At 40.6% G+C, this 57,671-nt stretch carries 56 protein-coding genes, 1 tRNA gene and 1 riboswitch (1 of these 58 running past the window's edge); of the genes, 2 read left to right on the plus strand and 55 right to left on the minus strand.

Features of this window, described 5'->3' with window-relative positions:
- Window positions 1-232: 232 nt before the first annotated feature.
- The 45 genes from TT13_RS02460 to TT13_RS02680 all read right to left on the minus strand — a co-directional run bounded on the left by TT13_RS02460 (window position 233) and on the right by TT13_RS02680 (window position 47,598).
- Entirely contained in the window at window positions 233-781 is a 549-nt protein-coding gene (locus tag TT13_RS02460) for a hypothetical protein (RefSeq protein ID WP_242868508.1), read from the minus strand.
- Between the two features lie 64 nt (window positions 782-845).
- Complete coding sequence (locus TT13_RS02465; RefSeq protein ID WP_052348513.1) at window positions 846-1,802, minus strand: cation:proton antiporter; 957 nt, start codon at window positions 1,800-1,802, stop codon at window positions 846-848.
- 94 nt (window positions 1,803-1,896) lie between these two features.
- Complete coding sequence (locus TT13_RS02470) at window positions 1,897-2,079, minus strand: type II toxin-antitoxin system RelB/DinJ family antitoxin (protein WP_027698518.1); 183 nt, start codon at window positions 2,077-2,079, stop codon at window positions 1,897-1,899.
- A gap of 154 nt (window positions 2,080-2,233) precedes the next feature.
- Entirely contained in the window at window positions 2,234-4,459 is a 2,226-nt protein-coding gene (locus TT13_RS02475) for a RelA/SpoT family protein (protein WP_027698519.1), read from the minus strand.
- 118 nt (window positions 4,460-4,577) lie between these two features.
- Window positions 4,578-7,934 (minus strand): DNA polymerase III subunit alpha, encoded by a 3,357-nt coding sequence (locus TT13_RS02480; RefSeq protein WP_027698520.1) that lies wholly within the window; start codon window positions 7,932-7,934, stop codon window positions 4,578-4,580.
- 84 nt (window positions 7,935-8,018) lie between these two features.
- Complete coding sequence (locus TT13_RS02485; protein ID WP_027698521.1) at window positions 8,019-8,204, minus strand: DUF2929 family protein; 186 nt, start codon at window positions 8,202-8,204, stop codon at window positions 8,019-8,021.
- A 75-nt stretch (window positions 8,205-8,279) separates the two neighbouring features.
- Window positions 8,280-9,080, minus strand: a complete 801-nt coding sequence (locus tag TT13_RS02490; RefSeq protein ID WP_027698522.1) for an HAD family hydrolase — start codon at window positions 9,078-9,080, stop codon at window positions 8,280-8,282.
- Window positions 9,081-9,089: 9 nt separating this feature from the next.
- Complete coding sequence (locus TT13_RS02495; RefSeq protein WP_027698523.1) at window positions 9,090-9,587, minus strand: dihydrofolate reductase; 498 nt, start codon at window positions 9,585-9,587, stop codon at window positions 9,090-9,092.
- An 8-nt stretch (window positions 9,588-9,595) separates the two neighbouring features.
- The gene (locus tag TT13_RS02500; protein WP_027698524.1) at window positions 9,596-11,476 is read right to left on the minus strand and encodes an ABC-F family ATP-binding cassette domain-containing protein; all 1,881 of its coding nucleotides are present in this window, start codon (window positions 11,474-11,476) and stop codon (window positions 9,596-9,598) included.
- A gap of 30 nt (window positions 11,477-11,506) precedes the next feature.
- Window positions 11,507-12,730: a CCA tRNA nucleotidyltransferase gene (locus TT13_RS02505; RefSeq protein ID WP_027698525.1), complete on the minus strand. Its 1,224-nt coding sequence runs from the start codon at window positions 12,728-12,730 to the stop codon at window positions 11,507-11,509.
- 258 nt (window positions 12,731-12,988) lie between these two features.
- Window positions 12,989-13,756 carry a pseudouridine synthase gene (locus tag TT13_RS02510; protein ID WP_027698526.1) on the minus strand — a complete coding sequence of 256 codons (768 nt, stop codon included), beginning with the start codon at window positions 13,754-13,756 and terminating at the stop codon, window positions 12,989-12,991.
- 125 nt (window positions 13,757-13,881) lie between these two features.
- A complete protein-coding gene (scpB, locus tag TT13_RS02515) occupies window positions 13,882-14,484 on the minus strand; it encodes an SMC-Scp complex subunit ScpB (RefSeq protein WP_027698527.1) in 603 nt (200 codons plus the stop codon).
- Window positions 14,477-15,268, minus strand: coding sequence for a segregation and condensation protein A (locus TT13_RS02520; RefSeq protein ID WP_027698528.1), 792 nt, complete (start codon window positions 15,266-15,268; stop codon window positions 14,477-14,479). The genes scpB and TT13_RS02520 overlap by 8 nt, the downstream gene beginning before the upstream one ends.
- Complete coding sequence (locus TT13_RS02525; RefSeq protein ID WP_027698529.1) at window positions 15,269-15,628, minus strand: hypothetical protein; 360 nt, start codon at window positions 15,626-15,628, stop codon at window positions 15,269-15,271.
- A 19-nt stretch (window positions 15,629-15,647) separates the two neighbouring features.
- Window positions 15,648-16,562 carry a site-specific tyrosine recombinase XerD gene (xerD, locus tag TT13_RS02530; protein WP_027698530.1) on the minus strand — a complete coding sequence of 305 codons (915 nt, stop codon included), beginning with the start codon at window positions 16,560-16,562 and terminating at the stop codon, window positions 15,648-15,650.
- Between the two features lie 3 nt (window positions 16,563-16,565).
- Window positions 16,566-17,432, minus strand: coding sequence for a CvfB family protein (locus TT13_RS02535; RefSeq protein ID WP_027698531.1), 867 nt, complete (start codon window positions 17,430-17,432; stop codon window positions 16,566-16,568).
- A gap of 55 nt (window positions 17,433-17,487) precedes the next feature.
- On the minus strand, window positions 17,488-18,165 hold the full coding sequence (locus tag TT13_RS02540) for a YjjG family noncanonical pyrimidine nucleotidase (protein WP_027698532.1): 678 nt from the start codon (window positions 18,163-18,165) through the stop codon (window positions 17,488-17,490).
- A 195-nt stretch (window positions 18,166-18,360) separates the two neighbouring features.
- Window positions 18,361-19,032, minus strand: coding sequence for a beta-phosphoglucomutase (gene pgmB, locus TT13_RS02545; RefSeq protein WP_027698533.1), 672 nt, complete (start codon window positions 19,030-19,032; stop codon window positions 18,361-18,363).
- The gene (locus TT13_RS02550) at window positions 19,029-21,380 is read right to left on the minus strand and encodes a glycoside hydrolase family 65 protein (protein WP_027698534.1); all 2,352 of its coding nucleotides are present in this window, start codon (window positions 21,378-21,380) and stop codon (window positions 19,029-19,031) included. Before TT13_RS02550 ends, pgmB begins: the two co-directional genes overlap by 4 nt.
- Window positions 21,381-21,401: 21 nt before the next feature.
- Entirely contained in the window at window positions 21,402-22,934 is a 1,533-nt protein-coding gene (locus TT13_RS02555) for a PTS transporter subunit EIIC (RefSeq protein WP_027698535.1), read from the minus strand.
- A gap of 17 nt (window positions 22,935-22,951) precedes the next feature.
- A complete protein-coding gene (locus TT13_RS02560) occupies window positions 22,952-23,440 on the minus strand; it encodes a PTS sugar transporter subunit IIA (protein ID WP_027698536.1) in 489 nt (162 codons plus the stop codon).
- 12 nt (window positions 23,441-23,452) lie between these two features.
- Complete coding sequence (gene treR / locus TT13_RS02565) at window positions 23,453-24,160, minus strand: trehalose operon repressor (RefSeq protein ID WP_027698537.1); 708 nt, start codon at window positions 24,158-24,160, stop codon at window positions 23,453-23,455.
- 534 nt (window positions 24,161-24,694) lie between these two features.
- Window positions 24,695-26,047: a DUF2130 domain-containing protein gene (locus TT13_RS02570; protein WP_027698538.1), complete on the minus strand. Its 1,353-nt coding sequence runs from the start codon at window positions 26,045-26,047 to the stop codon at window positions 24,695-24,697.
- A 225-nt stretch (window positions 26,048-26,272) separates the two neighbouring features.
- Window positions 26,273-28,102, minus strand: coding sequence for a glutamine--fructose-6-phosphate transaminase (isomerizing) (gene glmS, locus TT13_RS02575; protein ID WP_027698539.1), 1,830 nt, complete (start codon window positions 28,100-28,102; stop codon window positions 26,273-26,275).
- Between the two features lie 129 nt (window positions 28,103-28,231).
- Window positions 28,232-29,314, minus strand: coding sequence for a SepM family pheromone-processing serine protease (locus TT13_RS02580; protein ID WP_027698540.1), 1,083 nt, complete (start codon window positions 29,312-29,314; stop codon window positions 28,232-28,234).
- 2 nt (window positions 29,315-29,316) lie between these two features.
- Window positions 29,317-29,799 (minus strand): pantetheine-phosphate adenylyltransferase, encoded by a 483-nt coding sequence (gene coaD / locus TT13_RS02585; RefSeq protein WP_027698541.1) that lies wholly within the window; start codon window positions 29,797-29,799, stop codon window positions 29,317-29,319.
- Window positions 29,796-30,356, minus strand: a complete 561-nt coding sequence (gene rsmD, locus TT13_RS02590; protein WP_027698542.1) for a 16S rRNA (guanine(966)-N(2))-methyltransferase RsmD — start codon at window positions 30,354-30,356, stop codon at window positions 29,796-29,798. Before rsmD ends, coaD begins: the two co-directional genes overlap by 4 nt.
- Window positions 30,356-30,670, minus strand: coding sequence for a YlbG family protein (locus TT13_RS02595; protein WP_027698543.1), 315 nt, complete (start codon window positions 30,668-30,670; stop codon window positions 30,356-30,358). The genes rsmD and TT13_RS02595 overlap by 1 nt, the downstream gene beginning before the upstream one ends.
- 1 nt (window position 30,671) lies before the next feature.
- A complete protein-coding gene (locus TT13_RS02600) occupies window positions 30,672-31,889 on the minus strand; it encodes an FtsW/RodA/SpoVE family cell cycle protein (RefSeq protein ID WP_052348514.1) in 1,218 nt (405 codons plus the stop codon).
- Between the two features lie 223 nt (window positions 31,890-32,112).
- A tRNA-Ser gene (locus TT13_RS02605) sits at window positions 32,113-32,202 on the minus strand.
- 78 nt (window positions 32,203-32,280) lie between these two features.
- Window positions 32,281-33,444, minus strand: a complete 1,164-nt coding sequence (locus tag TT13_RS02610) for an MFS transporter (RefSeq protein ID WP_052348515.1) — start codon at window positions 33,442-33,444, stop codon at window positions 32,281-32,283.
- Window positions 33,445-33,646: 202 nt separating this feature from the next.
- Complete coding sequence (gene der / locus TT13_RS02615) at window positions 33,647-34,957, minus strand: ribosome biogenesis GTPase Der (protein WP_027698546.1); 1,311 nt, start codon at window positions 34,955-34,957, stop codon at window positions 33,647-33,649.
- Between the two features lie 82 nt (window positions 34,958-35,039).
- On the minus strand, window positions 35,040-36,884 hold the full coding sequence (locus TT13_RS02620; protein ID WP_027698547.1) for a glycerophosphoryl diester phosphodiesterase membrane domain-containing protein: 1,845 nt from the start codon (window positions 36,882-36,884) through the stop codon (window positions 35,040-35,042).
- Between the two features lie 173 nt (window positions 36,885-37,057).
- Window positions 37,058-38,314 carry a 30S ribosomal protein S1 gene (rpsA, locus tag TT13_RS02625; protein WP_027698548.1) on the minus strand — a complete coding sequence of 419 codons (1,257 nt, stop codon included), beginning with the start codon at window positions 38,312-38,314 and terminating at the stop codon, window positions 37,058-37,060.
- Window positions 38,315-38,412: 98 nt separating this feature from the next.
- Complete coding sequence (gene cmk / locus TT13_RS02630; RefSeq protein ID WP_027698549.1) at window positions 38,413-39,084, minus strand: (d)CMP kinase; 672 nt, start codon at window positions 39,082-39,084, stop codon at window positions 38,413-38,415.
- Between the two features lie 87 nt (window positions 39,085-39,171).
- Window positions 39,172-39,726: a LysM peptidoglycan-binding domain-containing protein gene (locus tag TT13_RS02635; RefSeq protein WP_027698550.1), complete on the minus strand. Its 555-nt coding sequence runs from the start codon at window positions 39,724-39,726 to the stop codon at window positions 39,172-39,174.
- 98 nt (window positions 39,727-39,824) lie between these two features.
- Window positions 39,825-41,282 carry a RecQ family ATP-dependent DNA helicase gene (locus TT13_RS02640; RefSeq protein WP_027698551.1) on the minus strand — a complete coding sequence of 486 codons (1,458 nt, stop codon included), beginning with the start codon at window positions 41,280-41,282 and terminating at the stop codon, window positions 39,825-39,827.
- Window positions 41,279-42,331 carry a helix-turn-helix domain-containing protein gene (locus tag TT13_RS02645; RefSeq protein ID WP_027698552.1) on the minus strand — a complete coding sequence of 351 codons (1,053 nt, stop codon included), beginning with the start codon at window positions 42,329-42,331 and terminating at the stop codon, window positions 41,279-41,281. The genes TT13_RS02640 and TT13_RS02645 overlap by 4 nt, the downstream gene beginning before the upstream one ends.
- A 56-nt stretch (window positions 42,332-42,387) precedes the next feature.
- The gene (locus tag TT13_RS02650; RefSeq protein ID WP_027698553.1) at window positions 42,388-42,972 is read right to left on the minus strand and encodes an ECF transporter S component; all 585 of its coding nucleotides are present in this window, start codon (window positions 42,970-42,972) and stop codon (window positions 42,388-42,390) included.
- Between the two features lie 82 nt (window positions 42,973-43,054).
- A riboswitch (FMN riboswitch) is annotated at window positions 43,055-43,185 on the minus strand.
- 113 nt (window positions 43,186-43,298) lie between these two features.
- Window positions 43,299-43,859, minus strand: coding sequence for a ribosome recycling factor (frr, locus tag TT13_RS02655; RefSeq protein WP_027698554.1), 561 nt, complete (start codon window positions 43,857-43,859; stop codon window positions 43,299-43,301).
- Window positions 43,860-43,862: 3 nt separating this feature from the next.
- On the minus strand, window positions 43,863-44,585 hold the full coding sequence (gene pyrH, locus TT13_RS02660; protein ID WP_027698555.1) for a UMP kinase: 723 nt from the start codon (window positions 44,583-44,585) through the stop codon (window positions 43,863-43,865).
- Between the two features lie 16 nt (window positions 44,586-44,601).
- Window positions 44,602-45,480 carry a translation elongation factor Ts gene (tsf, locus tag TT13_RS02665; RefSeq protein WP_027698556.1) on the minus strand — a complete coding sequence of 293 codons (879 nt, stop codon included), beginning with the start codon at window positions 45,478-45,480 and terminating at the stop codon, window positions 44,602-44,604.
- A 173-nt stretch (window positions 45,481-45,653) separates the two neighbouring features.
- Window positions 45,654-46,430, minus strand: a complete 777-nt coding sequence (gene rpsB / locus TT13_RS02670) for a 30S ribosomal protein S2 (RefSeq protein ID WP_027698557.1) — start codon at window positions 46,428-46,430, stop codon at window positions 45,654-45,656.
- Between the two features lie 129 nt (window positions 46,431-46,559).
- Window positions 46,560-46,844 (minus strand): GIY-YIG nuclease family protein, encoded by a 285-nt coding sequence (locus TT13_RS02675; protein ID WP_027698558.1) that lies wholly within the window; start codon window positions 46,842-46,844, stop codon window positions 46,560-46,562.
- Window positions 46,837-47,598, minus strand: coding sequence for a tRNA1(Val) (adenine(37)-N6)-methyltransferase (locus TT13_RS02680; RefSeq protein WP_027698559.1), 762 nt, complete (start codon window positions 47,596-47,598; stop codon window positions 46,837-46,839). Before TT13_RS02680 ends, TT13_RS02675 begins: the two co-directional genes overlap by 8 nt.
- 80 nt (window positions 47,599-47,678) lie before the next feature.
- On the opposite strand from TT13_RS02680, the gene TT13_RS02685 reads away from it, so the two are divergent.
- Window positions 47,679-48,314: a lysophospholipid acyltransferase family protein gene (locus TT13_RS02685; protein WP_027698560.1), complete on the plus strand. Its 636-nt coding sequence runs from the start codon at window positions 47,679-47,681 to the stop codon at window positions 48,312-48,314.
- A gap of 85 nt (window positions 48,315-48,399) precedes the next feature.
- Here the strand turns inward: TT13_RS02685 and TT13_RS02690 are convergent, their stop codons facing one another.
- Window positions 48,400-48,633 carry a YneF family protein gene (locus TT13_RS02690; RefSeq protein WP_027698561.1) on the minus strand — a complete coding sequence of 78 codons (234 nt, stop codon included), beginning with the start codon at window positions 48,631-48,633 and terminating at the stop codon, window positions 48,400-48,402.
- A gap of 77 nt (window positions 48,634-48,710) precedes the next feature.
- On the minus strand, window positions 48,711-48,965 hold the full coding sequence (locus TT13_RS02695) for a DUF896 domain-containing protein (protein ID WP_027698562.1): 255 nt from the start codon (window positions 48,963-48,965) through the stop codon (window positions 48,711-48,713).
- Window positions 48,966-49,138: 173 nt separating this feature from the next.
- Between TT13_RS02695 and TT13_RS02700 the strand changes: the two genes are divergently transcribed.
- Window positions 49,139-49,657 (plus strand): LexA family protein, encoded by a 519-nt coding sequence (locus tag TT13_RS02700; protein WP_052348516.1) that lies wholly within the window; start codon window positions 49,139-49,141, stop codon window positions 49,655-49,657.
- A 62-nt stretch (window positions 49,658-49,719) separates the two neighbouring features.
- Here the strand turns inward: TT13_RS02700 and TT13_RS02705 are convergent, their stop codons facing one another.
- From TT13_RS02705 to grpE, 8 genes are all read right to left on the minus strand, one after another.
- Complete coding sequence (locus TT13_RS02705; RefSeq protein WP_027698563.1) at window positions 49,720-50,244, minus strand: adenine phosphoribosyltransferase; 525 nt, start codon at window positions 50,242-50,244, stop codon at window positions 49,720-49,722.
- A 5-nt stretch (window positions 50,245-50,249) separates the two neighbouring features.
- Entirely contained in the window at window positions 50,250-52,556 is a 2,307-nt protein-coding gene (gene recJ, locus TT13_RS02710) for a single-stranded-DNA-specific exonuclease RecJ (RefSeq protein ID WP_027698564.1), read from the minus strand.
- A 14-nt stretch (window positions 52,557-52,570) separates the two neighbouring features.
- Complete coding sequence (gene rnz, locus TT13_RS02715) at window positions 52,571-53,551, minus strand: ribonuclease Z (RefSeq protein WP_027698565.1); 981 nt, start codon at window positions 53,549-53,551, stop codon at window positions 52,571-52,573.
- An 83-nt stretch (window positions 53,552-53,634) separates the two neighbouring features.
- Window positions 53,635-54,384 carry a hypothetical protein gene (locus tag TT13_RS02720; protein WP_027698566.1) on the minus strand — a complete coding sequence of 250 codons (750 nt, stop codon included), beginning with the start codon at window positions 54,382-54,384 and terminating at the stop codon, window positions 53,635-53,637.
- A gap of 5 nt (window positions 54,385-54,389) precedes the next feature.
- A complete protein-coding gene (locus TT13_RS02725; protein WP_027698567.1) occupies window positions 54,390-54,656 on the minus strand; it encodes a hypothetical protein in 267 nt (88 codons plus the stop codon).
- A 130-nt stretch (window positions 54,657-54,786) separates the two neighbouring features.
- Window positions 54,787-55,716, minus strand: coding sequence for a DnaJ C-terminal domain-containing protein (locus TT13_RS02730; protein WP_027698568.1), 930 nt, complete (start codon window positions 55,714-55,716; stop codon window positions 54,787-54,789).
- 106 nt (window positions 55,717-55,822) lie between these two features.
- The gene (gene dnaK / locus TT13_RS02735; protein WP_027698569.1) at window positions 55,823-57,640 is read right to left on the minus strand and encodes a molecular chaperone DnaK; all 1,818 of its coding nucleotides are present in this window, start codon (window positions 57,638-57,640) and stop codon (window positions 55,823-55,825) included.
- Window positions 57,641-57,670: 30 nt separating this feature from the next.
- A protein-coding gene (gene grpE, locus TT13_RS02740; RefSeq protein WP_027698570.1) for a nucleotide exchange factor GrpE crosses the window boundary here: on the minus strand, window position 57,671 shows a 1-nt sliver of it. 539 nt of this gene lie beyond the right edge of the window; just 1 of its 540 coding nucleotides falls inside the window; its start codon lies beyond the right edge, outside the window; only part of the stop codon is in view: it crosses the right edge, with 1 base visible at window position 57,671.

The following is a 57,671-nucleotide window of genomic DNA, read 5'->3' on the forward strand; positions in this document are numbered from 1 at the left end:
AGTTTTCAATGATCTACATTGCCTTGCGACAACTTTTATATCATATCTAAATTAGCATCATAAGTCAAGAACTTATTTTTAAATTTAAGTATGATTGCCTTGTTGTTTAGCGACTTAACCGCCGCGACAACTTAAACTATATTACAGATAAACCTGTCACCCGTCAAGCTTTTTGTCATTAATTAAAAAAGTAGCCTTATTTGGGATAAGACTACTACTCATTAATCAAAAATTAATTTTCATCAACGTCATAGCGAACCTTACGGAACGCTAATTTCTGCTGTTTGTTTGGCTTTTCAATAAATGGATAGTAAGCTAACCGCCACTTATCAAAAGAAATTGCCATTTGTGCAATTTCATCTGGAATATCAGTCCGTGGAATCCGTTCTAAATCAGGATGCTCAGTCACATATCCGTCAATCCAAGCGCCAATTTTAGCATGCGCTGCATTTTCAGCTGCCGTGTCATACCAATTAACCGGCTCAGTGATTATTTCCGTTGATACATCAAATAATCCGTCAGCACCCATTACTCTAAAAGGCCGTACCAGACTCTCTAAATTAAAGTGCCATTCAAACCTGCCATCATTCAAGGGCTTTACATCGTTTAGATTGACCAAGGCACCTGCCATCCGTGTAGGCAAACCACTTTGGCGGATACCATTTGATGCAACTAAAACTGTTCCTCGATAACTAGTGTCTGTATCTCGAACATCTAATACCTTCTGTCCAAGCATAATATCCACTAAATATTGGGGATCAACCGTAAATGTTTTCATCATCATATTCCTCTCAAGCTAATTGAACTTATCATAGCATTACTTATCTTTTTTGCGCAATTATCGTTTAACTGTCAGCCTTACTAAAGAGTGGGCGCATAATAATTGGTGCCATAATCGTTGTTATAATGATTACCAAAACTAACTCACTAAAAACTCCCTGATCAACAATTCCAGCAGCTAACCCCAAACTTGCAATAATCAAAGCCATCTCACCACGTGAAACCATCCCAGCACCAATTGCAGTAGCTAACTTTAAATTGGCTCCTGTCATATAAGCGCCCAATCCTGCCCCAAAAATCTTTGTTAAAATTGCTAAAACAATCAAGCCAACTAGGACTGGCCAAGTCTGATCTGTTTGTCCCAGTGCAATCCGCAAACCAATTGACCCAAAAAAAATGGGGTAAAAAACGTATTCTCCTAATGTATCAGTAAATTTCAATTTACTACTTACGATTACTCTCTGGCCCAATAAACCGATGAGAAAAGCAAAGAGTGGTAATAATGCTGATAGATTCATCCCTTTAGTCCCGACAAATAATGTATAGATACTAATCATACCTAAGGCAAGGAAATCATCCAAAATTGCCGCTCCCAAGATAACTGTTCCTAAACGTTTTGCCAGTAATCTTTGTTCTGCCAACACCGCAATCGTGATTGAGATTGATGTTGCCGCAAAAGTAATCCCCCACAAGATTGCCTCTTGATTACCATAGCCTAGGATAATTGCCGCAAAATAAAAGATTACTACAGGGAAGAGTACACCCAAAATTGCAACTGCGGACGCCATACGACCTTCTTGCCATAAGCCACGAATATTCGTCTCCTTACCCGCATTAAACATCAACAATAAAACGCCACCCTCAGCCAAAATAGCTAGCAAATGTGTATAGCTAAGTAAATCCAGTCCGGCTGGCCCTAATACAATTCCCGCCAATAACTGACCAACAACTAAGGCTAGCCCCATTTTTTTACCAAGTAGTCCTAAAACTAAACTAGCTACAATTAAAATTATTATTTCCATCACTCCTCCAAATTTTCAACAAAAAAGCGTATGCACCAAGACCTTAGTTCCCCAACTAAGTTATCTTGAAGCATACGCCCAACCGAATTAAATATTAATGATTGTTATTTTGGTGACTAACGAATAGGTTATCAAAAGGTGATTGCCCTGTATTTGCAACTTGAGTCAAGAAGATTTTGATTGCCGTTTGTGTAGTCAAACCTTGACTTTTAAAGATTTCATCTGCCTGATTTTTAACTGCGTCTTCAACACGTAGTTGGATTAATTTTTCTGCCATACTAGACCCCTCTTGTATTATAAATTATCTGGTCAGTAAAATTATGACAGAAAAGTCTGCTTTTGCCAAGTGAAATCTATTAATTCCCAGTTAAAAAGCATTCTGAAATACAGATAGCTGATAGGATATCGTAATACATTGAGCCTGTTTTCAGTTATTTAAAAGTTCGGACAACTTCATAAACATCTTTGACATTTTTAATACTATCAACTATATGTTCTAATTGTTCAAGGTTCTTTACGCCAACTGTCATCGAAATGTGTACATTACCATTATTATCAGTCCGCCCATTCACGAGCTTCAATGACCGTGTGGTATTATTCACCGTTCGAATAATTTCATTTAAAATTTTATTGCGGTTCGTTGCATTTACGGCAAAGTCAGCATCATACTCTGTCTTATTATCACCAACTGGATTCTGCCAACCAACTTCAACTAAACGTTGCCCTTGATTTTGCGCTGCTAAAAGATTTGGGCAGCCAACACGATGGACAGAGACACCGCGGCCCTTCGTCACGTAACCAATCACCTGATCACCTGGTACTGGTGTACAACAACGGCCAAGCCGAACAAGGACGTTATCAACGCCTTGAATAACAATTTTATCCGCTCCAGAAGCCTTTTTCTTTGGTCGCTCAATATCTAAAGTCTGGTGGTCCTCCAAAACTGCGCGTTGCTCTTCTTCAGCCCGCTGTTCTTCAAGCTCCAACCGCTTATCTTCTGATACCTTATTACCAATCATCTGAACTGAGTAGTCACCAAAGCCAATTGAAGCGTACAAATCATCAAGTGTGTTGAAATGGGTCTTCTCAAGCGCTTTGGCCTCATGTTCTTCAGCCAAAAGTTCTTCTGGGTTGTAGCCAGCTGCCGCTAAATATTCAGTTAGCAGCTTTTTACCAGCTTCAATATTTTCATCTTTGTCCAGTTTACGGAAATATTGGCGAATCTTATTTCTTGCTCGCCGGGTTGAAACAATATTGAGCCAGTCACGGTTTGGCTTAGCTGATTGCGCAGTGGTTATTTCAATAATATCACCGGTCTTAATTTGGTAATCTAAAGAAATAATTCGGCCATTTGCCTTTGCCCCCGTGGTATGATTACCAACATTCGTATGAATGCTATAAGCCATATCTAGTGGACCGGCCCCCTTGGCAAGTTCAATTACATCTCCCATTGGTGTGAATGCGTAGACCCGATCAGTAAACAAATCACCTTTAACTGACTCCATGAAATCATCAGCGTCGCGAGCATCGTCTTGTAATTCTAAAATTCCCTGAATTACATTTAATTTTTGTTGGTCTGCGTTTTGTACATCAGCCCCAATAAAGTTACCTTCTTTGTAGGCCCAATGGGCTGCCACACCAAACTCGGCCACTTCATGCATTGCATAGGTTCTAATTTGCACTTCCAATGGTCGACCACCAGGACCAATCACTGATGTATGCAAACTTTGATAACCATTGGCCTTTGGTAGGGCGATATAATCTTTAAAGCGACCGGGCATTGGCGTCCAATGTGCGTGAATTGCCCCTAGGACAGCATAGGTTTCAGGAATTGTATTGACCATTACACGAATAGCTAATAAATCATAGATTTCATCAAAAGCTTTTTTCTTATCAACCATCTTACGATAAATTGAATAAATGTGCTTTGGTCGACCATAGACTTCGGCATTTTCAATATGCAACTCAACGATTGCTTTATTGATTTCTTTGACAGCTTGGTCAACAAGATCCAAACGTTCTTGTCGCCGCATCTGCATTGAATTAGCAATCTCATGATACGCTTCAGGATTAAGATACCGTAAAGCAGTATCTTCAAGCTCCCACTTAATCGTCATAATTCCCAAACGATCTGCTAATGGTGCATAAATTTCGAGTGTCTCTGAAGCAATGCGCTTTTGCTTGGCTTCTGGGAGGGCACCCAAGGTCCGCATATTATGCAACCTGTCGGCTAGCTTTACAATAATCACCCGAATATCGTGTGACATTGCCAAAAGTAACTTTCGATGATTTTCGGCCAGCTGTTCTTTAGATGACTTGTACTTAATCTTAGAAAGTTTTGATACACCGTCAACAATTGCAGCAACATCGGATCCAAAAAGTTCTTCGACATCACCTAAAGTCGCATTTGTATCCTCAACTACATCATGCAAATAACCGGACACTACTGTATCTGGATCCATATGTAGTTCAGCCAAAATTCCAGCAACTTGAATTGGATGTACAATATATGGTTCACCGGACTTACGTTTTTGTTCTTGATGCAAAAGCATCGCAAAATCAAAGGCCTGGTCTACCATAGCTACATGTTCTTCATTCATATATCCAGCCACTAACGTATGTACGTCTGTGGCGGTTAAAATTTTTACTTCTGCCATCGCATTCCTCTTCTTAAACCAAAGCCGGTTGGGATTGTCACCCGCAGCCTTGGTTTATGCTTCATATCCAACGTAGCTATTGACTCATTATAACTTATCCACACAAATTGTGCGATTTTTACGTCAAGTCATTATTTGGCCGGTAAAAAACATTAGCAGCACCCAACAATTCAACTAAAGCCGCCTTAGTCTGTCCATCGCTAGCCAACCAGTTTTCTTTTTTTAATAACATATTTTTACCAGTTTGGGCATCAACTATTACAATTGCATTTTCACCTGGATGTTCTTTGATAATTTGCATCAAGGTTTCCTGATTGTTCATTGACTGTACTTTCAAAAACCAACGCCCTTTTTCAACTATTTGACTTTTATTCTGATTAATTAATTGCTCTGCTTTGGTAATCTGATTAGCAATAACTTGAATTCCCTCACGGTCACGTTGAGCCTCAACTTTACCCTGAACCATAATGGTTTGGTTTGGCTTTAACAACCAAGCTACTTGCTTATATAAATTAGGAAAAACTGTGATTGAGAGCCGACCACTAAGATCCATGCCATCAATAAAGGCCATAAGTTCACCCTTTTTAGTGCGAATTTCCTTAATTGCTTCGATATAAATCGCCAAATTTACATTTACCATTCCCACGACTAAATCATTAACATCAGTCCGGTCAAAATTTGCAGGTAATTTTTGATAAACCATTTCAAGCGGATGCCCACTAATATATAGACCTAGTAACTTATACTCCTCCGCTAACTTTTCAGTCAACGGATATTCTTCTAAGACATGCATCTTGGGAGCAAAACGTTCGAAGAGACTCATTGATTCACCGGCCAAGCCAACAGCCTCAATAAAGCCCTTTAAGGACGCATAGATTGAACGGCGGTTTGGTCCAAAAGTATCTAAAGCCCCAGCAAATATCAGCGGTTCTAATAAATCAAATTTTCGATACTTGTTACTTAAACGTCCAATAAAATTAGTCATATCTTTAAACGGTCCGTTTAACCGTCGTTGTTCTAAGATTTCATTTCTTAAATCAGACCGTAAACCCGCAATTGAACCTAGACCAATTTGTAACTGACCTTGTTCGACACTAAAACCTTGCCAAGACTTATTAATATTTGGCCCTAAAATAATAACCCCAGTCGCTCTGGCTTCAGCAATATAAACTTGTGCTTTATGCTTGTCAGACCAGCTCTTATTTAGAACTGCCTTATAAAACGCACTTGGAAAATGGGCTTTTAAATAAGCCAGTTGAAAGGCTAACTTCGCATAAGCCACCGCATGTGATCGATTAAAACCATATTGCGCAAACGTTTCAATATATCCATACACTTCCTCAGCAACTTTTGAACTATGCCCTGTCCTTTGCGCGCCGCTAATAAACTGTTCTTTTAACTTAGTCAGTTTTTGCCCATCTTTTTTGGACATGGCCCGCCTTAGCAAATCCGCATCGGCTAGTGTAAAGGCAGCAAATCTTTCAGCAACCCGCATTACTTGTTCTTGATACACGATAATACCATAGGTTGGCGCCAAAATATCGCGCAAATTTCCGTCCGGAATTGTCTGGGCTTCCTTACCATGCTTACGTGCAATAAAGTGTCCAATATTTTGGCTAGGTCCTGGGCGGAACAAAGCATTCGCTGCCACAATATCTTCAAACCGATCTGGCTGTAATTGCTTTAACATTTGTTTCATACCAGCTGATTCAAATTGGAAAATACCATCAGTTGCACCGTTTTGAAATACAGCTAAAGTTTTCGTATCGTTTAAATCAATTCGATTAATATCGAAATTTGCCTGAGGGTCCTTAGCCACTTCATTAAGTGCGATTTCCAAAACAGCTAGATTAGACAGCCCTAAGAAATCAATTTTCAATAATCCCAACGCTTCAACCGGCTCCTTGGTTAGCTGCGTTACTAAACGTTGATCTTCATTCAGCTCAACTGGAACGGTTTCTTCCAGCGGATGAGCAGACAAAACAACTCCAGCTGCATGCAGTGACTTATTTCTAGGTAATCCTGTTAATTGCTTTACCGTTGCAACAAAAAGTTCGGTATCAATCGGTAAATCCAATAAAACGTTCTGTAGTTTTTGATTCGATTGTACGGCTAAATCTAATGTTTGATCATTTGGCACCACGCGCGCTAGACTATCGATCTGCTGTACGGTTAGGCCAAACACCCGAGCAACATCCCGAACTACAGCCTTATTGCCTAAAGTCGCAAAGGTAATGATTTGTCCGAAACGTTCATGTCCATAATGTTCATGCAAATAATTTAAAATATCTTCACGGCGATTATCAGGTACATCAATATCAATATCAGGCATTTGTGCACGACTAGGGTTCAAGAAGCGTTCAAAAAGCAAGTCATACTTAATCGGATCAACATCCGTTATCCAAAGCACATAGGCAACTAGTGACCCAGCGGCTGAACCACGCCCTGCCCCAGTTCGAATATTATTCTTATGCGCAAAGTTTAGTGCATCCCAAACAATTAGGAAATAATCAGCAAAACCCATCTTCTCAATCGCCGCTAACTCATCAGCTAGGCGGGCTTGATAAACCTCGATTTCTGGGTTCGTTAAACTTTGCAGTCGGGCTGCTAGGCCGTTTTTAGCTAGTTCTTGCAAATAATTAATACTACTTTGACCCTGTGGTGTTTTAAAGGCTGGGAGTGTCACTTGCGTTTTAGAAATTTCAAAATGGCTTTGTGCGGCTAACCAATCCGTGTTCTCAACGGCAGGTGCCAAAGCTAATCTTTGATAGGCAGTCTCAATTTGCTCGCGACCTTGTAGATATTCATCAGCTGGATTACGCCGAATTTCACCAAGGTTTGTAATGGTCTCGCCCTTTTTCATATATTGTAGGACTGTCGCCGCAAATGAATCAGCCGGATTTAAATAGCTAACTGGATCAGTCGCCACATAACGGATTTTAAATTTTTCGGCTAACTCCCTAATTGCGCTTAAATTATGTTCCTCCATCCCTAAGGTAACGCCTAATAAGACATGATTCAGGTCAACATACTGAGGTAGCACATCTAATAAAGCCTGGGCTTGACTGGGCTCAATACTCAGTAAGTAATGGAATTCACTCATTGCTGGAAAAATCATAAATAGCCCTGGTAAATAATTAGCTAATTCTTCAATCGTCAAAGGCTCATTCTTTGTCTGGATACGTGAAGATAACTTTAATAAGTTTTCATAGCCATTCTGATTCTCAACTAAAACTAGTAATGGAAAGTGCTGAGCACTTTGTAGGATACCAACAATATCAAAAGTTAAGCCAAGTAAAGGCTGTAAGTCATTTTCACGGGCTGCACGATAAAAACTATCCATACCATACAGGACATTTTCATCAGTTAATGCCACAGCTTGATAGCCACGTTCTTTAGCCGCCTGAACTAAAGAAGCTGGCATCATAGGGCTTTGTAACAAAGAATATGCTGTTTTTGTGTGAATTGGGACCATGTTACCACCTCCATTAGTTCTTTATTTACTTTCATTATACAAAAAAAAGAGCCAAGTTTCCTTAGCTCTCCTCTAGCGAATTAATTACTTTTTTGAATCACTAGCTGAAGCAGAAATTTTAGCAAAAATAACTGTTCCAAGTGTTCCGACAATCGTTGTCCAAATCGCTACTGGACCAGGTTGAAATGGCACAGTTTCCAATGCAGATGCAATATAACCTAGCACCTCACCCAAAACGACCATCCAGAAAATCAAGGTCACATACTTCATATTCATTACCTCTTAGCCATTCGGCAAATATTAATCAAGATTATTTTACGCCCCTTGCGAATAAATGTCGAATATTTATTCTGTCAAAAGTTTTGCCATTAGAGCTAACACACCGTCATGATTATTATCTAAATCAATAGCTTTAAAATTGTAATCGAATAAACGTTGATCAGATTGTGGCATGATGTATCCCTGTTGCGCTAATGCTAGCATCTCTAAGTCATTCATCCCATCACCAACCGCAATTAAATCAGTTGTCTGCATTGCGTTACTAGCTAAAAGTTGCTTTAGCGTTACCGCCTTATTGACCCCCGCCGGTAAAATATCTACCGAACCATATCCCGATGTGGTCGCATAAAGGGCCAAATCGGCTTGATTAATTTTTTTGATAATTTCCTCGGCCGCCACTTCTGACCAATGTCCAGTAATTGTTGTTAGCGGTTCTTTAACTTGCTGAAAACCATCAACTAAGACCAAATTATATACTTGTTTGGCAAAGGCTAAACTATCAGCATGCATTGCTGGATAGGCTTGATGCAAATACATGCTTTGCGTTGAAAATCCATGCAGTTCGGTTGGCTTTTCTGGATAGGTATCGATTAGTTCCTGTAACGCAACGTAACTGGCTGGCCTAATCGTGACTGCTATTGGTGACCTACCAACTCTTTGTAAAACGGCCCCATTACTAGCAACTACATCAATTTCAGTTAATAAATCGTCAAACCAGCGCTCAATCCATTTTAGCTCGCGCCCTGATGCAATTGCAAAATGGTGTCCAGCTCTCCGCCAAGCTAACAATAATTTTTCAAAAGCCGGCCGATTAAAAGTTTTGTCATCCTTTAAAAAAGTTCCATCAAGGTCAGTCACTAATAGCATACGACCCTCCTATTTACGGCGATAGCGCATAACTCGATAGGCATAATCATTTTGCTCATCCGCGGACCCAGCAAAAATCAATTCACTTTGCCAATTGGTTTCATTAAGGGCGGCCATACTAACATCCCCCGCAATTTCGGTTTCTAAATAAGTGACTAGTAGTTCATCGGCATACTTAAAGGCCAATTCATACACAGCCTTACCGCCAATCACAACCAAATCTTGCTTAGCCGCTTCAGCCAAAGCCAAGGCCGCTGCAAAGTCCGTTACTTTTTTAAAACCAGCTGGTAGATTTTCAGCCGGCTGCCGTGTCAACACTAAATTGGTTCGGTTAGACAAGGGATGCCCACCAAAGCTTGTCATCGTTTTACGCCCCATTAGCACTACTTTATGTAAGGTCGTTGCCTTAAAGAAGCGCATATCTGCTTGCTGATGCCAAGGAATCTGCCCGTTTTTGCCAATCGTGCCATTCCGACTTTGTGCCCAAATCATGATTACTTTTGTCATCCTAATACCTAACTTTCAACGATTTCCGACAAAACTTCCCAACGTTCCATTTTCGCCTCAAGGTCAGCATTCAGCTGCTCTAATTGGGCTTGTAACTCACTCAATTTTGCAAAATCAGCGCCATTTTCAATCATGGCAGCTTCAATTGGTGCTTGCTTAGCCTCTAGGGCTGCAATATCATCCTCAATTGTTTCCCATTCTTTTTGTTCGGCCCAAGTTAACTTTTTCTTCTTACTGACTGGTTCAGCGGGCTTAGCCTGTGCCTTGCTTTGTTTATTATCATGTTTGACTTCACTGGCCTGACTTAGATAATCAGTAAAACGACCATTTGCCCGTTCAATTACCCCTTGTCCTTCAAAGACTAACAACTGATTGGCGACTTTATCCAAGAAATATCGGTCATGGGATACCGTAATTACAGTCCCATTAAAACTGGCAAGATATTCTTCCAGAATCGTCAAAGTTGCAATATCTAAATCATTTGTTGGCTCATCTAACAAAAGAACATTTGGTTGTTGAATTAGGAGCTTTAACAGATATAAACGTCGCTTCTCACCACCCGATAGCTGGCGAATTAGTGTTCCGTGCATAAATGGTGGAAACAAAAACTGTTCCAATAGCTCAGCTGCCGAAATCTTATTACCATCACGGTCGGTTACCTCTTCAGCCACCTCACTTAGATAAGCAATGACACGTTTATCATCAGGAATGGGTTCAGTTACCTGCGTATAGTAGGCCATCTTAACAGTTTCACCAATTTCAATTTGCCCGCTATCCAATTGCTGATTACCGGCAATTGCATTTAACAAGGTTGACTTACCAGTTCCATTGGCGCCAGTGATACCAATTCTTTCATTACCTTGAATTAGTTGATTAAAATCTTTTAAGATTATCCGGTCATCAAAGGTTAGGTTGGCATCAATGATATTAATAACCTTCTTACCCAAACGTGCTTGGCCTAAGTTGACACTAATCTCGCCATCTTCTTGCCTGGTACCTTGTTGAGCCGCTAGTTCACGGAAATTATTTTCACGCGCTTTTTGCTTCGTTGAACGGGCTTTAGCCCCAGTTTTCATCCATGCTAATTCTTTTTGATAAAGCTGAGCTGACTTATGCTCCGCCGTTTTTTCAGCTTCAACCCGTTCAGCTTTGGCAGTCACATAGCGCTCATAATTACCTTGGTAAATATATAATTTACCAAATGATAGCTCAAAAATTCGATTCGTAACGCGATCAAGGAAGTAGCGATCATGGGTGACCGTCATTACCGCACCCTTATAGTCAGCTAAATACTTTTCCAACCAAGCAATTGAGTCAAAGTCCAAATGATTAGTCGGCTCATCTAGGAGCAATAAATCCGGTGCTTGAATTAGCACTTGTGCCAAGCCGACCCGCTTACGTTGTCCCCCAGACAAAGCGGCCACTGATAGATTCAAATCTGGCAAATGTAGTTGGGTTAAAATTGACTTCACTTCTGATTCGGCCGTCCATGCCTCTTCTTGATTCATTCTTGCTTCTAGGCGTGTATAGCGATTGAGAATTTTTTCATCATTTGGATTTTCAGCATAGTCATTTAAAGCCTCTTCATAATCACGAATCAACTGAAAAATGGGCTGTGCGCCGGCGAAAATTGCCTCCATAACCTTCATCTCACCATTTAAAGCTGGTTCTTGCTCCAGGTAACCAATTGAATAATCATTTGGTCCCTCAACGCTACCACCTTCAGCTGGATTAGTACCAGCAATTGCGTTTAATAGGGTTGTCTTACCAGTCCCATTAACCCCGACAATACCAACCCGATCACCAGTTTCAATTAGAAAGGATACTTGATCCAATAGTACTTTTTCACCATAGGTGCTTTTTAAATCTGTCGCACGTAACTGCTTCATAATCTTTTATTTGCCTCGATTAGTTCTTAATTATTTACCTTGCTGGTCTTTTTGGATTATTGTAGTCGCTGCTTTTAATAATACCGGCTTATCATTAGCTAGTTCACCCATTACAACCTTATATTCGAGTGTAGCTAATACTTTACCAAACAGTGGTCCTGGTTTAAGCGCCAATGTTTTGGTTAAATCACCACCATTAAGGGCAAGCGCCTGCTTTTCTTTAATTGGCAATTGTTCATATCGAACTTGCAAGCTGGTACTTTCAATTGGTAATTCAGACAAATCAAGCACCTTTAAGGTCGCTTGAATTGCGGTTCCAACTTGATAAAGTTGCCAATCAGTCACATCTTTTATCCGTAGTTGATTGAGCAAACGCAAACCACTACGAACTACTTTAATCAACTCATTACTATGTTTCCAGCTTTTCAAAAAGATTTGTGCGTCATCCGCTGTTAATCCTAACTCAAATGTTAATAACATCCAGGCAACTGTTACATCATCAATCTGCTCTTGCTTTAGTAAATCAGCTAAACCAACTAAATCAATATCCGAATTTTCTAAACCTGGCAAGTAATTGTGAACCCCAGTTCGGAGTAGTTCAAGAATTGCATACCAAACATTTTTACCTAGCAACAATTTAGTGAATTCCGTATTAATACGTTCCACCGCAATATTGTTAAGCAGGGCCGCATTATCTTGAATTGCCTGTAAAGTTGTTGCTTCAATTTCAAAACCTAACTGACTGCTAAAACGTAAAGCCCGCATCATACGTAAAGCATCTTCAAAGAACCGCTCTTCGGCCTTTCCAACCGCCCTGATTCGGTGATCGGTTAAATCTTTTAGGCCATCAAATAAGTCAATTACTTCCCCATCACTTTTTAAGGCCAGTGCATTAATTGTAAAATCACGGCGTTGTAAATCTTCAGCGAGGGAACGGACAAAAGTCACCTCGTCTGGCCGACGGAAATCAGTATAGGTTGATTCAGTTCTAAAGGTGGTAGTTTCATAACCTTGCCCCTGATCTAAAATCATCACTGTCCCATGTTTAATTCCGGTATCAACTGTGTGCTCAAAAATCGCCTTAACTTCTTTTGGAAAAGCCGATGTTGCAATATCGACATCATGAATTGGTTTACCGAGTAAAGTATCTCGGACGGAGCCACCAACAAAGTATGCCTCATACCCAGCCCCTTCAATTTTTTCCAAAATCGGTAATGCTGCGATAAATTCTTGTGGTAATTGTTGCAACTTCATTGGAAGACCTCCTAATTCGCTTACCAGTTTAGTATTGCACTTTGCAAGACAACCGCCCTGAGTGCATTAATCTTACTAGTTCATATATATGATTTTAGCATAACCACACACCTACAAGCTTGGATTTAACCAAACTCGCCATTTGATTTTTAAGCAAATAAAAACCCATCCCAAGCATTAGCACTAGCTAGTCAAAGACCGCTGCTTAGCGCTAACCGTTTAGGACGGATTATTTTAATTGCTAATAAATCAGTTAGTTTATAGACGCCCAGCCGAACGACGATATTGACGGCCAGCTTTTAACACTTCAACTTCTTCATAACGTAAAGGTCGGTACTCACCAGCTTGTAATCCAGTTAACTCTAACATTCCATAGCGCTCACGGGTCAATTTAATCACCTCATGACCAACTGTACGGAGCATTTCTTTAACTTGATGATAGCGACCTTCATGAATCGTTAAGCGGACCAAAGCGGTCTTTTTAGCCAAATCAGTCCCGATAATTTCGGCCTTGGCAGGGGCTGCCTTAAAACGCATAAAGCGTTTACCCTGTTTGGTTTTTACCTGTACTCCTAAGCGTAAGGCTTTCAACTCATCATTAGTCGGAATTCCCTTAACTTTAGCCACATAAACCTTATCAATCTTATAAGATGGGTGCATCAATTGATTTGCCAAAGCCCCATCATTAGTCATTAGTAAGGCACCAGTTGTGTCATAATCAAGGCGACCAACCGGATAGAGCCGTTGTGGCTCATCCATAATATCCATAACCGTCTGGCGGCCCTTATCATCAGAAGTTGTCGTTACGACACCACGGGGTTTATTCAAAAGAAAATATACTAATTTTTCCTTACTATCCAATGGTGCACCATTAACTTCAATATGGTCACTTGGCTCTACTTTAGTACCCAATGTCTTTACAACATCACCATTAACAGTTACCTTGCCATCCAAGATTAACTGTTCTGAGGCGCGACGTGAAGCCACCCCTGCCTGTGCCATAACTTTTTGTAATCTTTCTGCCATTTTTTCTCCTTAGGCACCCCCGTCGTTTCCAACAACGATGGTTTTTTGTTCATAGTCACTAACTTACAATACCCGCAATCATACCATAAAATCACCAGGTAAAGTCAACAAACAACTTAATTTAGCTAATCTAAGTCCTCTGTCAGCTCAAAATCCGATGACAAAGCTGGCATCAATGGTACCGTTTGATCTTTTTGGGACTTCAAATTTTCAAGAATTTCCGCATCCACTAATGGTGGTAATTCTTTTAAATTAACCAAACCAAAATAGTTTAAGAAATAATCAGTTGTTTCATATAAGTTAGGCCGTCCCGGTTCAGTTGACCGCTGCCGGCTTTCAATTAAATTACGCAAAACTAATTTTTGTAGAGTACCTTGTGATTGAACGCCCCGAATTTCATCAATTTCAACGCGGGTAATCGGTTGTCGATAAGCAACTATCGCTAATACCTCAAGTGATGCTTGTGATAGAGCTGTCGTCAACGGTGCCGTAAAATATTCATGAATCACAGCTGCTAACTCGGCTTTAGTAACTAATTGGTAATTATCCTCAGTCTGCATTATCGCTAAAGCTGAATTATCATCTTGCACATAGCGCTCGGCTAATTCATTAATCAAAGCTAAAATGGCGGGCCGTTCAAAACCGGTGGCAGCTGCAATCTCAGCAATCGAAATTCCTTCCTCACCGGCCACAAACAACAGGCCTTCAATTTGCTGCATACTATTCATCAAAAACTGTTTCCTCATTTTCATCTGCTAAGAAAGGCTTTGTTCCCTTAGTTAGGGTAATCACCCCGTAAGGGCTTATTTGCTGAACAAATAAATGTTGATGCCTTACTAAATCAAGCATGGCTAGAAAGGTCGTTACTAGCAAATCATTGCCAACCTCAGCTGGAAATAATTCATCGAAGGTTAATTCGGACATTTGATCTAGCTTAGCCATCACGGTTACCATTTGCTGGCGAATTGACCATGTTTCATTTGCCATAGTTCTAGGTTGAACCTGCTTTTTCAAGCGTTTTTGCACCATTTTAGAAAAGGCTAACTGCAAATCTGTCAATTCCAAGCCTGCTGCCACTGGCAAACTATCAATATCAGCTGGAATGGTCAAGGGGCTTCGGGAGAATTGTAACTGCCGTGCATCTTCACGCTCCCTTAATTCATCAGCCGCCACTTGATAGCGCTGGTATTCAAGGAGTTGTTCAATCAAGGCTTCCCGTGGGTCATCTTCATAATCCACCTCAGCCAAGTCGTTATCTAAATCTAATTCAAGCTCTGGTCTGGGTAATAAGTAACGTGCTTTGATACTCATCAAAGTCGCTGCCATAATTAAAAATTCGCCCGCTATATCTAAATCATTTTGTTCTGCTTGATGCAAAAAAGCTAGATATTGTTCTGTGATACTAACAATCGGGATATCTAGAATATCCATCTCATTGATTTTAATTAAATGTAATAACAAATCAAGGGGGCCATCGAAATCGCCTAAATGATAAGTAACCGCTGCTGCCATCTAATTTTCCCGCCAATCATTCAAAACTGGCTGGGTGACAATTGTCCCAATAATGCCTTCATCAGGGAAACGCAACTCCAACTCATGTAAAATTTCTTTGCCTAATGCTAAACGTTCCCCCGCACTTAGGCTAGGATTAAAAATTATTCGGCGAACCAAAACAGTGCCATAAAGCGATTCAATGCCCAAACAAACTGGATATTGTTCATCATTAGTCCGCCATAAAAGTAACTGCCGTTGCTCATTATGCTCGTACCACTCAATCTCTCGTTGAACTGCATTAATGCCCACTAAATCAGTTGCATAAGACAACATCCCCATCAAAATTTTTGATTGTTCATTTTTTGCTGCTATAAACATCTGCGCTGAATTCCCCTCGTTAATCTTTTTTTGCCCGTGGATGACTTCGTTGATATACTTCGGCCAAACGTTTATTCGAGATATGCGTATATATTTGCGTGGTAGAAATATCCGCATGGCCTAATAATTCTTGTACAATCCGTAAATCAGCCCCATTTTCTAATATATGCGTTGCAAAACTATGCCTAAGCGTATGTGGTGACACATCTTTAGTAATCCCAACACTGGCAACTAATTGTTTAATAATCTTCCAGACACCTTGTCGTGTCAGCTGACGGCCATGGTCATTTAGAAAGATAATGGTTGGATCTTGCTGGCGCCCCAGTAACGGGCGAACATCTTGCAAATAACGTTCCAGCCACATTGCAGCCATATCACCAATTGGAATGATTCGTTCCTTATCCCCTTTACCAACAGTCTGAATCAAGCCTAAATCTAAATGTAGATTATCAAACTTTAAATTGACCAATTCAGAGACCCGCATACCAGTTGCATACATCACTTCAAGCATGGTGCGGGTTCGGATACCTAAATTAGTGCTGGTATCAGGCGCTGCTAGCAGGGCTTCAACCTCCGCAATGGTCAAAACCGCCGGTAGATACTGACCTTTTTTGGGTGGGTCAACCTGTAGCATTGGATCATTTGTCACCAATTGGTTGCGATGTGCATACTGAAAAAACTTCCGCAAAGAGGTTACCATATGGATTACCGTATTACGGGCCTTGCCTTCTTCTTCCAGCGTTCCCAAAAAAGCTAAAATAACAAAACGGTCAACTTGCTCTAAAGTCGTAATTTGCTTTGTTTTAAGATACTCAAAGAAAAGCCGTAAATCTTGTCGGTAAGAACTGCGCGTATTTGCTGATAACCCGCGTTCGACAGTCACGTATTGCAAATAATCCTGTAATTCTGCATCAAAAGGTATTTGCTCAGTCATATGCTAATCCTCGGAAACTAAATGCAAGCCAGCTTCATCTTGGCTGATTTTTCTAGCCTTCATTAAGTTACCAACTGCCCGCTTGAATTGGCCCTTTGACATACCAAAGTAGCGTTTAATTGCTGCTGGATCACTTTTATCTGTGTATGGTAATTGACCATCATTTGAACGCTCTAGTAAGGTTAGAATCATTTGGGCATCCTCACTAATTGCTTCATAAGCACGTGGTTTCAAAGACAAATTCAAAATACCATCTGGTCGCATACCAATGACCCGGGCATTTACAACTTCCCCTAAACGTGGCTCACGCAAACGCTCATCAGGATGAATGAAACCAAAGTTGAAATCCTTAGTAATAACATAGGTTCCAACCATCTTCAAGCGGAAGACTGTTGCTTGAACGTTTTTATTTTTCATATCGGTTTTAGCTGGGATGCGGATTGCTTGGAGCATATCCATTGGGATTAATTCCCCCCAGAGCCGGTCTTTGTTATCAACCCGCAGTGTAATCATTAATTGATCACCCCGTTGTGGCCAAAGCTCCTTGATTGTTGGTAGTTCATCAATTGACACAACGACATCCTTATTAGGTAAACCAATGTCCACAAAGACCCCTAGGTCACGTCGAATATCAGTTACCGTCCCCCAAGCATAGTGGCCGAGGCGCACTGCTGGTACATTCTTAGTAATTTGTAATTGGTGTTGTTCATTTTCATAGGCAAAGCCACTAACAAGGCTACCAATATTGAGCGGCTTAGCTAGCTCATCCTTGGCTACTTGATAAGTCAAACCATCAACTTGTGCAAAGTAGTAATGGTCATTTTCATCGGTAACTTTTGCGGCAATTATGTCGCCAATTTTCATTGTCATATTTTTCTCCGTTATTATCTTATTCATCTAATCAGCACTGTGCTGATTGCATTTTTTAAAGTACTTCCATCAATTCAACTAAACGCTGAATCTCCTGTGTTGGTTTAAAGGCGCTTGTATTACTTTGCTTTTTTAGATTAACCCAAATACGGTCTAAGCCAAAAATTTGGGCCCCCTGAATATCTGCACTGAGGCCATCACCAATCATAACCGTATCGCTTAAACTTAATTGCGCTTCATGTTGGAAAATGTATTGGAAAAATTCCTTAGCTGGCTTAGCATAGCCGATTTCTTCTGAAGTGTAAATCGCTGCAAAGTATGGGGCTAACCCAGAGGCTGCTAATCGACGTTCCTGCGTTAATTTAACGCCATTCGTCCCAGCTAAAATTCGATAACCCTTATCATGTAAGTTTGCTAAAACTAACTGGGCATCTGGTATTTGAGCATAGTTAGTATCAAGGTAATGCCGGTATTCAAGCTCAACCTTTTGTCCATCAACCGCTTGTCCAAATTCTGCAAATAATTTTGCAAAACGAGTGTTTAATAATTTTGTCCGATCCGCGCCATGCTCGACTTGCTGCCAAACCGCCTGGTTAATTATTTGGTACTGGGTATTAGCCGCTGTTAAATCATCAAGTCCATGAGCTAAAAAAATTTGTTCTAAGCCGTAACGCTCACCAGCTTTAAAATCAAGTAAGGTATCATCTAAATCAAAAATTAAAGTTTTGTACATCTTACTAATCCTTCTTTCGCCCAATGACGCTTTTCTATATCATACCAAAAATCCCAGCTTTCTTCTGCCTTAACTGTAAAATTAAAGGTTTAATTACCGCTTTGAATGATGTACTTAGTTGGTAAATTGCATCAAACTGCTAACTTCGTAATAAAAAAGCCAGTGGGCACTAATCCCACTGGCTTGTCTTATTCATTAGTGAAGTTGTTCTGCTATCTTGGCTAGGCTTAATTCAGCGGTACTAGCAAAGTTCAACGCCGCTTCATGTAAGACTGTACTGTCACCAATTCCAATTGATAGTTCACCAGCATCATTAATCGACTTAATTCCGGCAGCTGAATCCTCTAAGCCAACTACGACTTCAGGGGCCAAATCAATCGCCGCAGCTGCGGCTGCAAAAATCGCAGGATCGGGTTTGCCAGCTTTAACACTAGCTGGATCAACAATTGCATCAAAATACTTTTCCATCCCTAAGCGTTCGACAATGAACGGTGCATTTTTTGATGCCGAAGCAATGCTCATCTTGTAACCAGCTGCTAGTAGCTCATCAAGGAAAGGGAAAATTCCTGGCAAAGCATCCGCAGAGGTCAACTTAGAAATTAATGCTCGATAATTGTCATTTTTCTTGTTTGCAAGTGCTTCACGGGCGGGTAAATCATATTGTTCAGCTACATCACCAGCTTGCAAAATCAAATCTAAGGAACCCATGCGGTCAATTCCTTTAAGCGCTTCGGCTAATTCCTCCGTCCAAGTTGTTCCAACTTCATCAGCAATTTGCCGCCAAGCAATGGCGTGAAAACGTGCGGTATCAGCTAAAACACCGTCCATATCAAAAGCAAAACCCTTTATTTCATCAAAAGTAATCATTTCTCACCTCGAGTAATTTCTGTAACTTGGTTTGGTAGCAGTTGCACTGCTTGGCCCAAAATTGTCACAGTTAATGCCTTATCAGCCATTACAGTAACCGTATCAGGTTTGATTTCAATTCTAAGTCGGACACCTCTAAAGAACTGCGTAAATTTCAAATAACGCCAGGTTTGTGGCAGATTTGGCTCAATTTCAATCCGACCATCGCGTAAGGTCACCCCACCAAATTCATTTTGGATAACCTCTAAGGTTTCACCCATTACACCGATGTGCACACCTTCGGCAGTTGTGCCACCTTGAATATCATAAAAGTCTGAACCAATTGCTGTCGTTAGATATTCTAAGGCCTCTTGCTTTTCGTTCAAAGTAACATCAATGCCGGCAAAGACTGGTCGTGAAGTCGTTGAACCATGCACAGTGCGTGCCTGGTAATAGTCTTTATTAATTGCTAGCCAATCAGCTGGTAAGTCATAACCTAATTGTTCAATTAGCGTTGCAACCTGCTTAGCACCAAGATTATAAATTGCCATCAAGAAATCAGCTTGCTTAGCAACTTGATAATCATCAGGTGATAGTCCTTCGGCCTTCAAGAGACGATCAATTCGGTGAATATCGCCGTACTTTTCAGTATAAGCCGCAAAGTCAACTTCCTTTAAATCAAAGTAGCCAGCATATTGTGCAACAACCCCATTATCATCAATAACCAAGGCCAACTTATCTGCCACAAGCTTTGCCTTATCCAGTAGGGCCTGATCAAAGTCATGCTCTGCTGCTAACTTTGCAAAATCAAGGGCTGAATCTTCTGCTATCTCCAACAACCAACGTAATGACCAAGCAACCATAATATTGGTATAAGCATTATCCGTAATCCCGCCTTCTTTTGCGCCTGGATATGCCTCATGGTATTCATCTGGGCCCATAACGCCGGCAATATGATAACGGCCATCAGTACCTAGTTCGGCCTTATTCAGCCAGAATTTACTGGTTTCTAGTAATACCGCTAGACCACCGTCATTCATGAAAGTCTTATCATTAGTTAATTGGGTATAAATCCACATATTATAAGCAATCGCTAATGAAATATGCCGTTGACGTCGTGAGTTATCTGGTTCCCATTCATTATTGACGGTATTTAGATGAATATATTGCGCTTGTTCATCACCATACTGACCAGATTGCCAAGGGTACATTGCCCCCTGCTCATCATCAATTTGCGCATTTGCTTTGGCTGCGTTAAGTCGACGAACCCGGTATTGTAATAAGTCCCGGGCCGTTTCGGGGTCATTGGCAGCATAGTATGGAACTACGAATAGTTCATCCCAGAAAATATGTCCGCGATACCCTTCACCTGTGAGACCCCGTGAACCAACCGAAACATCTAAATCACGATTAGCTTTGTGTTGTGCGGCCTGCCGAATATGGAAAATGTTCATGCGAATCATTTTCTGCATATCTGGGTCATCTGAATCTAAGACAATATCAGCATCCTGCCAAACAGCCTGCCAATAATCAACACTAGCCTGCCGAATTGCCTCGGCAGAACTTGCCAAATCAGCTAATACTTGTTCTTTTGGCGCTGCCAATTCAAGTGAAGTCGCAATTGCCATTACTTTAGTAAACCGACTTGGTTGATTAGCCTTTAATGGTAACTCCATCGTGGCCATTTGCACTTCGGTTCCAGTCGCATTTTGATTACTAAATTCACCAGTTGGGCCATAAGTTTTAGCACCAACAACTAAATCAAGTTGGTTCGAGCGAGTTTTCGCTAACAACAAGTCCCCTTCAATGGCAGTTACATCATATTCTTTCGAATCAAACGCCCGATAACGTTCAACATTTTGATTTAAGATACTACCATCAATTAAACTTTCAATCCGTAATTCCGTATCAAAGTCAGCCATTACGTTAACACTCAATGCAAAACGATGATAATTAACTGGATCAACATACTTTTCCCAATCGACCGTTAACTGGCCTGCTGGCAGAGCTAAAGTCACTGTCTCATGTAAGATACCAGTTGCAAAGTCTAAACTAACCTGCCGTTTTACGATTGTTTCTTGATTAAATTCAACTTGTTGCCCTGCCAGATAAAAATTAAACAATTGCGGATTAGGCATGTTTACCATATCTTCATTGACAACATCCCGATCAGCTACCTTAGTTTGCGTTTGATTAAAAACACCCGCTACGTACAAACCTGGATAATGAGCATCATCAAATTTGGCAAAGATTGGCGCTCCCCGCCAACCAATATAACCATTACCAAGGGTTAGGAGCGATTCTTGTCCATAAGCACGTTTCCCGTCAGCTAACCCATCATAAGTCAAAACCCATGTCTTATCTGCCATAATTACCTTAGCTCACTTTCACTATTTAACTGCGTCTTTAAAAGCATTACGCTTCTCAACACCAGCAGTTTCAACATCTGAATCCTTGTAACCGAAGAAGTAGACAAGTACAAAGGCCACAACCATCGTCACAATTGTTGCAATCCAAAAAATCATAAAGTTATTTGGATTGTCCTTAGGTGAAGCAAAGTTAGGGAAACCAATTAGTGAACCGGCAAAGCCGTACATGTGTAAGTGCATGAAGCCGGCAACACCAGCGCCCACAGCCGCCCCGATTGATGACATTAGGAAGACCCGACCATACTTCAAATTAATTCCATACATTGCTGGCTCAGTTACACCGGCAAAGGCAGATAAGGCACCAGAACCAGCTAGTCCCTTTAGATCAGCCTTCTTAGTCTTGAAGAAGACGGCAAGTGCCCCAGTTCCTTGCGCAAGCATCGTAAATGAAACAATCATGTTAATGTTTGACTGACCAGTTTGTGCAATTTGCTGTGTAAGAATTGGGATAACCATCCAGTGAAGACCAAAGATAACCAACACTTGATAAAGACCACCAATGATAATGGCTGCAATTCCAAGGTTCAAGTTCAACAAAGTTGTAATGATTGCAGCAATTCCAGATGAAATAATTGAAATAACTGGACCAACGGCAATCAAGACAATTGAACCAACTACAAAGAGGGTAATCATTGGCTGCAAAATTGGGCGTAATGCCAATGGTAGGTGGTCTTTCAACCAGTTACCAACCGGGCGAGCAAGCCAAGCGGCAAAAATAATTGGGAAAATTGTATAAGCGTATGATGGAATGTTAATTGGCAAACCAAAGTAATTAGCATTCAATGGTACGCCAGCTAAATTACCAAGCAAGGCTGGCGTTACAATTTTACCGTTAACAATATGCGCCGTTGTTAAGTTTTGAATGGCTGGATGAATCATAAAGCCACCAATTGCCGCAACTACATATGGGTCAGATTTCAACTGCTTGGCAGCTGAGAAACCAACTAAGACTGGCAAGAAGTAGAATGGTGCCATTGCTAATGATGAAAGAATCACGAAAGTGTCAGAATTTGGATTAATCCAATTTAGCAAAGTTGGTGTCGACATTAAGGTCAAAAGCCCGTTAATCATACCACCGGCGGCCAATAGTCCAATAATTGGAATCATTGAACCAGTAATTGTCCCTACTAAGGCTTGGAAACTACGTACAAAGACATTCTTTTTAGGACCTTGATTGTTATTATTAGTGGTTGCACTAACGGCGGCGTCAGTTGCCGCATCATCGGTAACTTGTACACCAAGTTGGGCAACAACTTCATCATAGACATCTGCCACAGCTTGCCCAATTACAACTTGGTATTGACCCAAACCTTCATTATAGACAGCCCCCGCAACACCATCTAAACTTTGAATCGCCGCTGTGTCAGCTTGGTTCTTATCTTTCAAGTAAAAACGCAAACGCGTCACACAGTGAATAACCTTTTCAACATTTGATGCGCCCCCCACCCCAGCAATGATTTTAGTTGCTAAATCAGTGTAGTCTTTCTTAGCCATCTCTCTTCTCCTACTTCTTACTTGGCAGTTGCTTTACCCACAATGGTACCGCCAGCTGCTTGCCCAGTGTTTACTGTAATTTGGTCCAAATGGTCCGCTGTATTAGTGATTAAGACCATTGTCGTTGTTGGTAGTTTTGCAATTTTGATTTGCTCCCAGTCGGCAGATGCAATCACTTGTCCACCCTTGACCACTTGACCATCCTTAACTTTGATTTTAAACGGCGCACCATTTAAACTAACCGTATCAATTCCCATATGAACCAATACCTCTAAGCCATCAAAGCGGGTAATCCCCACGGCGTGTCCTTGAATCATCGTAATCCGGCCAGCAACTGGCGCAACAACCTCACTACCCGTTGGCTCAACTGCAAACCCATCGCCCATCATCTTCCCCGCAAAAACCGGGTCAGGTACCGTTGTAAGATCAACCACCTCACCAGTAACTGGTGTATATAGATTTTCATCTTCCGCTAAAGGTTCTTCTTTCTTTCCAAATCCAAACATACTGTTTCCTCCTTACTTATGCCGCCTTGCAAACTCAACGCTAGTAAATCGATCCGCTCGATGGCGAGATTCTGTGAATGATAACAAAGAATTATCAGCTAAATGGGTTTCGCTGCGAATCACAACCATGGCAGTATCCTCTGGGATATGCAGCCAACGGCGATCCTCAACCGATGCGCTTTCAACCGTAATATGTTTAATCGCATAATCAATCGTTAAACCCAACTGATTTTCAAAATAACTAAATAATGAATCTTGTGCTGCACTTTTAGGAATTTCCGTTACTACACTTGAATTGATGTAATCATAATCAATAACTGTCGGCTCACCATCAACATTGCGTCGACGCACAACTTGAATGGCTTGCTCTAATGTAGTACCTTCAAACCGTAATTCTTGTGGAATTGTCGTTACTAGCGTAATTTTCAGCACGTCATTGGTCGATGATAATTGCATTTCATCAACTAATTCCCGATAACTTTCAATCTTTGATACCGGAAAGATAAAGTGCTTCTTTGCTAGCACTAAAGTCCCCTTACCTTTTAGGCGTTGAACGTAGCCATCCTCAGCCAAACTGTTCATCGCTTTACGGACGGTTTCTCTAGAAACTCCATAACGCATCACAAGTTTTGTGTCACTTGGCAAGTAATCGCCCGGTTGATATTTTTCCTCCCTTAAGTCGGCTAAAATATCTTGATAAATCATTTGATACTTATCCATCAGCAGATCTCCTTTCCTAATGACACGCTTATTATATATCGTTAATGTAAGCGATTTCAATAGCTATGTAATCCGCTTTCATTTATTTGACTAGGCAGGTTGCGCAGGAAGCTTAATCTTATAAGCTTCTTCAACTAGGCAACTTTTTTGCTTTTTATGAAAACATTGCGATTTTAATTTAAATACATTAATTAACAGTATTAACAATATACATTACTGAATTTTCAGATTGTTTAAGTACTATATTTGTGGAAAAGCGTCTTAATTTGTTCAATGGCTTTGAAAATCATACGTTATTTTCAACGACTTAAAAACTTAGTCTCTCATGAAACTAAGCTACCAGCTTTTCAGGAAATTTATGCCATACACAAGGTAAACACACACCTATTTACGCAAAAAAAGCAGACCAAGTAAATTTGAAGTATTAACACTTCGAATCGTAACCTGACCTGCTTTTACTATGTGTTTATCTAAATTAGTATGATTTTTTCAACGCATACTATAAACTAAATATTTTTCATGGATAATCTACTTCTAGTCGCCACTATTAAGGGCTGCAAACTTTGCTTGCATCGTTTCATTTCCGCGTGTCAACTTCTTAATTGAAATATCTTGTGCCTTATCATTGGCTAAGCGGAGCTGATTTTCCGATGTTGTCAATTCTTTCTTAATTTTCTCCATGCTAGCAATTGAACGATCAATTTGCTCAATTGCTTTTTGATAATGATCAGCTGCACTTGTGTAGTTCTTACCAAATCGTTCTTTAAAGTCATTGAGATTATCTTCAAAGCTAGTAATATCGATATTCTGTTCACGAATAACGGCTAACTCTTTTTTATAACCCAAGGAGTTACGGGCTGCGTTATTTAATAAGCCAATAATTGTAATGAAGAATTGTGGCCGCACAACGTACATCTTTTCATAATCATGCACCTCAACAATCCCTGTATTATACAAATCATCATACGGTTCGAGTAGCGAAACTAGCACAGCATATTCCGTGTGCTTTTCCTTACGATCTTTATCAAGCTCTTTGAAGAAATCGGCATTCTTATGCTTCTTTGATTTTGAAATATCAGCATCCATCTCATTTTTCATATCAAACATAATCGATATAAATTCTTCGCCATCTTCATAGTTACGAAAAATAAAGTCCCCCTTTGAGCCGGACGTCTTTGAAACTTCATTATCTTTTTCAAAATAAGCATTGGGAAAAGCAAAGGAACGTAAGCGATTAAATTCATTAGAAGCATACTGCTCTAAACTCTCCCCAATTTCTTTAGTTGATTGCTTCGCCTTGAAATCTTTGGCCTGATCTAGTTGTTCTTGCAGTCCTTTGCGCACTAATTCGGCCTTTTCTTTTTCAGTCTTAATCGCTAATTCCTTTTCTTGCTCTTTAACGTTCAAATCGGCTTGTAGTTTTGTTAATGCTAATTCTTTTTTTGACAACTCATCTTTAAATTTGTTTTCAGTTTCCAGCTGTGATTGTCTAATTTCAGCATCCTTGTTAGAAAGCTCCATTTGCAAACCAGTAATTTGTTCCTGTAAACCTTGTTGAATTTCCAACTTTGACTTCTCAATCTCGGCGTCCTTACTGGCTAATTTCTGTTGTAGCTCCGCCAATTGAACCTGTAAGGCTTTTTCTGTTGTAAGTTTAGCATTCTCAACGGCAGCCTTTTGCACATCTTTTTGCGCCTTTTCCCATTGCTCATGTTGCTCAGCAATAACGTTTTTCGTTGCTGTATCCGTTACCGTATTAATTGCCTCAGTGAACACTGATAAGTCAATATTGTTAATGTCTGTCAAATCAACAATATCATTCTTTTTAGCATTTTCTTGCAGTTCAAGTTCAGTTTTTGACCGTGCAATTACCCTAACTTTTGACATTATCCCACACTCCTCTTACATTCTGCATGCTTTAATTTTACACTGATTGCCAGTTAAATATCAGCTAAGTTCTAAGCAATTTTAGCGCAATCCTTAAGCTTACTTTTAAAACAGCCAGGACAAGCTTGCATGTACCCAATTCAATTTATCATTACTTGCTGTAAATAAAAAACTGATCTTTGTATCAAAAAAATGAAACAAGACCAGTTTGTTTTGTTAATTTAATTATTGAACTGTAACTGACTTAGCTAGATTACGAGGCCGATCAACATCAAGGCCACGACCTAATGAAGTATAGTAGGCCAACAACTGAGTTGGTACAACTGAAAGCAAAGGTGATAATAGTTCAACCGTATCTGGCAAAATATAATCATCATTTGCCTTGGCAATTGACTTTGAAACAATGGTAAAGGCATGTGCGCCACGAGCTTGCGTTTCAGCCAAGTTTCCACGTGTTAGTAAGGCCATCTTTGCTTGAGTCATCAAAGCTACAACCGGTGTTCCGTCCTCAATCAAAGCTAGCGTACCGTGCTTCAACTCACCAGCTGCAAACCCTTCAGCCTGTACATAAGAAATTTCTTTGAGCTTCAAAGCGGCTTCTAATGATACAGCTGAATCGACTCCACGGCCAATGTAAAAGGCGCTTGTGGCTGGTACGAATAACTCTTCGGCAACCTTTTGGAAGACCTCTTTATCATCCACAATCCCTTGAATATCGACTGCGATTTTTGATAGTGCTTGTTCCAAATCAAAGTCAAGCTGACTCTGATCAGCAACTGCATAGGCCAACATTGACTCCAAAGTTACTTGTGCAATATAAGCTTTAGTTGAAGCAACCGCAATTTCTGGTCCAGCCAACAATGGCAAAGCATAAGTTGCCTCACGCCATAAAGTTGACTTCTCAACATTTGTTAGTGTCAAAGAATGATAACCTTGGACATTAATTTGTTGCAGCACTTCGCGTGAGTCCGCTGTTTCACCTGACTGTGATAGGAAGATAAAGAAAGGCTTTTCTGCTAAGAGAGGTTGTTCATAAGCGAATTCTGAAGAAATATGCACTTCAGTTGGCTTACCAGCCCACTGCTCAAACATTCGGCCCCCAACAAGACCAGCATGATAAGAAGTTCCAGCGGCAATAATATATAGCCGATCGGCTTCCTTAATTTCACGCAAGATTTCTGAGCCAAATTGGAGCTTCTTATCAGCATTAAAGTAACGAGCCAAGAGATTGCGAATTACAATTGGTTGCTCATCAATTTCTTTTAGCATGTAGAAAGGATAGGTACCCTTATCAGTCTCTGAAGCATCAATATCCAAGTGGAATGGTTCGCGTACAATTTCCTGACCAGCTGCATCAAACAACTTTACTTCAGTGGGATCAACGATTGCAACTTCGCCATCGTGCAACTCCAAGAAATCTTTCGTTTGATCCAACATAGCAATTGCATCAGATGTAACTACATTAAAATCCTTACCAACACCAATCAATAATGGTGACTTACGCTTGGCAACATACATCCGCTCAGGTTCCTCACGGTCCATTAGCAAGAAGCCGTAAGCTGACTCAGAGTCATTTGAGAAAAGCGTCAAAGCCTTGTTAAAGGCCTCAAAAGTTGTTAGTCCTTCATCGGCTACTAATTTAGCGATTACTTGTACCCCAACCTCGGTATCAGTATCTGAATGTAATTTGACATCCTTCAACAAAGTTTCTTTTAGCTCTTCATAATTTTCAATTACGCCATTGTGAACTAAATAGAATCGTCCATCATTTGAAACATGTGGATGCGCATTTTCAACTGATGGTTGTCCATGAGTTGCCCAACGTGTGTGCGCAATTCCAGCAGTACCAGCAACATGTTTTGTTGCCACTAAGGCTTCCAAGTCAGCCACTCGGCCCTTTTCCTTTACCAACTGATCCATATTTTCATCAGCATTAGGGACAAAAATTCCCGCAGAATCATATCCCCGATACTCTAATTTTTCTAATCCCTTTAACAAAACTGGCGCTGATTGATAATTAAGGCTAGTAAAGCCGACAATTCCACAATATGACATAGTTACTCCCTCTTAAAATGGTATATATGAACACCACTGATTTTTTCTTTCAATACCGATATTATCCCTGTATTAAATAGGATTGTCAATTTTCATTCGTCCAAATGGTCAAAATTGGTATAGGTAGGCTTAATGCTTCTCTAAATAACTTACCGCTTCACTAAAGGTTTTAACCGGTACAACCTTCATACCAGGTGCATACTTCTTAGCGACGGCCTTGGCTTCTTGATAATTGGTTTTACCGTCTTCTTCATACTGTAGGTTTTCCTTAGTCGGCTTTAAATATGGTGCAAAGAAAATCTTTGCACCGGCTTGGTAGGCAACAATAACTTTTTTATCAATTCCACCGATTTCACCAACATTTCCTTGATTATCAATTGTTCCTGTTCCAGCGATTGTCCGACCACGGGCTAGATTTAAATTTTTATCCAAAGCATCATACATTTGCAAAGAAAACATCAAACCACCTGAAGGACCACCAATATCTCCCATGTTGGCTTGGATATTAGTATCTGATTTAACATCAACCGCATCTGCTAACATAATGCCAATTCCCGCTAAATATTTAGTTCCTGCCAAGGCAACGGTCTTTTGGCGTGCAACCTTATGGTCGTTACCCCGCTGGTAATTAATAGTAATTTCCGTCCCAACCTTTTGCTTACGAATATAATCTTGAAAACCTTTAGCTGATGGGAAATGTTTGCCGTCGATTGCGGTAATCATGTCACCCACCTTCAAATCAGCCTTAAAATGTGAATTATCCTGAATTGCCATCACATACAAGCCATTATAATGTCTTTTATACGGGATATCAGCTGCTCGAAAGGCATTTACTTTAGCCTCATTCACAGCAGAATTCATATAAATTTTATTAATCTTAACCGAATTTTGCGCTGTGGTACCTGAATTAGCCTGTGCTGCGCTCATCAATGTTGCATGCGGATTAAATAAAGATACTAAAGCGCTTAGTCCAGTTACTTGTTGTAAATAAACTGAAGTTATCAAATACTTACCATCCACTTTAGCCGGTTTTTCATCAATTTTAATGTATGAAGTAAGTGCATCAGCCGCCCCAGGCGTTTCAACGTAAATAGGTAAAGGAACTGTAACTCCTAAGATAAAAATAAGCCCCAAAAAAACGGCGCTTATCTTAGCAGTTAACTGCCAATTAAATCTCTTTTTTCTCTTTTTTCTCTTTTTTCTCTTTTTCATAGTTAGATCTCTTTTTTAAAGCGGCTCGCCAAAGCCTCTGCAACAACAGCAGGTACAAAGTCACTTACATCAGCACCAAAACTAGCCACTTCTTTTAAGGTGCTTGAAGAAATATTTTGGTTTTCTGGCCGTGCCATCATAAATAACGTCTCAATGCCACCTAATCGAAAATTCATCGTAGCGATATCACGCTCATATTGATAATCACGTTCGTTTCGCAAGCCACGCAACAAAACTCCAGCACCAAGTTCTTGCACAAATTCAACCGTTAATCCGTGCATCTCAACAAGCGAAACATTTTGATAATCAGCAACTGCTGCTTGAATTAGCTTCATTTTTTCAGCTGTTGAAAATAAATATTGCTTACTTGTATTCGTTCCTACTGCAATAATTACTTCATCAAACATTTTTGCTGCTCGTGCAACAACATCTAGATGACCATTTGTAAAAGGGTCAAAACTCCCCGGAAAGACTACCCTAATCATGCTTGTCCTCCATCATACTGATATAAACTAACCACCGTGATTCCATAATCTTTAGCTTTAAGAAAGGTAAAACCAGGTAAATCACTAGGCAAATCAGCAGCTTGATCAGTCTCGGCCACAATTAATGCATCTTTTGCAATTAAATTAGCCGCTGTTAAATTCATCAAATCAGCCACAATTGTCTGTTTTGCATAGGGTGGATCAAAATATAACAAATCAAAAGGTGCTTGACCTGTTAATTGTTGAATCACGCTCTCTGCAGTTGACTTAAACACCTTAAATCGTTCAGGTGCTTTAGTCATAGCAATATTATCATTGATGGTTTTTACCGCTGCATATTGTCGGTCGACCAATACAGCCATGTCAATTCCTCGTGAAACTCCTTCAATACTTAAACCACCTGAACCAGCGTAGAGATCCAAAGAACGGCCACCTTCAAAATAAGGCCCGATCATTGAAAAAATTGCTTCTTTAACTTTATCCGTGGTTGGACGTGTAGCAGTCCCCGGAACAGCCTTTAAGGGGCGACCGCCAAATTCTCCACTAATAATTCTCATTATAGTTCCTCTTCATCAACAGGTTCATCAGCTAATTCAACTGGGTCAACAACTAATTCATAGCTGTCTTGATTGTTACTACCAACCGTTGGATCCACTTCTGGCCAATGTGATAGTTTCACTTCGCGAACAAAGCCTAAACGTTCAATTAAAGGAACTTTTGCAGCAACATCTTGATCATTCATTGCAATTACTGCATATTTCATTTTTTCAGAAATATATTCAACTACACCAAATCGTCTTAACTGGCGTGCTTGCCGCATATTTTTTAAATATACTACCACCGAACGGCGGGCTACCAACTCAAAATCCATTTTAAGCCTCCTTAGTCTGGGCTACTTCATGTTTTATCTGCTTGATAATATTCATTGAAATCCCCAACGCAATCGATAATGACCAAATTGACGAACCACCATAGGAAATAAATGGAAAAGTCACACCAGTAATTGGCAAAGCACCGACTACGCCCCCAAAATTAACTAGCACTTGCATGAAAAAATACATTGCAAAACCATAGAGGGTCAAACGATAAAACATTACCTTTGTACGCATCCCCCATGTTATCAATCTGAAAATAATTAAATAAACCAAAGCCAAAATTATAATCACAGCAAAAAGGCCCAACTCTTCGGCAACAATCGCCATAATAAAATCTGTATTGGGTTCTGGTAAATTACCAAACTTTTGTAAACTATTACCTAAGCCACGACCAAAGATACCACCGTTAGAAATGGCATAGAGAGAATTAATCAATTGCAAACCAGACGAAGATGCCACTTGCCAAGGATTAATGTAGGCGATAAAGCGGGCCACCATATAACTCTTACTATTTTCCAAGCCAAATAGGCTAATGAAATTAGGGATAAAGATATAAGCTAAGCCTAATGCACCTGCCCAAGCCACAACTGTAATTGGTCGCCAACGAACTGAAATAATCGTTAATGCAATCATTGTAATAATCAAAACGCCACCAACATCGGGCATGATTAAGTCAAGGGCAACACCAGCTAAGGCAATACCCATAAAGATTTGCGGCCAACGCCGCCTTGCTGGACGCAAACTATCATCTTCCTTCAAGACATGCCCCAAGGTATACGCTAGGAATAAAATCAGCGTTATCTTAAAAAACTCAACTGGCTGTAATGAAATTGGCCCCAATAAAATCCAACCTTTAGCACCATTAATGGCCTGTCCGAAGACAAAAGCAACTAACATTAAAAAGATCGTAGTGGTCATTGCAATCCGAATTAGCCATTGAGTTCGGCGCGTTTGCCAACGGAATTTAACGTGGAAAATTAGTAAAATCCCGAAAAAACCCGTTAGCTGAAAAAAAGCCTGCTTGAGTACATACGATAAAGCTGACCCCGTTGGCATATCTGCACTTGCCGAGTAAACCATGATAGTTCCCAGCATCATGAGAAACATTACGGGTAATAAAATCATCCAATCAATGTATTGATTGGTTTCTTGTAGCAATTGGCGCCAATTTTGGGCTCGTTTGCGTTGCTGCGATACACGCATTTTAGGTGTCATACTGCCCTCCCTCTTTTTTATTTGGCTCACACCAACTTAGTTTATTTTAATTTTATTATATAAAAGACTACTAATAAAAACTATTATACCGACATTTAACTTAATTAGTGCTTTTATTTCACTCATTACTCGAATTTTTATGGGATTTAATCAGATTTTTAAGCAAGCAAACTAAAAAGGTCACCAAGTAAATACTTGGCAACCTTCTTAGCTAAAAGCATTAAGGAGATAGAGGGATTCGAACCCTCGCGCCGGTTTCCCGACCTGACGGTTTTCTAGACCGTTCCCTTCAGCCAGACTTGGGTATATCTCCAATAACTACTCTCAATATGCTACTAAAACTTTTTAAAACTAGCAAGCAAAAAAACTTTTTTTAAATAATTAGTTAAATTTAAACGTGCTTGATCTTAATAATCAAAAATGTAGCTGCGCTTGCTAAGAGAATTGTCGCTATGAAAACTATATTTTGAACATAGCCCAGCGGATCAATCCCATAAGCTATTCCATAAGCGGTTGGTCCAAGTGCAGCTAATAAATAACCACCTGCTTGGGCCATGCCAGAAAGAGCAGCCGTCTGGTTTGCCGTTTGCGTTTTTACGGCAAACATAGTTAAGGTAAAAATAAAGAAAAAGCCAATAAAAATACCAACCAGTAAGGCTTCAACTAACCAAAAACTAAACTGGTCATTTTGGAAAAACATCATTATTGCGGCAATCAAGCCTATTGCCGTAATTGCAGCGACTAAAATCAATAACTGTTTAGAGCGTAAAACCGTTACAAGATTTGGTATCAATAACGCAATTGGAATATTAGTAATCACCATCATCGTCATTCCCAAAGCAATTTGTTGGCTATTTAGATGATGATAGGCCATTAAAACCGGTAGCCAAGCGATAAAGACATAGTTCAACATTGATTGGCTCCCAAAAGCGATTAAAAAAGGCCAAGCACGTCGATTACGCCAAGTTTTAAATTTTACCTGCTTCCAGTCTTTAGCTGTTGGTCTTGGGCGAGTCGGTAAGGTTTGCATCGCAAAAAACCACAATATTAGCACTGCCAATGGAATTAAAAAGAGCAGCCAAATCACAACATGCCAACTAGTCAGAGCAATAATCGATGCTGTTGTTAAATTAAAAATAATCGTCCCAGCCATAATCGCCAAGGAGTATAAAGAAGTCATTACCCCAATCCGTTGTGGAAAGTATTCAGCCACCAAAGTTGGCATAAAAACATTAAGATGCGCAATTGCAATTCCTATCAGGGCTGTCCCAATCAACATGGTAGGAATCGTTGTAATGATACGTAAGCCAGCCCCTAAAGCCAATAGCCCCAAGATTAATAAAGTCGCAGACTTCAAGCCAAGCCATTCAATGGTCTTACTGGCAAAGTTTGAAATAAGCATGAACATCGCTAAAGGAATCGTGGTTAAAATGCCTAAAGTTTTAATTGGCAACTTTAATGCTTGCGATAAATCATTAAGCATTAAAGGAATTGTCGTAAAAGTGGACCGCATAACTAAGCCAATCATGATTAAGGCCACCATAATCAGTCCCATTTTCTGTTTTTTTATCAAGCTACTGTCCCCCATTTTCAATAACTAAATCATTATACAAACTGTACTTCCCATTAGTACTATTACATCTAGCTTCTAATTTATTCAAAATAAAAACAGTCCTTACAAAAGGGCTGCTTTATATTTCCACTGTCGTTGTATTGCTTTCAAGCATTTAAAACGCTGTAAAACAATTAGCGCCAGTTTATGTGCGCGCACGTTTAATCAAATGAATTGGTGTTCCTGTGAAATCAAAGGCTTTACGAATTTGATTCTCCAAGAAACGTTCATAAGAGAAATGCATCAATTCAGGGTCGTTTACAAAGACCACAAATGTTGGTGGCTGAATTGCCACTTGCGTTGCATAATAAACTCGCAAACGCTTACCATTCATGTTTGGTGTTGGATTCAAAGCCAAGGCATCCATAATTACTTCATTCAAAGTTGCAGACTGAATCCGTCGTTGATGATTTTCATTAACGCGCTTTATCAAGTCTGGTAACTTGTTTAAGCGTTGCTTAGTCTTTGCAGAAACGAAAATAATTGGTGCATAAGCTAAATACTGGAACTCAGCCCGAATCGTTTCTTCAAATTCTGCCATTGTGTGGTTATCTTTTTCAAGCGTATCCCACTTATTGACAACAATAATCACGGCTCGACCAGCCTCATGGGCATATCCGGCAACGTGCTTATCTTGGTCACGAATACCTTCTTCAGCATTCAAAACCATCAAGACCACATTTGAATCATCAATTGCGCGCATCGCCCGCATAACAGAATACTTTTCAGTATTTTCGTAGACCTTGCCCCGCTTACGAATACCAGCAGTATCAACCATGGTAAATTCATCCCCTTCAGGGGTCGTAAAGCGTGTGTCAATTGCGTCACGCGTTGTCCCAGCAATATCTGAAACAATCACACGTTCCTCACCTAACATCGCATTGACCAATGATGACTTTCCAACATTTGGCCGACCAATCAATGAAAAACGAATCGTTTGATCTTCTTGTGTCTCTTCTTTGGCTGGGAAATGAGCCATTACTTCATCGAGCAAATCACCCAAGCCAGTACCATGCGCACCAGAAATTGGGAATGGATCACCAAAGCCTAGGGCATAAAAATCATAAATATCAGCTCGCTTCTCAATATTATCAACTTTATTAACTGCCAAAATCACGGGCTTATTTGAGCGGTATAAAATTTTAGCAACCCGCTCATCAGCATCAGTCAACCCTTCTAGGGCTGAAACCATAAATACAATCACATCGGCTTCATCAATTGCAATTTCTGCCTGTTGGACAATTTGTGTCATAAAAGGCTCATCGCTCATGTCGATTCCACCAGTATCAATTAATCGGAACTCACGGGTGAGCCATTCAGCTCGCGTATAAATCCGATCACGTGTTACGCCTGGCGTATCTTCAACAATTGAAATCCGGTCACCCGCGATTCGGTTAAAGATTGTTGACTTTCCAACATTTGGACGGCCAACGATGGCAACAACTGGATATGCCATTTTGCGCCTCCTTTATTTTTTCATAAATACAATTTTACTTAACATTTAATTTTAGCCTATTTATTAGGATAAAGATAGTTAATTATACGTCACGGTCTTGCCAATTCGTATTTAAAAAGCTATTCAGCACTCGATTATTCATATCACGGATATGAATTCGTATCTTTTGAGCATAGGTCAAATTTTGTGGATCATTAATTACCATATCCCTTACCAAGGGCATATCGTCACTAATTAATGCATCAACACCATAAATACGCATTCTTTGGACCGTATCAGCATCATCAACATCCCATGCGAAAACTTGCTTTCCCTGTTCTTGTGCATCAAACACAAAACTTTCATCTAAACTAGAGACTTCCATTGAAAATGCATTGGCACTAATCATTGGCACTCCTAAAATATTAAAGGGCATGATATAACTAGTAGTCGTTTTGGGCAGTTGCTTACGCGCTTCTTTTGTAACTTCTAAACTCAAAGAATGAATCATCGCTTTATTAGCAACAACTTGTTTTCCATACTGCTTTATAAAATTGTCTGTCACTGCTTTAGCATCTTGACCTTGATTTACTTTAATTTCAATTAATAACTTTTGATGTAATTTATCAGCTGTATTGAAGTATTCCGTAAAGCCAGGCAACTTAGCATGATAGCCATTTTCACTTAATGGTAGATTAACTAAATCACGATAGTCTTTACTCTCAACCTTCCAATTTTTATTTGCTAAGGTTTGTAGATTATCATCATGCATCACCACAAATTTCTTATCCTTGCTTTGCCGGATATCCATTTCAACATAATCAGGATGATAATTTTTACTGGTAAATTTTAGCGCTGGAATCGTATTTTGTACACCATGATTATTAGTTAAGCCGCGGTGTGAAATTAACATAGGTTTAGCTAATTGCTTTGGTTGTAAATAGAGATAATTCTCTAAAAACACCCCAAGGACAAATACTCCAAGAAAGAGTACTGTCACTATCCAGCCGAAAATTCTGGCTAGGATACGAAAACGGCGGAAAGGTGGTAGCTTAATTGCTTCTGGTAGTACTGCTTGTTCGTCTAAAAGCTGGATTATTACAAAAAAGATTAACACTAGCAACAAAATTAACTGAATCATGCCTACCAGTTGAACCAAAGACAAATTAATGACCGCACTAGCTAGAGCAAGGTGCGCAAAGTGTGTGTCAACATAACCTTGAATTGCGACCAAGCCGGTTGAAAAGGCTACAAAAATCACAACTAAGACCGCAACTAACAGCAATAATTGCCAGAAGAAGCTCCAAAACCGTCTGCTTGTTAATTGCCAACTTTGCTTAAGAGCATAACGTAAACGTGATTTTTTTAAAATAACTAACGGTAAGACTAAAATCCAACGCCAGGCTAGATAAATACTAGCCAAGGTCACCAATAAATAAATAATTTTAAAAAGCCAAGGGCCAGTAATCACCACACTCATAATAAAGCTAGGAATTCTGATTCTTGAAATAAAATCAAGATTCCCCGCAAATCCACTTAGCGGTAAAATCACTAAGAAATAAACAATAAAGAAACCAATTGTTGATAGCCGAATTTGTTTTAACCGTCCGATTACTAAAAACATTAGTTGGCGAAAAGTGACACTTTGCTTTTTAGCAACAAAATATGCCAAAAAAACTAAAAAGCTAAATTCAATATAAACAAAAATTAACATTATAAGTACTACCAAAACTAGGGCGATGGTCGTCCAAATATGTTTGGTTAAAATATTAATAACATCGTCAACTGAGATTGTATTTATATGTTCATTTGCTAATATTCGATTAGTTAAAGCAATTAAAGCTGGTGTGACCAAAGCAATCACTAATATATGAAATAACAGTATTGGCTTAATATATTGCCGGCTCGTCCCCAAAAAAGTCCGCAAATTCTTTAAATATTTTTTCATCCCTAACCCCTTAAGTTTACTTGTATTAATTTTATCATTTTCAAAACTTAATGGGTAAATTGCTAATAATATTTATTTGCGCAAAACAAAAAGGGCTAACTGAATCAACAGTTAGCCCTTTTAAACTAAATCAGGCTTGCACCAAATCTAGTAAGCACAGTAATGCGCTTTTATTAACGGAAGTCCTTTAGGATGTCACCAAAGGCGTCACCCAAAGTTGCAGAACCTTCTTCGTCTTGTGTTGAGTAGTTCATAGGAGCTGACTCTTGACGTGGACGACGGTTGCGACGTGGACGGTCGTTGTTGCTGTTATTGTTGTTGTTTGAACGCTCTGAACGCTCTTCGCGTGCAGGAGCTTCTTCCAAAGCCTTGATTGACAATGACAAACGTTGCTTGTCAGGGTTTACTTCCAAAACCTTAACCTTAACCTTGTCACCGGCCTTCAAAACGTCTGATGGGTTATCGACGTGCTTGTGTGAGATTTGTGAAACGTGCACCAAACCTTCAACACCTGGGAACACTTCAACGAAAGCACCGAAATCAACGACACGCTTTACAGTACCTTCGATAACTGCACCTTCAGGAGCTTCAGTTGCTGCTGCTTCCCAAGGTCCTGGTTGTGTTGCCTTGATTGACAATGAGATACGCTCTTTTTCAGCGTCCAAACCAAGAACCTTAACCTTAACTTCTTCACCAACAGACAATACATCTGATGGTTGTGAAACGCGTTCGTGTGAGATTTCAGATACATGGACCAATCCGTCAACTCCACCAAGGTCGATGAAGGCACCGAAGTTAGTCATACGGGCAACCTTACCCTCGACAACATCTCCAACAGCCAATTCGTTAAAGACGCGGGTCAAAGCTGCTGCGCGCTCCTCATTCAAAACATCACGGCGTGACAAAATCAAACGACTGTCAGCTGCGTTGATTTCAATAATCTTTGCACGAATAGTTTGTCCCTTGTATTGGTTCAAATCTTGCACAAAACGGTTTTCAATCATTGAAGCAGGTACGAAGCCACGTACACCTTCAACATCGACAACCAAACCACCCTTAACAACTTGTGTTACTGGGGCTTCTACAATGTCATCGACATTGTGCTTGCTTGCGATTTCTTCCCAAGCACGACGAGCCTCAAGGCGACGCTTTGACAATAGGTATGATCCACCTTCTTTGTCAGAACCGATAGTTGATACAACTACCAAATCCAAAACGTCTCCAACCTTGACCAAATCGTTAACGTTAGCATCACGATCAGCTGTCAATTCGCGTGAAGGAATTACACCTTCAACACCGGCACCTTCGATACCTACGATAACTTGACGGGCGTCATCAATGGCCAAAACTTCACCCTTAACGACATCACCAACTTTAACTTCGGCTACGCTGTCAAGAGCTGCCAATAGCTCGTTGTTCTCTTCGTTCATTACAATATATCCTCCTGGTCACACGACTCTAGCAACAATTATACTAAAAAGTCCGCATAATTACTAGCGATTTTTGTGACTTTGTTTAAGTTTTTCTATTATTTTAAAGCAGTTGCAATAATTGCCTCAACTGCGGCCACAACTTCTTGGATTGTTAACCCAGTTGTATCTAATTCAATTGCATCTGCCGCCTTTTTTAAAGGTGATACCGCCCGATGTGAATCAAGGTAATCACGTTTAGCAATGGCCGCTTCTAAATCAGCCAAGCTACTTGTCTGCATCCCCTTAGCTTGGTTTTCTTTATAGCGGCGTTCTGCGCGTTCTGCGACCGAAGCAATCAAAAAAATCTTAACTTGGGCTTGTGGTAGAACCGTAGTCCCAATATCACGGCCATCCATCACAACATTATCCTTGCTGGCAATCGTTTGTTGTAATTCAGTCATCACTGTCCGCACTGCCGCATAGGCAGAAACCAATGACACATTTTCAGTGACCTTTGTTGACCGAATTGCTGCTGTAATCTCTTGCCCATTTAAAAAGACTTTTTGGACTGGCTCGCCGGGTGCAAAGGTAATATCAATGTTAGGCAAAAGCTTAGTGATGGCTTGTTCATCATTAAGATCAAGCTGGGTTTCTAACGCTGCCAAAGTTACCGCCCGATACATTGCTCCTGTATCTACATAAACATAATTTAAATTTGCCGCCACGATTTTCGCAATTGTTGATTTACCAGCCGAAGCTGGGCCATCAATTGCAATTTGCATTGTCATAATTAATTTCCCTCGTCCTTTTAATGAATGTGCCAATTTACAAAGAAAAACCGAATAAAGCCGTAAGCGGTTCTATTCGGCCTCTGCCTACTTAATTTTTAGCTCTTGCCCATAATATTGGGAATAGTTAGTCGCTGTTAGTCCCGGATTAAGCGCATATAATGCTTCTGGCGTTGTACCGTTATCACGAGCAAAGCTATACAAAGTCCCACTGGCAAACTTAGCCGTCGCATTAGCTGACGAGCTTGATGCCGCAGCCGCTGATGAACTTGCGGCTGCGGCTGATGAGCTTGAGGCTGCTTTGGCTGCAGCCACTGAGCTCTCTGAAGCAGCCTTTTTTGAAGCAGATTTGGCTGCGGCAGCTTTAGAACTTGATGCCGCAATATCAACTTTAGATGTCTTTGTGGTTGAACTTTGTGATAACGCTGCTACACCAGTTGAATCATTATTTGGCTGGTTTAGCTCTTGTAAGTACTTATAGACCGGAATAAAAGATAAGGCGATTATAATCGCCACTAAAATTCCAACAATCATACTCACACGTTGTGAACGGCGCCGGGTTTGCGAACGTGAATATCGCTGAGTCGGTTGGTCGTCAAAAGATGCCTCCCAAGGCTTTGATTGGTTATCTTTTTCTGTCATCTTTGATCTCCCCACGTTCAGTCTGCTTTTTCTAACTCTAATATCATTATGATAATTTAGCACATTTCATCCACAAATAAAACTACTCACTGGTTTTTTTAATCTAAATTAAATAGTTTTGCCATTTTAACCGACCAATTCAGTTTACTTTGGGGATTAGGCCCTATTTTGTCTGGCTGTGCTAATAAAAACTTGGCTAAAGCCTCACTTTGGCTACCGGAACTTTCATTCGTTGCACTAAGTTTGGATAAATCAACCTGACTAAACGTTTTAAGTAAAGTCTGCCGTAAATTCATCGTTGCTTTTGCATAATCAACCATTTCTTTGAGCGCTTGGAGCTTCTCAATCCGTCGTTTCTCAAAAATTAGCGCTGTTTGTGCTAAATCATACCCTTGTTCCTGATAACTAGTCACAACCCGTACTAACTGTGGATCCAACTGCTTAAGGTCAACTTTATCTGTATAAATTAGTTCCAATTGCTGTGTGCTTGGCAGACTACGCTCAATTAAATTTTTTTGTAAATATTCATCACCAGCCGCATATAATAAAATTGCTAAAGCCGCTTGACCATCACGGCCAGCCCGGCCAAACTCTTGTAAGTAATTCGGTAAATCCGCACTTAACTGATAGTGAATCACATAGCGAATATCTGCTTTATCGATTCCCATCCCAAAAGCTGAAGTTGCCACAATTAAATTAAGCTTCCCCAACATAAACTGCTGCTGAATTTTATAACGTGTAAGGTAATCCATTCCCGCATGGTAAGCCATTACCCCGGTTTTGCCAGTGGCTTGCAAGGCAGCTGCTAATTGATTAGCAAGGCGCCGACTACTGACATAGATAATTCCTGGACCAGCTAACTGTCTGATTAGAGTCAACAGACGGGTTCGTTTACTATCCTCATCGACGAATTGTTCAGTATGTAAATGAATATTGGGACGATCAGCGGCTTGCTGATAAACAAACCAACTTTCTTGCTCTTTTAGGGTGAAGATTTCCTGGACTGCCGTCAACATCTTAGGTGTTGCCGTGGCCGTCAGTAATAACAACTGTGGTCGTTGTAACTGCTGGTGAATTGCTGGTAACTTGAGATATTCAGGTCTAAAATCTGGTCCCCAGCTAATGATTGTATGGGCCTCATCAATGACAAATAAATTAATGGTTAATTGCTTTAACCGCTTTAATACCGGCGCTTGGCTCAACATTTCTGGTGAGATGAATAAAAAGCGGTAGTGATTTAACTGTGATATAACCAACTGCCGTTCTTGCCCAACTAAAGCCGAATTAAGCGCAACTGCCCGCGTTTCGCCTAAATAATTTAACCGTGCTACTTGGTCTTGCATCAAAGATAATAATGGCGTAACAATAATTGTCAAACCGGGTCGAAGGCGACCCAACATTTGATAAATCAAAGTCTTGCCGCCACCAGTTGGTAACACCGCCAAGGCCGATTTAGCCATCAAAATCGCTTCGATTACTTCTGCTTGACCAGGTCGAAAGGTCGTAAAACCAAATTCTTTCACCAAAGCTGCTTTTAAATCTATTGAATCAATCATTTAAAAGCCTCCTTCGTCTTTTGAATTGAATATAAGCGGAAATAAAAAAACTCCATTGGATTCGCACTCTGGCGAACAGCTTTAAACTGCCACTGATCAATGTTCCCCTGTAAATGAGTTGCAAAATAGGTTAGTATGCCCTCATCTAAAAAACGCTGATAGGGAAAAGCTGATACATCCAGTAAAATAGCCGCTGTTAATAGATGCTCTCGCACCGTCCCAATCTTAATGCGCCGATAACTGGCAATATTTTCCAAGGTCAACCCTTGCTCAAAAGCGCGTAGGGTCTGCATAACTGGCGCTGGTAGTGGTGCTTTAACTGCAATTGACTGCCACAATTTTTGAATGGGGCTGTTATTATCGAATGCTCTTTGTCGTAAATAGGCCGACCAAGCTAAATAACAATTCCACTGCCAGACTTTGAAATCAAACTGGTTCCAAGTGGCTGGCAAAGTTAATTGTGCCTGTACCTCGCCTGGATCAGCATGACCAATCCAAGTTGCTGCAAAATTGTCCGCCTGCTGACTAGGCAAGGTCTTTAAAAAGCTTTCCAGGTCAGCAATCCACGCTTCTGTTAATCCCTGGCCCCGTACCTGATAATACCAACGACGGACCAAAAACATTAATTGTGGTCCAACCTGCAAGGGGTAATACTGCTTATTTTTGTAACTTAATTCTGACACAATTTGATTTGCTAATAAAAAGCTGTCCTGCCAAGCAGATAAGTTAATACTACCTAACTCAGCTAAATGTTCTGGAATCACATGTTGGCTACGATAATTTTGTTGGGCTGCCACCCCCTTGGCTGTTAATAATAATTGCCCGGCCGAGTCAGTCTCTAACCAAGCTTTTTGCAAAAATGTCTCAATCGTCTGGCTGTATTCATCCTCAGTCAGGTTAGGTAAAAAGCCAATATAATCCAACAATTGATACCTTAAACCACCATATAACGTCGAAACCGTGGTTATATTCTTTAATAAACCAAAAATCACTCTGCTCCGACGGGCTTGCTCCGCGGAAAACAAAGTGATTAAGAAATCATTGTCCATGGCTAGCTCCTAGTTTTCTTACCAGTGTAGCACAGACAAATTATGATGGATAATTGTTATTTTACCAATTCTTTGGCCGTTCTTTTAATAAATGGCTGTAAAGCAAAATATACTACCCCCGTTGCTAGGCCTAAAATTAGACCCTGCACCAGATTAAAAGGTATAACCATATAGAGGAGATAATTGGCCAAGCCAATCATCTTGTTAATATCAAAATTAGCAAAGGCCGCATAAAGTGGTACTGCATAGACATAATTTAAAATGACCATTACTGTGGTTAATGCCAAGCTAGCAAAGAATACGCTAATCGTATAGCGCCGAATTGAGAAATTCTTTGCTCCTCTAACGCCCATATAAACCACGGTCAAAAAAACCCCCATTGCAATTATATTCATCGGTAAACCAATATAATCAGAAACTCCTTGATTGGCTAATAGCAATTTTAAAATTGTCCGAATTAACAAAATCAAATAGCCACTTCTTAAATCTAATAAGAAAGCACCTAATAAAATCGGTACAATTGAAAAATCAATTTTCAAAAAAGCGGCCCCCGGAATCAACGGGAAGGTTGGGAAAATCATTAACCCAAAAGCAATAACTGACAACAGTGAAATCACTGTTAAACGACGTGTAGAACTCATAAAATTTTACCGCTAACTTAAACCGTCAAAAAAAGCCTTTCTTGTATCAGGGCGACACAAAAAAGACGGCTAGTTAGACTATCCTTTTCTTCTTCATACCAGACTATACTGTCGGTCTTGGAATCTCACCAAATCGATCGCTATGCGAGTCGTGGACTACTGCCTACACAGATTACCACCGGTCGGGAATTGCACCCTGCCCTGAAGTATTAAATTTTACGTCTTAATTATAGAACAATTTGCTAACTTTTTTCAAGTCTATTCTTTTGTACAAAAAAAGTGTCCTAGTTTACCACTAGACCACTTTTTACATAAAGAACCCAAACTTAGATTGTTAGGAGTTCCTTTTCTTTTTCAGCAGCGATTGCATCAAGTTCTTTGACTGCGCCATCAGTTGCCTTTTGAATATCATCTTCTAATTTGTGAGCTTCATCTTCACTCAACTCACTATTTTTCAAAGCTTTTTTCGTTTCATCCATCGCATCACGACGAATATTACGAACAGCGACCTTAGCTTGTTCAGCCTCACCCTTAACTTCTTTGGCAAGGTTTTTACGCGTTTCCTCTGTTAATGCTGGAATAACTAGGCGAATAACAGATCCGTCATTGGCTGGCGTTAGTCCCAAATCAGAAGCAAAAATAGCTTGTTCGATATTTTTTAGCGCTGAACGATCAAAAGGGGTAATCAATAGTACCCGAGCTTCAGGAACCGTCACTGACGCTAATTGATTCAATGGTGTGTCTGCCCCATAATATTCTGCCGTAATATTACGCAAAATTGATGGATTAGCTACGCCAGCCCGAATATTTCCAAGGTTACGACGTAAAACATCGCCAGCCTTAGTCATCTTCTCTTTAGCATTATTAAGAATTGAATTATTAGCCATCACTTACTTTCCTTCCACGGTTGTACCGATATTTTCACCTAGAATAACTCGCTTAATATTTCCCATGGTATTCATATTAAAGATAACCAAAGAAATATCGTTGTCCATTGAAAGGGTTGATGCTGTTGAATCCATAACCTTTAAGCCTTGCTCGATAATATCCTTATGCGTTAATGTTTCAAACATCACAGCATTAGGATTCTTGCGTGGATCATCGTTATAAACCCCATCGACCCCATTCTTAGCCATCAGAATTGCTTCTGCATTGATTTCAGCAGCTCGAAGTGCCGCCGTTGTATCAGTTGAGAAATAAGGTGAACCAGTACCAGCTCCAAAGATTACGACCCGACCTTTTTCCAAATGACGAACTGCCTTACGACGTACGTATGGCTCAGCGACTTGACGCATCTCAATTGAAGTTTGTACTCGGGTAGGTACATCTAATGATTCAAGCGCATCTTGCATTGCTAATGAATTCATTACAGTACCTAACATACCAACATAATCAGCCTGAGCTCGTTCCATACCAAGGCTAGCACCTGCTTCACCTCGCCAAAGATTACCACCACCAATAACAACGGCGATCTCTACCCCAAGCTCATAAACTTCTTTAATCTCTTGCGCAATATTGTTAACTGTTTCTGGATCAATCCCATAGCCTTTTGAACCGGCCAAAGCCTCACCAGAAAGCTTTAACAAAACCCGCTTATACTTTACGTCTGCCATTTTTTATAAGCCTCAATTAGTTGATTTGACTCATAACTTCAGCAGCAAAGTCAACTTCTGCCTTTTCAATACCTTCACCAACTTCGTAGCGAACGAATGAAACTACTGAACCATGGTTAGCTTCAACATATTGTGCAACAGTTTCCTTGCCATCACCTTTAACAAATGGTTGGTCAACTAGTGAAATGTCAGCCAAGAACTTGTTCAAACGACCTTCAACCATCTTCTCTTTGATGTTTTCTGGCTTACCAGCAAGGTCTTCTGAGTTCATTTGAACTTCCTTCTCGTGAGCTAATACATCAGCTGGTACTTGCTCGCGTGAAACAAATTGTGGTGCAATCGCAGCGACGTGCATTGCGATGTCCTTGGCAGTTGATTCATCAGCACCGTCCACCAATACAAGTGATGAAATCCGACCACCCATATGTGAGTAAGCGCCGAAGCTTTGACCAGCTTGCTTCTCAAGAATTTGGAAGCGACGTAGTGTAATCTTCTCACCAGTGATTTGCGTAGTGTGAATAATCAATTCATTCAATGTTTGGTCAGCTGAAACTTCCAAAGCCAAAGCAGCTTCGACGTCAGCTGGCTTAAATTCAACGATTGCATTTGCAACAGCATGCAACAATTCGTTAAATTCTGCATTTCCAGCCACGAAATCAGTTTGTGAGTTAAGCTCAACAATTGCCGCAAAGTCTCCCTTAACAGCAACATATGTCATTCCCTCAGCGGCGATAGTGTCAGCCTTCTTAGCGGCTTTTGCCATCCCTTTTTCGCGCAAAATATCAATGGCCTTATCCATGTCACCTTCAGTTTCAACCAAAGCCTTCTTGGCATCCATCATTCCAACGCCAGTCTTCTCACGTAATTCCTTAACTTGTGCTGCAGTAATAGCCATGTTGTTAAGTCTCCTTAAAAATCTTATTAGTTATCTAAAATATTATACACAAATATTCGGCTTTTTCCTAGGTATGGGCGCCTTTATTTTATTTTCCAAACAAATCAGTGCGCAATGAATGCACAAAAAAAGCTGACTAGCTAATGTAGTCAGCTTTTAACCTGAAAAGAGGTTTAGTTGTTACCTTCAACAATTTCAGTTAATTCTTCAATTGATGCAGCCTTATCTGAACCTTCGTTATCAAAATCTTCAGCAGCAACAGCATCTTCACCTTGGTTTCCCTCGATGATTGCGTCAGCCATCTTTGCTGTGATCAAACGAACGGCACGAATAGCGTCATCATTTGATGGAATCTTAACATCGATTTGGTCAGGATCAGCATTAGTATCAACCATGGCAACGATAGGAATGTTCAACTTGTGTGCCTCTTGCACAGCAATTTGCTCCTTGTGAGGATCAACGATGAACATCAAGTCTGGAACCTTAGGCATATCAGCGATACCACCCAAGAACTTCTCCAACTTCTCACGCTTCTTGTTCAAAAGCGCAACTTCCTTCTTTGGCAAACGGTCGAAAGTACCATCTTCAGCCATCGCACGCAACTCCTTCAAGTGCGCAATACGTTGTTGGATCGTTGACCAGTTAGTCAAAGTTCCACCCAACCAACGGTGGTTTACGAAGTACATGTTTGCACGTGTTGCTTCTTCAGCAATTGCATCTTGAGCTTGCTTCTTAGTACCAACGAACAATACGATAGCACCATCAGCAGCAGCGTCGCGAACATAGTTATAAGCTTGGTCAACCAACTTTACCGTCTTTTGCAAGTCGATAATGTAGATTCCGTTACGCTCAGTAAAGATGAATTCGTCCATCTTTGGGTTCCAACGACGTGTTTGGTGTCCAAAATGTACACCAGCTTCAAGCAATTGCTTCATTGAGATTACTGCCATGAGTATCTGCCTCCAAATGTTTTTCCACCTAACATCGCATGTAAACGCACGACCAAATTGGCACCTGTACATTTATTGGTGTTAGTGAGTATTTTTAGTTCATAAGAACCAAGATATAAGTTTACTAGATTACTTTGCTGGTGTAAAGTCCGTAACGCCTTGGTCTTGCAAAAAAGTTAATTTTTCAGCCCGCGTTTTTCTTTTAAATAAAGCCTCGGCACTTAGCGCATCATGTTTTGTCGGATAAGCTTGCGCATAAAGTAATTTAAGTGGTCGCCGACTCGCTGGCCGGGTGTACTTAGCTCCCAATCCCGCTTGATGTTGTGCAAACCGCCGTCCAACATCATCTGTAAAACCAGTATAGAGGGTATTAGCAGCCGTTAATAAAACATACATATAGTAAGGCTTATTCATCAGCCAGCCCCGCATAGATGGCCAAAACTTCATCCGTGTAGTCATTATTGGCCTTGTGAGTAATAATTGGTGGCAAGATTTTCGCTCCCGTTAATTGACCTTGCTTAATTGCATCAATTAGGACAACATTTGCCTCCATCCCCACTTTAGGGTACACAAATTGAATCTGCTTTGGCGTTAAATTAACCGCCCGAAGTGCATCTAAAATTTCAAATAAACGGTCCGGCCGGTGAACCATATAAAAATGGCCAGCGCTTTTCAATAATTTACTTGCCGTTGTTGTGACTAATTTTAGGTCCGCCTTAATTTCATGTCGGGCGATTGCATAATGTTCATTTAAATTTCTTTTCGTCTGCTCTTCCACTGTAAAATATGGCGGATTAGACACAACAGTGTCAACACTCCCAGGCTTGATGGTTGAAAATACATCCCGCATATCTGCATTCAAAACCGTAATTTTATCGTTCAATTCATTCATGTCAACTGAACGTTGCGCCATATCCGCTAAGCGGGGTTGAATCTCAACGCTAATAATTTGACCAATCACTTTGTGTGCCATAAACAAAGAAATTGCACCATTACCAGCCCCCAGATCTACGGTCAGTCCCTTACCCTTCTTTTTAGGCTTGGCAAATTGTGCCAACAAAACTGCATCCAGTGAAAAAGAAAAAACTTCCGCACTTTGAATAATCTTAACAGTATCGGCGTATAGCATATCAATCCGTTCGCCTGGTCTAATTTCTACATCTTTCATTTTTCACTCCGATTTGCCACACTCTTTCAAAATGTGGGATAATATCCTCTATAGCAATTATTTTTTATATAGGAGCACGTATGTTTTACACATTTATTCGTGCCGTGGCTGCTGGCATCGTCTGGCTAGTCAATGGCCGCTTTGAAATTCACAATGCTGATAAATTGCCCACCGGTAATTATATCTTAGTTGGACCACACCGTACTTGGTGGGATCCAATCTACTTTGCCTTAGCCGCTTGGCCAACTCGCTTTATGTTTATGGCAAAAATCGAACTCTTCAAGAATCCAATTTTACGCTACATTTTGACGCACGCCAATGCCTTTCCGGTAGATCGCGCCAATCCGGGACCAAGTGTTATTAAAATGCCCGTCCAAAAATTAAAGAAGAGCAATCTATCACTAATCATGTTTCCAACTGGTTCGCGCCATTCACAGGCTATGAAGGGTGGCGTCATGATGATTGCCAAACTTTCTGGCGTCCCAGTCGTTCCAATGGTCTACCAAGGCCCCGTTAAATTAAGTGGTCTGTTCAAACGTAACAACGTTAAGATGAGCTACGGTAACCCAATCTATGTTGATAAAAAGACTAAATTATCTGATGAAAATATGCAGGCTTTCGGTCTAGACTTACAAAGTGCCTTTGATCAAATTGATCATGACCTTGATCCAAACTTTGTCTATATTGACCCCAAACCTAAAGAAACCAAAGCTTAAAAAAACAAGCGAAATCCATATAGGATTTCGCTTGTTTTTGGCTTAAAAGCTCTTACAATAATTTTACACTACTAACCTAAAGTGCTTATTTCTTATTGCTTTGTTGTTGCGCTTGCTTCATTTGCGCCATTGTTTGCTTTAACTGTTTTTGTGATGGCTTGCGACCCATATTAGTCATCATTTGTCGCATCATCTCTTCACTAATTGGTGGGTTCTTTTGCAAATAACTCTCCATTGACCGACGAGCGATAAAGAAGCCCAAAACAGCACCAACCAATAATGCAACTACAATCAGCAAAATCCAAAGTCCAGTATTCATGATATATCTCCAAGTAATTTTAAATCAATCATAATTCTATCAGTTTTACTAAGGTTTGCCTAGGCTAATTCCTTGAATTAGTTATCCCGAAGGCCTTTTTCCCGTTGAACTTGACGCACTTTTTCTGGTGTAACTTCATTTCCCGCTTCATCAAAGACTTGCATCATTTCCACTTGTGAACGGAAAGATGCTCGGAAGTTTTCAAGAAATTCTTGGCGTAAATCTTTACGCTCAGCTTCTTCTTCAGCGGTTAGACCTTCGGCGGACTTGGCCTTAGCTGCCAAGTCATTAATCCGGGCCCGGACTGCCAACATACGTTCTGATTCTGCCATCTACTTATCCTCCAAAATAACTTTTCTTAATTCTAACATGTAAAAAATAAATACGAAATATTCAGCTTGGCTAAGTATTCTTCTATGCATATTCTTAGCGGTTCCCTGGCAATTAAGCTTGCATTATTTTACAAATACGCTAGAGTGAAGGTAAATGTTTTAGGAGGCTGGATATGACTGAACGTCATGAAACACAATATAATGTTTTGAAATTCATTGCCGGCTATCTCAGTACGCATGGCTATGCACCAACAGTCCGTGAAATTGGCGCTGGTGTTGGCCTAACTGCACCGTCAACTGTGCACGGCCACCTATCGCGCCTAGAGCGTAAGGGATTTTTAAGCCGTAAAGCCAATCAATCTCGTGGCTGGACAATCACCGAATCAGGCTATCATTACCTTGCCCCAATTGCTGAAACAGAACTAGAGCTTAACCTCAATGATGATCTCAATTCAGCTGGGGTTGAACCGATTGATAAAGAGCATCAATTTATTTTCCAACAGCTCAATAATGATTTAATCGCAGAGCATATTTTACCTGGTGACGAACTAATTGTTACCTACGCTCAAACCGCCGACGCCAACCAGCTAAAAGTTTATGAAGATCAAACTACTAAGCTAGTTGTTAGTAAAAAGGCCATGCCCCAAAACCGCTTAATCGGTTTTGTTTCAGCGGTCTTCCGTAAATTTTAAATAGGGTCAAGAAAAATTTTAAAATTTTTCTTGACCCTATTTATTTAATCGATTAATTCTAGTTAATCGTTATAATTCATTAATGTTAAAATATCGTAGCCCGCAAGTTTGTCACGACCGTGTAAATCATTAAGCTCAATCAAGAACGCCAAAGCGACTACTTCACCGCCCAAACGTTCAACCAAGCGAATTGTCGCTGCAATTGTGCCCCCAGTAGCCAACAAGTCATCGGTAATCATCACTTTATCACCGGGCTTAATTGAATCGGTGTGAATCTCCAATGTTGCCTTACCATATTCAAGTGAGTATGATTCTTGAATCACTTCACGTGGCAACTTACCTGGCTTACGTGCTGGTACTAAGCCAATACCCAATTCATTAGCAACTGGACCACCAACCAAAAAGCCACGCGATTCGGGCCCAACAATCACACTTACACCCTTTTGACGGGCGTAATCTGCAATTTGCCGTGTTGCTTCTGCGTATGCTGCCCCATCAGCTAGTAAAGGGGTAATGTCACGAAAGTTAATTCCTGCTTCAGGAAAATCAGGAATCGATGCGACAAAATCATACAAATCTAAAGTCATTACTATTAGTTCTCCTGCTTACTTAAGTCAGCTATCAACTGCTCTAATTCGGCTGTTGTGCTGTAAATTAACTGTTGCTCTAATTGACGTTGGTCTAAAAACTTTCGATATGCCGGCATTTCTTCTAACTTTACCGACGCTGGATTTGAAACTCCATTTAAAAAACCATTGTCTATTGTAACAAACTTCGCCTCCAAAAACACCTGAATTATCAGAGTTAATGTATTTCGTTCAATATTCAAATACTTTGCAAGATTATCATATTGGGCTTTAAAGGCAAAATTTGGATGTCCACTCACGAATTTATAAAAACGACTAAAATCTTGTCGATTCGGTGCTTGCTGTAAATAGCGTGGCTGCTTGCTATAAAAAATTGCTGCCAAACGTTTAGCCGGCACAAATTGTAAAACTTCAGCTAATTGTTCAAGACTATCTGGTAAGTCAACTAAAGCCATCGTATCTAAAGCCGTTTTATTAAAAGCATCTTCCCACCAAAGGGCCTCTGACCCTGCTTGAACATACTTTCCTGCCTGCTCATACATCTTTTTTTGAAAGAAAATATAGCTAGCATTTTGATTAAAGGTTTGCACTGTTAATCGGGTTGTTCGCCAATCTAAGAAAGCTGAACCAGTTGCATTTAAATCTGCCAACATCATTTGATAAGTTACTTCGCCACGAAAAGTATTTTCGCTCATCGTTCCGACAACTTGTAACTCTAAAAACCGGCCAGCTAATTCATCAGCCATGGATCCGCGACCAAAAGCCACAATTGGTAGTTTGGCATCCCTAGTTTGCCCCGTAAAGCGTAAGTGTTTACCTGCACTCATCGTTTTAACATTTTCAACACCTGTCAAATTCACGGCAAACAAAGGTTCGGGATTACCCTGACCGAAAGGTGCTAAGGCTTTCAAGGCTTCATAGTTTTCACGATTAAAGGCTCGTCCACCAATCTCAGCGGCAATTCTAAGTTCGGGCAAAGCTGCACTAGCAACGCCTTGACTTTCAGCAGCTTGATTTAAAGCCATTCTTAAAGCTGGCACTTTATCAACCATCAAGGTTAAGCCCGCCGCTGCTGCATGCCCACCAAAGGCTAGCATCAAGTCTCGATGTGGATCAAGCGCAGCAAATAAATCAAAAGCTGCTGTTGAACGTGCTGAACCTTTTAGTTCTTGACCCTGTAAGTTCAAAACCAAGGTTGGCTTACCAGTTTGTTCAACGACCTTAGCGGCAACAATCCCCAAAACACCCTCATGCCAGCCTTCACCAGTCAAAACTAGTACCGGTTCATCAGCAAAGTTTGCCGCCTGCGCCAACGCTTCTGTACTAATCGTGTTGACCAAAGCTTGCCGTTTTGTGTTTAGCTCTTCTAATTGTCCAGCCATTGTTTCAGCTTCGCCAGGTTCATCCATCAAAAGAAATTGAACCCCATCATTTGCATTTGCCAGGCGCCCCAAAGAGTTTAGCCGTGGTCCAATCGTAAAGCCAACCGTGGCTGCATCCAATTTACTCAAATCAATGCCGGCCTTTTGTAGCAGGGCAGCTAGTGCCGGTCGTGGATCACTCCTTAGATTCTCCAAGCCCAGAGCGGTAATTGTCCGGTTTTCATCAGTTAAATCCATCACATCAGCAATGGTGCCGATTGCTGCTAAGTCCAAAACTTCATCCGCTGGTGCTTCTAAGAGAGCTGAGGCAACTTTAAAGGCCACGCCCGCTCCAGACAGTCCACCAAAGGGATAGGCACCTTCCGGATGCCGTGGGTGGACAATTGCGGTTGCTAGCGGTAATTGCTCTGGTAATTCATGATGATCTGTAACCACGACATCGATCTTTTGTTCGGTCAACCAAGCAATTTCTTCAAATCCAGATACCCCATTATCAACGGTAATTAATAACTGCATCCCTTCATCAACTAAACGCTGATATTGCTTCAAATTTGGACCATAACCATCATTGAAACGATCTGGCACAAAGTAACTCACCTCAGCACCTAGGACCTCTAAAGCCCAGGTCATAATCGCAGTTGCCGTCATCCCATCAACATCATAATCACCATAGACTACGATTTTTTCACCTGCATCAATTGCAGCTAAAATTCTTGTAATCGCCTTATCCATATCATGCAAGGCAAAAGGATCATGAAATTGGCTTTCGTCAGGCTGTAAAAAAGTATGCGCCTTTTCAAGGTCATCATAGCCACGAGCAATTAAAATTTTGGCCACTAAATCGGAGATGCCAAAGGCTTCCGTAAATTCTTCAATCAAATCTGGGCGATCCACCTGTGGAAACACCCACTTGTTGCGTGCAGAAATCATCCACTACCTCCCTCTTAGTCGACATCTTTTGGCATCGTTAATTTAATTGGCTTGCTATTAGTCTGTTTAGCCAATGGAATTTCAAATACATCAAAATCATTAACCACGCGTGTATTTTTAAAGACAGTCTGGGCTTGATAAGCCAACTCATTGGCTGACTTTCCTGCGTACCGTGCCGAAATGTGAGTTAAAAACAAACGTCCGACACCTTGTTCAGCTGCGACAGTTGCCGCCTGCATACTAGTTGAATGGTAATACTTTCGCGCTAACTGCGCTTCCCCTTTACCATAGGTACTCTCGTGAACCAGCACATCCGCATCTTGTGCTAACTTGGCAATATTAGCTGTTTTTCGTGTATCGCCCAAAATAACAATTTTACGGCCAGCTTTGGCTGGGCCAATCACATCTTTAGCAATAATTGTCCGTCCATCAGCCAAGGTTACATCTTGACCCCGTTTCAACTGACCATAAAGTGGACCAGCTGGTACTGCCATCTCATGCAGCTTATTTACCAGTAATTCACCCGGTAAATCATGTTCAACAATTCGATAGCCATAGGATAAAATTTTATGGTCTAAAGGTAACGCTGTCACAGTAAAGTCTGGTCCTTCATAGACTAAGCCACCTTCAGCAGGTAATTCGGTAAATTTCAATTGATAAGTTAAATGGGTTTGGGATAGGTGTAGACTAGTTTCAACAAATTGGCGAATACCCTTTGGTCCATATATATGTAAAGTATCTTCACCACCTTGAAATGACCGGGATGATAATAGGCCTGGTAAGCCGTAAATATGGTCACCATGCAAATGGGTAATAAAAATCTTATCTACCTTACGTGGTCGAATCGTTGAAGCAAGCATTTGATGTTGTGTACCTTCACCAGCATCAAATAGCCAAACTGAATTACGTTCTTCTAATAAACGAAGGGCAATCCCCGTAACATTCCGAAAACGAGCAGGAACGCCGGCTCCTGTGCCTAAAAATTCAAGTTGCATGTTGAACCTCTTTTCAATCAATAAAAAAACCGCGCTACTGGCGGTTCATTGTAATCATATTGTAGCATTTATCAGACTTAATATCAGTACTTGATCTGGATTCCCTTGGCCGGTTTACTCAAAACATCAACCGTTCCCGCCCGCTTAACCGAAGCAAATTGAACCGTCAATTGCCCCTTATCTGGAAAGTTGGCCGGCAAAATTGCACTAGCACCGGTCGTAACCGTTAGACCCTCGGCCACACCAGTATTGGCTAAATTGGTATCATTTTGTAAACCATTTAGGGTCGAAATTACATCTTGATTACTAAAAGCAACCGTTGAAATTCCATCCGTCGTAATCGTCATATCATTAGAGTTAGCAAGCATATATTCAATAACTAACGTCTTGAATTTATTTTTTAGCATTGGCTTGCTGTATGCTAGCCGAGCATTCTGTAAACTCTCATCTGTGCGGGCAGTATTTTCATAAATCGAGACATTCAAAATACGATAAACGACTTTTCCATTGGTTACTAACTGATTAGAATCAGTTCTTGCCTGTAATTCGGTTGCCAAACCATTTGAATCAACCGTAAATTGCCCCGGCTTAGTCAAATCACCTGATGCCACAAAATTTGTGTTAGCTAAATCAGCCTTGGTCGGTTGATAACTTGTGCCATGAACATTTTTACTGATTGGAGGCTGGCTGACTGACTTACTTTTTTGTGCTTGAGTCAAAGTTGGCACCCTCAGACCAACATTTCCACTGGTAAATGACTTAATTGTACCAACAACCAGCACAACTATTAACAGGGCTAAAAAAAAGTATGTAATTTTATGTCGCACTTCCATTACCCCTATCCTAATTGTAGATTATTTTCAATCACGCGATAACCATAGACCGCTACTAAGCCACTTGTACTGAGAAAAAACAAAGGTAACGTATCATTTGCCGGACATAGTCTCAATTCAGCCAAGCTAAGCGGAGCCATTCCTTGCACTGTCTGTAAAACTACCTGTTCGGCTTTGACTTCAATCATGGTTGCAACCTGAGCACCAGATAATAAGATCAAACGCTGACCATCCATCCCACTCGTTGCTATTTTAAAATCATTTAAATTCATATAATTCCTTTAAAACATTTAAATCATACCTGCTTGCTCTTATTTTAAGGTAAAAACATTTACTTTACAAAGAAAAAAAGGCTGTTAATCCTAACAGCCTTCATTATAATCAACTGAACTCAGATAGACCTTAACCGAAGAAGCCTTTTTTATGACCTTCACCAGTCATCAACTCATCAAAACTCTCAAGAGCTTTCTTTTGTTCTTTATTCAATTTCTTAGGTACATCAATATAGACAATCACATACTGATCCCCCATACCATTTCCTCGCATGTAAGGTGCTCCCTTGCCACGCAAGCGGAATCGGGTACCACCTTGAGTCCCAGCTGGAATCTTTAACTTCACATCTCCATGAACGGTTTTAACATCAATCTCACTACCCAAGCTAGCCATTGCGAAACTAATTGGTTGTTCCAAGAAGATATTAGCCCCTTCACGCTCAAAGCCATCCTTTGATGGTTGAACCCGGAAGGCAACGAACAAATCACCATATGGGCCACCATTTGTACCTGGTTCACCTTGTTCAGTCAAACGCATCTGCTGGCCATCTTCGACACCAGCGGGTACTGTAATCTTTAAGTCTTTGTTTTCAGTCTTACCATCTGGCGTTGAACGCGTATATTGAATCGTTGTTTCCTTACCAAAAATTGCTTCCTCAAAGGTCAACGTCATCCGATACTGTAAGTCCTGACCTTTATGGGGACGATTAGGATCATTGAAACCGCCGCCAAAGAACTGACCAAAAATATCACCAAGGTCAGAAAAGTCAGTATATTGATTGCCTTGACCACCAAAGCCATTAAAGCCACCGAAACCGCCTTGACCACCAAAGCCACCATTAGCTCCAGCTTCGCCGTATTGATCATAAGCAGCTCGCTTTTGCTCATCCCCTAAGGTTTCGTAAGCTTCTTGAACTTGCTTATACTTTTCCTCAGCACCCGGCTCATGATTAATATCAGGATGATACTTCTTTGATAGCTTCCGTGCTGCTTTTTTTATTTCGTCCTGGGAGGCGTTTTTATCAACTCCTAGCCGCTCGTAATATTCTGTGTTATTCATGAGGGAAACCCTCCCTTTCTTAATAAATATGTATGGGATGGCGCAAAAATACCCCATCCCCAAAGCAAAGTAACAAAGCTTGCTACTCTACATTTTTTTAATTAATTTACTTTGAAACGTCTTCAAAGTCACCATCAACAGTCTTATCATCACCCTTACCATCTTCAGCGGCTTGTGCCCCTTCTGCTGGTTGAGCTTGTTGATACAACTTAACGGCTAATTCTTGTGCGACCTTAGAAAGTTCGTCCTTCTTAGCCTTCATGTCCTCAAGGTTATCAGCTTCCTTGGCTGCCTTCAAGGCTTCCAAAGCATCTTGAACTGGCTTCTTATCATCATCACCAAGCTTGTCGCCAACATCTTCAAGCGTCTTTTCAGAACTAAAGATCAATTGGTCAACTTCATTACGCAAATCTGCTTCGTCCTTACGAGCCTTATCAGCTTCTTCATTGGCCTTAGCATCATTCATCATGCGCTCAATTTCATCGTCAGACAAAGAACCTGAGCTTTGAATAGTAATCTTTTGTTCCTTGTTAGTGCCTAAGTCCTTGGCAGAAACTGAAACAATTCCGTTACGATCGATGTCAAACTTAACCTCGATTTGTGGAACACCACGAGGAGCAGCTGGAATATCAGCCAATTGGAAACGTCCCAAAGTCTTGTTGTCAGCAGCCATTGACCGCTCACCTTGCAAAACGTGGATATCAACGGCTGGTTGATTGTCAGCAGCAGTTGAGAATACTTGTGACTTTGAAGTAGGGATAGTTGTATTACGATCAATCAACTTTGTGAAGACCCCACCCATTGTCTCGATTCCAAGTGATAGTGGCGTAACATCAAGCAAAACAACGTCCTTAACATCACCAGTAATCACACCACCTTGAACAGCGGCACCAAGGGCAACCGCCTCATCAGGGTTGATTGAGTGATCAGGCTCCTTACCAGTCAAAGCCTTAACAGACTCTTGGACTGCAGGGATACGTGTTGATCCACCATTCAAGATAACCTTATCGATATCATTCAAGCTCAAACCGGCATCCTTCAAAGCAGCCTTAACAGGTCCTTCAGCGCGCTTAACCAAATCCAAAGTCATTTGATTAAATTGTGCCCGCGTCAAAGTCATTTGGATGTGCAATGGACCTTGGTCAGTTGCTGTGATAAATGGTAGGTCAATTGATGCTTCAGTTGCAGATGACAAAGTCTTCTTAGCCGTCTCAGCAGCATCCTTCAAACGTTGTAGGGCCATCTTATCTTGACCCAAGTCAACACCATTTTCCTTCTTAAACTCAGCAACAATCCAATCAATAATCTTTTGATCGAAATCATCACCACCAAGATGAGTGTCACCATTAGTTGAAAGAACTTCAAAGACACCATCACCTAATTCAAGGATAGAAACATCAAAAGTTCCACCACCCAAATCATAAACAAGAACCTTTTCATCCTTATCAAGCTTATCAAGTCCATAAGCCAATGCAGCAGCAGTTGGCTCGTTGATAATCCGTTCAACTTCCAAACCAGCAATCTTACCAGCATCCTTAGTTGCTTGACGTTGCGCATCGTTAAAGTAAGCTGGTACCGTGATAACTGCCTTATCGACGGTCTCACCCAAGTAATCTTCAGCATATTGCTTGATGTATTGCAAAATCATTGCTGAGATTTCTTGTGGTGTGTATTCCTTACCGTTAGCCTTAACTTTGTAGCCGGCCTCACCCATGTGTGACTTAATTGAAATAATTGTCTCAGGGTTTGTGATAGCTTGACGCTTGGCAGTATCACCAACTTGTACTTCACCATTCTTAAATGATACAGCAGATGGCGTTGTACGACCCCCATTTGGGTTAGTAATAATCTTTGGTTGTCCACCTTCAAGGACGGCAACGGCTGAATTTGTTGTTCCTAAATCAATACCAATAATCTTTGACATAATTAGCACCTCTAATTTTTTATTCTTATTT

Source organism: Weissella oryzae SG25, assembly GCF_000691805.2.
GTDB lineage: Bacteria > Bacillota > Bacilli > Lactobacillales > Lactobacillaceae > Weissella > Weissella oryzae.

What these genes read in the sequence shown, in the direction of transcription:
- TT13_RS02460 (WP_242868508.1), bottom strand. Translation starts at nt 781, where the DNA reads ATGATGAAAACATTTACGGTTGATCCCCAATATTTAGTGGATATTATG.
- TT13_RS02465 (WP_052348513.1), bottom strand. Translation starts at nt 1,802, where the DNA reads ATGGAAATAATAATTTTAATTGTAGCTAGTTTAGTTTTAGGACTACTT.
- TT13_RS02470 (WP_027698518.1), bottom strand. Translation starts at nt 2,079, where the DNA reads ATGGCAGAAAAATTAATCCAACTACGTGTTGAAGACGCAGTTAAAAAT.
- TT13_RS02475 (WP_027698519.1), bottom strand. Translation starts at nt 4,459, where the DNA reads ATGGCAGAAGTAAAAATTTTAACCGCCACAGACGTACATACGTTAGTG.
- TT13_RS02480 (WP_027698520.1), bottom strand. Translation starts at nt 7,934, where the DNA reads ATGGTCCCAATTCACACAAAAACAGCATATTCTTTGTTACAAAGCCCT.
- TT13_RS02485 (WP_027698521.1), bottom strand. Translation starts at nt 8,204, where the DNA reads ATGAAGTATGTGACCTTGATTTTCTGGATGGTCGTTTTGGGTGAGGTG.
- TT13_RS02490 (WP_027698522.1), bottom strand. Translation starts at nt 9,080, where the DNA reads ATGCTATTAGTGACTGACCTTGATGGAACTTTTTTAAAGGATGACAAA.
- TT13_RS02495 (WP_027698523.1), bottom strand. Translation starts at nt 9,587, where the DNA reads ATGACAAAAGTAATCATGATTTGGGCACAAAGTCGGAATGGCACGATT.
- TT13_RS02500 (WP_027698524.1), bottom strand. Translation starts at nt 11,476, where the DNA reads ATGAAGCAGTTACGTGCGACAGATTTAAAAAGCACCTATGGTGAAAAA.
- TT13_RS02505 (WP_027698525.1), bottom strand. Translation starts at nt 12,730, where the DNA reads ATGAAGTTGCAACAATTACCACAAGAATTTATCGCAGCATTACCGATT.
- TT13_RS02510 (WP_027698526.1), bottom strand. Translation starts at nt 13,756, where the DNA reads ATGGCAGAAAGATTACAAAAAGTTATGGCACAGGCAGGGGTGGCTTCA.
- scpB (WP_027698527.1), bottom strand. Translation starts at nt 14,484, where the DNA reads ATGAATAGTATGCAGCAAATTGAAGGCCTGTTGTTTGTGGCCGGTGAG.
- TT13_RS02520 (WP_027698528.1), bottom strand. Translation starts at nt 15,268, where the DNA reads ATGGCAGCAGCGGTTACTTATCATTTAGGCGATTTCGATGGCCCCCTT.
- TT13_RS02525 (WP_027698529.1), bottom strand. Translation starts at nt 15,628, where the DNA reads ATGTTTATAGCAGCAAAAAATGAACAATCAAAAATTTTGATGGGGATG.
- xerD (WP_027698530.1), bottom strand. Translation starts at nt 16,562, where the DNA reads ATGACTGAGCAAATACCTTTTGATGCAGAATTACAGGATTATTTGCAA.
- TT13_RS02535 (WP_027698531.1), bottom strand. Translation starts at nt 17,432, where the DNA reads ATGACAATGAAAATTGGCGACATAATTGCCGCAAAAGTTACCGATGAA.
- TT13_RS02540 (WP_027698532.1), bottom strand. Translation starts at nt 18,165, where the DNA reads ATGTACAAAACTTTAATTTTTGATTTAGATGATACCTTACTTGATTTT.
- pgmB (WP_027698533.1), bottom strand. Translation starts at nt 19,032, where the DNA reads ATGATTACTTTTGATGAAATAAAGGGTTTTGCTTTTGATATGGACGGT.
- TT13_RS02550 (WP_027698534.1), bottom strand. Translation starts at nt 21,380, where the DNA reads ATGGCAGATAAGACATGGGTTTTGACTTATGATGGGTTAGCTGACGGG.
- TT13_RS02555 (WP_027698535.1), bottom strand. Translation starts at nt 22,934, where the DNA reads ATGGCTAAGAAAGACTACACTGATTTAGCAACTAAAATCATTGCTGGG.
- TT13_RS02560 (WP_027698536.1), bottom strand. Translation starts at nt 23,440, where the DNA reads ATGTTTGGATTTGGAAAGAAAGAAGAACCTTTAGCGGAAGATGAAAAT.
- treR (WP_027698537.1), bottom strand. Translation starts at nt 24,160, where the DNA reads ATGGATAAGTATCAAATGATTTATCAAGATATTTTAGCCGACTTAAGG.
- TT13_RS02570 (WP_027698538.1), bottom strand. Translation starts at nt 26,047, where the DNA reads ATGTCAAAAGTTAGGGTAATTGCACGGTCAAAAACTGAACTTGAACTG.
- glmS (WP_027698539.1), bottom strand. Translation starts at nt 28,102, where the DNA reads ATGTCATATTGTGGAATTGTCGGCTTTACTAGCCTTAATTATCAATCA.
- TT13_RS02580 (WP_027698540.1), bottom strand. Translation starts at nt 29,314, where the DNA reads ATGAAAAAGAGAAAAAAGAGAAAAAAGAGAAAAAAGAGATTTAATTGG.
- coaD (WP_027698541.1), bottom strand. Translation starts at nt 29,799, where the DNA reads ATGATTAGGGTAGTCTTTCCGGGGAGTTTTGACCCTTTTACAAATGGT.
- rsmD (WP_027698542.1), bottom strand. Translation starts at nt 30,356, where the DNA reads ATGAGAATTATTAGTGGAGAATTTGGCGGTCGCCCCTTAAAGGCTGTT.
- TT13_RS02595 (WP_027698543.1), bottom strand. Translation starts at nt 30,670, where the DNA reads ATGGATTTTGAGTTGGTAGCCCGCCGTTCGGTGGTAGTATATTTAAAA.
- TT13_RS02600 (WP_052348514.1), bottom strand. Translation starts at nt 31,889, where the DNA reads ATGACACCTAAAATGCGTGTATCGCAGCAACGCAAACGAGCCCAAAAT.
- TT13_RS02610 (WP_052348515.1), bottom strand. Translation starts at nt 33,444, where the DNA reads ATGGGACTGATTATGGTGGCCTTAATCATGATTGGCTTAGTTATGCGG.
- der (WP_027698546.1), bottom strand. Translation starts at nt 34,957, where the DNA reads ATGGCATATCCAGTTGTTGCCATCGTTGGCCGTCCAAATGTTGGAAAG.
- TT13_RS02620 (WP_027698547.1), bottom strand. Translation starts at nt 36,884, where the DNA reads ATGAAAAAATATTTAAAGAATTTGCGGACTTTTTTGGGGACGAGCCGG.
- rpsA (WP_027698548.1), bottom strand. Translation starts at nt 38,314, where the DNA reads ATGAACGAAGAGAACAACGAGCTATTGGCAGCTCTTGACAGCGTAGCC.
- cmk (WP_027698549.1), bottom strand. Translation starts at nt 39,084, where the DNA reads ATGACAATGCAAATTGCAATTGATGGCCCAGCTTCGGCTGGTAAATCA.
- TT13_RS02635 (WP_027698550.1), bottom strand. Translation starts at nt 39,726, where the DNA reads ATGACAGAAAAAGATAACCAATCAAAGCCTTGGGAGGCATCTTTTGAC.
- TT13_RS02640 (WP_027698551.1), bottom strand. Translation starts at nt 41,282, where the DNA reads ATGATTGATTCAATAGATTTAAAAGCAGCTTTGGTGAAAGAATTTGGT.
- TT13_RS02645 (WP_027698552.1), bottom strand. Translation starts at nt 42,331, where the DNA reads ATGGACAATGATTTCTTAATCACTTTGTTTTCCGCGGAGCAAGCCCGT.
- TT13_RS02650 (WP_027698553.1), bottom strand. Translation starts at nt 42,972, where the DNA reads ATGAGTTCTACACGTCGTTTAACAGTGATTTCACTGTTGTCAGTTATT.
- frr (WP_027698554.1), bottom strand. Translation starts at nt 43,859, where the DNA reads ATGGCTAATAATTCAATTCTTAATAATGCTAAAGAGAAGATGACTAAG.
- pyrH (WP_027698555.1), bottom strand. Translation starts at nt 44,585, where the DNA reads ATGGCAGACGTAAAGTATAAGCGGGTTTTGTTAAAGCTTTCTGGTGAG.
- tsf (WP_027698556.1), bottom strand. Translation starts at nt 45,480, where the DNA reads ATGGCTATTACTGCAGCACAAGTTAAGGAATTACGTGAGAAGACTGGC.
- rpsB (WP_027698557.1), bottom strand. Translation starts at nt 46,430, where the DNA reads ATGGCAGTAATCTCAATGAAGCAATTGCTTGAAGCTGGTGTACATTTT.
- TT13_RS02675 (WP_027698558.1), bottom strand. Translation starts at nt 46,844, where the DNA reads ATGAATAAGCCTTACTATATGTATGTTTTATTAACGGCTGCTAATACC.
- TT13_RS02680 (WP_027698559.1), bottom strand. Translation starts at nt 47,598, where the DNA reads ATGAAAGATGTAGAAATTAGACCAGGCGAACGGATTGATATGCTATAC.
- TT13_RS02685 (WP_027698560.1), top strand. Translation starts at nt 47,679, where the DNA reads ATGTTTTACACATTTATTCGTGCCGTGGCTGCTGGCATCGTCTGGCTA.
- TT13_RS02690 (WP_027698561.1), bottom strand. Translation starts at nt 48,633, where the DNA reads ATGAATACTGGACTTTGGATTTTGCTGATTGTAGTTGCATTATTGGTT.
- TT13_RS02695 (WP_027698562.1), bottom strand. Translation starts at nt 48,965, where the DNA reads ATGGCAGAATCAGAACGTATGTTGGCAGTCCGGGCCCGGATTAATGAC.
- TT13_RS02700 (WP_052348516.1), top strand. Translation starts at nt 49,139, where the DNA reads ATGACTGAACGTCATGAAACACAATATAATGTTTTGAAATTCATTGCC.
- TT13_RS02705 (WP_027698563.1), bottom strand. Translation starts at nt 50,244, where the DNA reads ATGACTTTAGATTTGTATGATTTTGTCGCATCGATTCCTGATTTTCCT.
- recJ (WP_027698564.1), bottom strand. Translation starts at nt 52,556, where the DNA reads ATGATTTCTGCACGCAACAAGTGGGTGTTTCCACAGGTGGATCGCCCA.
- rnz (WP_027698565.1), bottom strand. Translation starts at nt 53,551, where the DNA reads ATGCAACTTGAATTTTTAGGCACAGGAGCCGGCGTTCCTGCTCGTTTT.
- TT13_RS02720 (WP_027698566.1), bottom strand. Translation starts at nt 54,384, where the DNA reads ATGGAAGTGCGACATAAAATTACATACTTTTTTTTAGCCCTGTTAATA.
- TT13_RS02725 (WP_027698567.1), bottom strand. Translation starts at nt 54,656, where the DNA reads ATGAATTTAAATGATTTTAAAATAGCAACGAGTGGGATGGATGGTCAG.
- TT13_RS02730 (WP_027698568.1), bottom strand. Translation starts at nt 55,716, where the DNA reads ATGAATAACACAGAATATTACGAGCGGCTAGGAGTTGATAAAAACGCC.
- dnaK (WP_027698569.1), bottom strand. Translation starts at nt 57,640, where the DNA reads ATGTCAAAGATTATTGGTATTGATTTAGGAACAACAAATTCAGCCGTT.